At 70.0% G+C, this 57,671-nt stretch carries 48 protein-coding genes and 1 pseudogene (1 of these 49 running past the window's edge); 21 read left to right on the forward strand and 28 right to left on the reverse strand.

Annotated elements, in window-relative coordinates:
* Both orn and IEZ15_RS03545 read right to left on the reverse strand, forming a co-directional pair.
* Positions 1–434: the 5' portion of an oligoribonuclease gene (orn, locus tag IEZ15_RS03540; protein WP_114244651.1), read on the reverse strand. Its footprint begins 169 nt before the window's first position; the window shows 434 of its 603 coding nt (coding positions 1–434); the start codon lies at positions 432–434; the stop codon falls past the left edge of the window.
* A 9-nt stretch (positions 435–443) separates the two neighbouring features.
* Positions 444–1,679: a helix-turn-helix domain-containing protein gene (locus tag IEZ15_RS03545; RefSeq protein WP_189274156.1), complete on the reverse strand. Its 1,236-nt coding sequence runs from the start codon at positions 1,677–1,679 to the stop codon at positions 444–446.
* A 940-nt stretch (positions 1,680–2,619) separates the two neighbouring features.
* On the opposite strand from IEZ15_RS03545, the gene IEZ15_RS03550 reads away from it, so the two are divergent.
* Together IEZ15_RS03550 and IEZ15_RS03555 are read left to right on the forward strand one after the other, a co-directional pair.
* Entirely contained in the window at positions 2,620–3,141 is a 522-nt protein-coding gene (locus IEZ15_RS03550; RefSeq protein ID WP_072489220.1) for a universal stress protein, read from the forward strand.
* Positions 3,142–3,327: 186 nt separating this feature from the next.
* Positions 3,328–3,900 (forward strand): acetate uptake transporter, encoded by a 573-nt coding sequence (locus IEZ15_RS03555; RefSeq protein WP_189274158.1) that lies wholly within the window; start codon positions 3,328–3,330, stop codon positions 3,898–3,900.
* Positions 3,901–4,022: 122 nt separating this feature from the next.
* Here the strand turns inward: IEZ15_RS03555 and glmS are convergent, their stop codons facing one another.
* The 3 genes from glmS to IEZ15_RS03570 all read right to left on the reverse strand — a co-directional run bounded on the left by glmS (position 4,023) and on the right by IEZ15_RS03570 (position 7,219).
* Complete coding sequence (gene glmS / locus IEZ15_RS03560) at positions 4,023–5,852, reverse strand: glutamine--fructose-6-phosphate transaminase (isomerizing) (protein ID WP_114244648.1); 1,830 nt, start codon at positions 5,850–5,852, stop codon at positions 4,023–4,025.
* Positions 5,853–5,894: 42 nt separating this feature from the next.
* Positions 5,895–6,170 (reverse strand): hypothetical protein, encoded by a 276-nt coding sequence (locus tag IEZ15_RS03565; RefSeq protein ID WP_114244647.1) that lies wholly within the window; start codon positions 6,168–6,170, stop codon positions 5,895–5,897.
* Between the two features lie 122 nt (positions 6,171–6,292).
* Positions 6,293–7,219, reverse strand: a complete 927-nt coding sequence (locus tag IEZ15_RS03570) for a DUF4429 domain-containing protein (RefSeq protein WP_189274160.1) — start codon at positions 7,217–7,219, stop codon at positions 6,293–6,295.
* A 134-nt stretch (positions 7,220–7,353) separates the two neighbouring features.
* On the opposite strand from IEZ15_RS03570, the gene IEZ15_RS03575 reads away from it, so the two are divergent.
* Positions 7,354–8,988, forward strand: a complete 1,635-nt coding sequence (locus IEZ15_RS03575) for a beta-N-acetylhexosaminidase (RefSeq protein WP_189274162.1) — start codon at positions 7,354–7,356, stop codon at positions 8,986–8,988.
* A gap of 86 nt (positions 8,989–9,074) precedes the next feature.
* Here IEZ15_RS03575 and IEZ15_RS03580 read toward each other — a convergent pair whose 3' ends face one another.
* The 12 genes from IEZ15_RS03580 to IEZ15_RS03635 form a co-directional block, all read right to left on the reverse strand.
* Complete coding sequence (locus IEZ15_RS03580) at positions 9,075–10,853, reverse strand: IucA/IucC family protein (RefSeq protein WP_189274164.1); 1,779 nt, start codon at positions 10,851–10,853, stop codon at positions 9,075–9,077.
* Positions 10,853–11,437: a GNAT family N-acetyltransferase gene (locus IEZ15_RS03585; protein WP_189274166.1), complete on the reverse strand. Its 585-nt coding sequence runs from the start codon at positions 11,435–11,437 to the stop codon at positions 10,853–10,855. Before IEZ15_RS03585 ends, IEZ15_RS03580 begins: the two co-directional genes overlap by 1 nt.
* A complete protein-coding gene (locus IEZ15_RS03590; protein WP_189274168.1) occupies positions 11,434–12,711 on the reverse strand; it encodes a lysine N(6)-hydroxylase/L-ornithine N(5)-oxygenase family protein in 1,278 nt (425 codons plus the stop codon). The genes IEZ15_RS03585 and IEZ15_RS03590 overlap by 4 nt, the downstream gene beginning before the upstream one ends.
* A complete protein-coding gene (locus IEZ15_RS03595; protein WP_189274170.1) occupies positions 12,695–14,143 on the reverse strand; it encodes a pyridoxal phosphate-dependent decarboxylase family protein in 1,449 nt (482 codons plus the stop codon). Before IEZ15_RS03595 ends, IEZ15_RS03590 begins: the two co-directional genes overlap by 17 nt.
* A gap of 231 nt (positions 14,144–14,374) precedes the next feature.
* Positions 14,375–15,226, reverse strand: coding sequence for a siderophore-interacting protein (locus IEZ15_RS03600; RefSeq protein WP_189274172.1), 852 nt, complete (start codon positions 15,224–15,226; stop codon positions 14,375–14,377).
* Between the two features lie 109 nt (positions 15,227–15,335).
* The gene (locus IEZ15_RS03605; RefSeq protein WP_189274174.1) at positions 15,336–15,695 is read right to left on the reverse strand and encodes a hypothetical protein; all 360 of its coding nucleotides are present in this window, start codon (positions 15,693–15,695) and stop codon (positions 15,336–15,338) included.
* Positions 15,692–16,333 carry a GNAT family N-acetyltransferase gene (locus tag IEZ15_RS03610; RefSeq protein ID WP_189274175.1) on the reverse strand — a complete coding sequence of 214 codons (642 nt, stop codon included), beginning with the start codon at positions 16,331–16,333 and terminating at the stop codon, positions 15,692–15,694. Before IEZ15_RS03610 ends, IEZ15_RS03605 begins: the two co-directional genes overlap by 4 nt.
* Before the next feature lie 112 nt (positions 16,334–16,445).
* Positions 16,446–18,419, reverse strand: a complete 1,974-nt coding sequence (locus IEZ15_RS03615; protein ID WP_189274177.1) for a YncE family protein — start codon at positions 18,417–18,419, stop codon at positions 16,446–16,448.
* A 310-nt stretch (positions 18,420–18,729) separates the two neighbouring features.
* Positions 18,730–19,896 carry an acyl-CoA dehydrogenase family protein gene (locus tag IEZ15_RS03620; protein WP_189274179.1) on the reverse strand — a complete coding sequence of 389 codons (1,167 nt, stop codon included), beginning with the start codon at positions 19,894–19,896 and terminating at the stop codon, positions 18,730–18,732.
* Between the two features lie 29 nt (positions 19,897–19,925).
* Positions 19,926–20,864, reverse strand: a complete 939-nt coding sequence (locus IEZ15_RS03625; RefSeq protein WP_189274181.1) for a hydroxymethylglutaryl-CoA lyase — start codon at positions 20,862–20,864, stop codon at positions 19,926–19,928.
* Positions 20,861–22,948: an acetyl-CoA carboxylase biotin carboxylase subunit gene (locus tag IEZ15_RS03630; protein WP_189274674.1), complete on the reverse strand. Its 2,088-nt coding sequence runs from the start codon at positions 22,946–22,948 to the stop codon at positions 20,861–20,863. Before IEZ15_RS03630 ends, IEZ15_RS03625 begins: the two co-directional genes overlap by 4 nt.
* Before the next feature lie 13 nt (positions 22,949–22,961).
* Positions 22,962–24,569: a carboxyl transferase domain-containing protein gene (locus IEZ15_RS03635; RefSeq protein WP_189274183.1), complete on the reverse strand. Its 1,608-nt coding sequence runs from the start codon at positions 24,567–24,569 to the stop codon at positions 22,962–22,964.
* Positions 24,570–24,896: 327 nt separating this feature from the next.
* Between IEZ15_RS03635 and IEZ15_RS03640 the strand changes: the two genes are divergently transcribed.
* From IEZ15_RS03640 to IEZ15_RS03680, 9 genes are all read left to right on the forward strand, one after another.
* Positions 24,897–26,129 (forward strand): DUF418 domain-containing protein, encoded by a 1,233-nt coding sequence (locus IEZ15_RS03640; RefSeq protein WP_189274185.1) that lies wholly within the window; start codon positions 24,897–24,899, stop codon positions 26,127–26,129.
* A gap of 509 nt (positions 26,130–26,638) precedes the next feature.
* Positions 26,639–26,779 (forward strand): hypothetical protein, encoded by a 141-nt coding sequence (locus tag IEZ15_RS44440; RefSeq protein WP_229845746.1) that lies wholly within the window; start codon positions 26,639–26,641, stop codon positions 26,777–26,779.
* Between the two features lie 120 nt (positions 26,780–26,899).
* Positions 26,900–27,349, forward strand: a complete 450-nt coding sequence (locus tag IEZ15_RS03650; protein WP_189274187.1) for a hypothetical protein — start codon at positions 26,900–26,902, stop codon at positions 27,347–27,349.
* 74 nt (positions 27,350–27,423) lie between these two features.
* On the forward strand, positions 27,424–27,687 hold the full coding sequence (locus tag IEZ15_RS03655) for a hypothetical protein (protein ID WP_189274189.1): 264 nt from the start codon (positions 27,424–27,426) through the stop codon (positions 27,685–27,687).
* 191 nt (positions 27,688–27,878) lie between these two features.
* A complete protein-coding gene (locus IEZ15_RS03660) occupies positions 27,879–28,187 on the forward strand; it encodes a hypothetical protein (RefSeq protein ID WP_189274191.1) in 309 nt (102 codons plus the stop codon).
* 252 nt (positions 28,188–28,439) lie between these two features.
* On the forward strand, positions 28,440–29,045 hold the full coding sequence (locus IEZ15_RS03665) for an SACE_7040 family transcriptional regulator (protein ID WP_189274193.1): 606 nt from the start codon (positions 28,440–28,442) through the stop codon (positions 29,043–29,045).
* A 195-nt stretch (positions 29,046–29,240) separates the two neighbouring features.
* Positions 29,241–30,689, forward strand: coding sequence for a glycosyltransferase (locus tag IEZ15_RS03670; RefSeq protein WP_189274195.1), 1,449 nt, complete (start codon positions 29,241–29,243; stop codon positions 30,687–30,689).
* Between the two features lie 96 nt (positions 30,690–30,785).
* On the forward strand, positions 30,786–32,291 hold the full coding sequence (locus tag IEZ15_RS03675; RefSeq protein WP_189274197.1) for a DUF6056 family protein: 1,506 nt from the start codon (positions 30,786–30,788) through the stop codon (positions 32,289–32,291).
* Positions 32,292–32,390: 99 nt separating this feature from the next.
* Positions 32,391–33,170, forward strand: coding sequence for a phosphatase (locus tag IEZ15_RS03680; protein WP_189274199.1), 780 nt, complete (start codon positions 32,391–32,393; stop codon positions 33,168–33,170).
* A gap of 69 nt (positions 33,171–33,239) precedes the next feature.
* On the opposite strand, the gene tesB is transcribed toward IEZ15_RS03680, so the two are convergent.
* From tesB to IEZ15_RS03695, 3 genes are all read right to left on the reverse strand, one after another.
* Positions 33,240–34,115, reverse strand: coding sequence for an acyl-CoA thioesterase II (gene tesB, locus IEZ15_RS03685; RefSeq protein ID WP_189274201.1), 876 nt, complete (start codon positions 34,113–34,115; stop codon positions 33,240–33,242).
* A 19-nt stretch (positions 34,116–34,134) separates the two neighbouring features.
* Positions 34,135–35,292, reverse strand: a complete 1,158-nt coding sequence (locus IEZ15_RS03690; protein ID WP_093900406.1) for an acyl-CoA dehydrogenase family protein — start codon at positions 35,290–35,292, stop codon at positions 34,135–34,137.
* A 203-nt stretch (positions 35,293–35,495) separates the two neighbouring features.
* Positions 35,496–35,912, reverse strand: a complete 417-nt coding sequence (locus tag IEZ15_RS03695; protein WP_114244629.1) for a peptidase inhibitor family I36 protein — start codon at positions 35,910–35,912, stop codon at positions 35,496–35,498.
* A 233-nt stretch (positions 35,913–36,145) separates the two neighbouring features.
* Here IEZ15_RS03695 and IEZ15_RS03700 point away from each other — a divergent pair, with 233 nt between their 5' ends.
* Positions 36,146–36,505: a VOC family protein gene (locus IEZ15_RS03700; RefSeq protein WP_189274203.1), complete on the forward strand. Its 360-nt coding sequence runs from the start codon at positions 36,146–36,148 to the stop codon at positions 36,503–36,505.
* 37 nt (positions 36,506–36,542) lie between these two features.
* On the opposite strand, the pseudogene IEZ15_RS44445 reads toward IEZ15_RS03700, so the two are convergent.
* The 4 genes and pseudogenes from IEZ15_RS44445 to IEZ15_RS03720 form a co-directional block, all read right to left on the reverse strand.
* Positions 36,543–36,638, reverse strand: a pseudogene (locus IEZ15_RS44445) (DUF397 domain-containing protein); the annotation flags it as partial.
* Between the two features lie 11 nt (positions 36,639–36,649).
* Positions 36,650–38,347, reverse strand: a complete 1,698-nt coding sequence (locus tag IEZ15_RS03710; RefSeq protein ID WP_189274206.1) for a sensor histidine kinase — start codon at positions 38,345–38,347, stop codon at positions 36,650–36,652.
* Between the two features lie 119 nt (positions 38,348–38,466).
* On the reverse strand, positions 38,467–39,285 hold the full coding sequence (locus IEZ15_RS03715; protein ID WP_189274208.1) for an ABC transporter permease: 819 nt from the start codon (positions 39,283–39,285) through the stop codon (positions 38,467–38,469).
* On the reverse strand, positions 39,282–40,253 hold the full coding sequence (locus tag IEZ15_RS03720) for an ATP-binding cassette domain-containing protein (RefSeq protein WP_189274210.1): 972 nt from the start codon (positions 40,251–40,253) through the stop codon (positions 39,282–39,284). The genes IEZ15_RS03715 and IEZ15_RS03720 overlap by 4 nt, the downstream gene beginning before the upstream one ends.
* A gap of 254 nt (positions 40,254–40,507) precedes the next feature.
* Between IEZ15_RS03720 and IEZ15_RS03725 the strand changes: the two genes are divergently transcribed.
* Entirely contained in the window at positions 40,508–41,188 is a 681-nt protein-coding gene (locus tag IEZ15_RS03725; protein ID WP_189274212.1) for a response regulator, read from the forward strand.
* 378 nt (positions 41,189–41,566) lie between these two features.
* Here IEZ15_RS03725 and IEZ15_RS03730 read toward each other — a convergent pair whose 3' ends face one another.
* Positions 41,567–43,075, reverse strand: a complete 1,509-nt coding sequence (locus tag IEZ15_RS03730; RefSeq protein ID WP_189274215.1) for a PucR family transcriptional regulator ligand-binding domain-containing protein — start codon at positions 43,073–43,075, stop codon at positions 41,567–41,569.
* Positions 43,076–43,181: 106 nt separating this feature from the next.
* Here IEZ15_RS03730 and IEZ15_RS03735 point away from each other — a divergent pair, with 106 nt between their 5' ends.
* The 3 genes from IEZ15_RS03735 to IEZ15_RS03745 all read left to right on the forward strand — a co-directional run bounded on the left by IEZ15_RS03735 (position 43,182) and on the right by IEZ15_RS03745 (position 47,417).
* Entirely contained in the window at positions 43,182–44,648 is a 1,467-nt protein-coding gene (locus IEZ15_RS03735; RefSeq protein WP_114244620.1) for a sodium:solute symporter family protein, read from the forward strand.
* Positions 44,649–44,766: 118 nt separating this feature from the next.
* Positions 44,767–45,735 carry an agmatinase gene (speB, locus tag IEZ15_RS03740; protein ID WP_189274217.1) on the forward strand — a complete coding sequence of 323 codons (969 nt, stop codon included), beginning with the start codon at positions 44,767–44,769 and terminating at the stop codon, positions 45,733–45,735.
* Positions 45,732–47,417 (forward strand): thiamine pyrophosphate-binding protein, encoded by a 1,686-nt coding sequence (locus tag IEZ15_RS03745; protein ID WP_189274219.1) that lies wholly within the window; start codon positions 45,732–45,734, stop codon positions 47,415–47,417. Before speB ends, IEZ15_RS03745 begins: the two co-directional genes overlap by 4 nt.
* A gap of 66 nt (positions 47,418–47,483) precedes the next feature.
* Here the strand turns inward: IEZ15_RS03745 and IEZ15_RS03750 are convergent, their stop codons facing one another.
* Complete coding sequence (locus IEZ15_RS03750) at positions 47,484–47,858, reverse strand: hypothetical protein (protein WP_189274221.1); 375 nt, start codon at positions 47,856–47,858, stop codon at positions 47,484–47,486.
* Between the two features lie 165 nt (positions 47,859–48,023).
* On the opposite strand from IEZ15_RS03750, the gene IEZ15_RS03755 reads away from it, so the two are divergent.
* Entirely contained in the window at positions 48,024–48,989 is a 966-nt protein-coding gene (locus IEZ15_RS03755; protein WP_189274223.1) for a serine hydrolase, read from the forward strand.
* 145 nt (positions 48,990–49,134) lie between these two features.
* On the forward strand, positions 49,135–52,890 hold the full coding sequence (locus IEZ15_RS03760; protein ID WP_189274225.1) for an ABC transporter ATP-binding protein: 3,756 nt from the start codon (positions 49,135–49,137) through the stop codon (positions 52,888–52,890).
* Between the two features lie 21 nt (positions 52,891–52,911).
* Here IEZ15_RS03760 and IEZ15_RS03765 read toward each other — a convergent pair whose 3' ends face one another.
* Positions 52,912–53,409, reverse strand: a complete 498-nt coding sequence (locus IEZ15_RS03765; RefSeq protein WP_189274226.1) for a hypothetical protein — start codon at positions 53,407–53,409, stop codon at positions 52,912–52,914.
* A gap of 175 nt (positions 53,410–53,584) precedes the next feature.
* On the opposite strand from IEZ15_RS03765, the gene IEZ15_RS03770 reads away from it, so the two are divergent.
* Together IEZ15_RS03770 and IEZ15_RS03775 are read left to right on the forward strand one after the other, a co-directional pair.
* Entirely contained in the window at positions 53,585–54,019 is a 435-nt protein-coding gene (locus IEZ15_RS03770; RefSeq protein WP_373302487.1) for a hypothetical protein, read from the forward strand.
* Between the two features lie 99 nt (positions 54,020–54,118).
* Positions 54,119–55,588: a S28 family serine protease gene (locus tag IEZ15_RS03775; RefSeq protein ID WP_189274228.1), complete on the forward strand. Its 1,470-nt coding sequence runs from the start codon at positions 54,119–54,121 to the stop codon at positions 55,586–55,588.
* A 76-nt stretch (positions 55,589–55,664) separates the two neighbouring features.
* Here IEZ15_RS03775 and IEZ15_RS03780 read toward each other — a convergent pair whose 3' ends face one another.
* The gene (locus IEZ15_RS03780; protein WP_189274230.1) at positions 55,665–57,530 is read right to left on the reverse strand and encodes a glycoside hydrolase family 3 protein; all 1,866 of its coding nucleotides are present in this window, start codon (positions 57,528–57,530) and stop codon (positions 55,665–55,667) included.
* Positions 57,531–57,671: the final 141 nt, after the last annotated feature.

The following is a 57,671-nucleotide window of genomic DNA, read 5'->3' on the forward strand; positions in this document are numbered from 1 at the left end:
GCCCTCGGGTACCAGCGGCGCGCCAGCTCCTTGATCGAGGACACATCGACGATCCGGTAGTGGAGGTAGCCCTCCAGAGCCGACATGTCCCGCGCCAGGAAGCCGCGGTCGGTGGAGACCGAGTTCCCGCAGAGCGGGGCCTTGCCGGGCTCCTTCACATGCTCGCGGACATAGGCCAGCACCTGGGCCTCGGCGTCGGCCAGGGTGGTGCCCTGGGCCAGCTCGTCGAGGAGACCCGAGGCGGTGTGCATCTGGCGCACCACCTCGGGCATCGTCTCCAGGGCCGTGTCCGGCGGGCGGATCACGATGTCCACCCCTTCGCCGAGCACGTTCAGCTCCGAGTCGGTGACCAGTGCGGCCACCTCGATGAGTGCGTCTTCCGTCAACGAGAGCCCGGTCATCTCGCAGTCGATCCACACCATGCGATCGTTCATGACCCCACCCTACGGGGCACTCCGTTGACCCGGCAGGGTCGGGCGCCCGGCGGAGTACGCGTCGGGGCCCGGTTTCCCGTGCTCCGGCTGCCCCGCCCCGACCGTCGCCGACGTGACGGCATGCGGACCCGGTGGGGTGGCCGCAGCCGTGGCACGCCGGCCCGCCGAGATGCCCTGCGCGGGCACGACCGGGTCGATCGCCGGGGCGAGGGTCTCCGTGCCACCGCCCTGCGGACGGCGGGCCCGGTAGGCGGCCCGGTACGCGGCGGGGGAGGAGCCCAGCTGGCGCCGGAAGTGCCCGCGCAGCGCGACCGGCGAGCGGAAGCCGCAACGGCCCGCGACCTCGTCGACCGAGTGCTCGGACGTCTCCAGCAGCCGCTGTGCCTGCAGCACCCGCTGGGTGATCAGCCACTGGAGCGGTGCGCTGCCGGTGAGCGAGCGGAACCTCCGGTCAAAGGTCCGCCTGCTCATGTAGGCGCGCGCGGCCAGTGTCTCCACGTCGAACTGCTCGTGGAGATGCTCCAGCGCCCAGGCCACGACCTCGGCGAGCGGGTCGGAGCCGATCTCCTCAGGTAAAGACCTGTCGAGGTAGCGCTCCTGACCGCCACTGCGCCGCGACGGTACGACGAGCCGGCGGGCCAGTGCCCCGGCGGCCTCCGTGCCGTGGTCCGTGCGGACGATGTGCAGACAGAGATCGATCCCGGCCGCCGTCCCGGCGGAGGTGAGCACATCGCCGTCGTCGACGAAGAGCTCGCGCGGATCGACATGCACCGACGGATATCGCTTGGCCAGCGTCGGTGCGTACATCCAGTGTGTGGTCGCCGGGCGGCCGTCCAGCAGACCGGCGGCGGCGAGCACGAACGCGCCGGTGCACAGCCCGACGATGCGGGCCCCTTCCTCGTGGGCGCGGCGCAGCGCGTCCAGCGCCTCTGCGGGTGGCGGCGAGGTGATCGAGCGCCAGGCGGGCACCACGACGGTGCCTGCCCTGCTGATCGCCTCCAGCCCGTAGGGCGCGGTCAGTTCGAGTCCCCCGGTGGTCCGCAGCGGTCCCTCTTCCCCGCCGCAGACGAGGAGTCGGTAGCGCGGAACTCCCGCGTCCTGGCGGTCGATTCCGAACACGGAGAGCGGGATCGAGCTCTCGAAGATGGGGCCGCCGCTGAACAGCAGTACGGCGACGACTTCTCGTCGTCGTCGCCCACTGAGCTTCCGTACAGCCTCCGTTGCGGCGGCGGAGTCCTGGCTCATGACGCTAAGCCCCCCTCGGTGTTCGCGTCTCCCTGGTCCTTACGGGCCTGTCGCTCCTGCACTTTTCCCCTCGGTCCTGCATGAGTCCCCGTCTTCGATACTCAAGATCGAATCTACTGCGTCCCGTGGTGCCGGAGTGACAAGTTCACCAACCGGCGTTATGTCGACAAGGCAACTTGGCGGGAAGCATTCGATCACGAAGGGTTTCATCCTGCGGCCGTGCAGGGAAGTGCGCCTCGCCTTCATGGCCCGTCCCCGTCGGGTGGAAGCGTACCGCGCGGTCTCTTCCTGCCTGGTGGCAAGGGGGTTGATCGGCCAATTCGGCAAGGAAGCGATAGGGGTGTGAAGTTGGCTGAAAATAGACGGTTGTGCGTACGTGATTCGGTCAGTCGACCGGCGCACAACCCCGATGGGCGGCCGCTTCCTTGCGCCCCCTCGGCAGGTCGGACAGCCGATCGTACGGAATGACGTGGTGCGCCGGCGGGCAGCGGGATCCCGACCGGCGGGCCGATATCGGTCCGCCGGCCGGGCGGAGAGCTCCGGACGGGGCGGACGTGCCGGGGTCGGTGCGGCGTGACTCTTGGGGGTGGGCCGCCGGCCCGGCGCCCGGCGGCGGAGCGGTGATCCACACCGGGGGTGCGGCGGTCCCGGTGCGCCGTGGAGCGGGTGACGGATACGGCCCCGTCCGGTCACCGAGGGCAGTCGCTTCGGCCCGTCGACGTCGATGTACAGCGCAACCGGCATTGCCATACGGGTCCGCCTCGGGCATGCTCCGTGAAACGTCGCACGCGCTTTGCGTGGGTCTGGGCAGTGGAGGAGTGGCGCCGTACCCTTGGGGGTAAGGGGTTGGGAAGATGATTCCCGGACACCGCAACACCGCCCGCTGACGCACCTTCCCCAAGTCGCTCTCCTCACGAGGACTCTCTTCGCCGAGACACCGATGGCCGGTCACGAAATCCCCGAACCCGCCGACCGCAAGCAGGTGGCCGACCCCATGTCGGACCCGCAGGCGGTCGAAGAGACACGTCATTCCTGCGACCCCGCCTTCCGGCATGGGGTCGTGGTCGGCTTCGACGGCTCGACGTCCAGTGAGCGCGCCCTCGCATACGCCATCGGCATGGCCCGAAGATCAGGTTCCGGCCTGATCATCGTCCATGTCGCCAATCGGCTGCCGACCACTGTCTGGGCAGGCTGCGAGCCGCCCGTCTTCGTCGACGTGCCCGACCACCGCACCGAGGTGCTCGGCCTGGAGCTCGCCTGCGCGGACTACCTCTCCGAGGTTCCCTGGGTGCTCGTCGAGCGCGGCGGGGACATCTGTCACGAGCTGGAGGAGGTCGGCCGGGAGTACTCGGCCGACGCCATCGTCGTCGGCTCCACGCACGGCATCGTCGGCCGCATCTTCGGCTCGGTGGCGGGGCGCCTCGCGCGGCGCGCGCAGCGCCCGGTCGTCGTCATTCCCTGAGCGTTCCCCGTCCCGGACGCCCCTGCCGTCACCCCTGTCACCGGTTCCGGACCCGTCAGTCGACGTGGCGTCAACTCGCCTGTGGAAACCGGCAATCTACCGATGCGTAGAGGTGGATTGTGCGCTTGTGAAGGGTACATAAGGGTCACTGGGAAGCAGGACCACTGCATGTGAAGGGAGCCCGCCGTGGACAATGACGTCTCTGCGGGAAGCACCAGCACCTCTACCCTCGGCCATCTCGCCCTGGGAATCACCCTGTTGGCGTTCGGTATCGGTCACACCGGGGTCGTGGACGGCGTGACGGCGGCCGACGCCGTCTCGCTCGCGCTGTATGTCGGCGGTATCGCCCTGTTCGTCGCCGGTCTCCTGGAGCTTCGCGCGGGAAGCGGCTTCACCGGCACGGCCTTCGCCGGGCTCGGTGCCTTCTGGTTCACCTGGGGCACCGGTGCCGACGCGCATGTCTCCGGCCATGCGGCAGGGCTGTTCCTGCTGCTCTGGGCCCTGTTCGCGCTCAGCCTGACCCTCGGCGCGGCCGGTGGCGGTCTGCTCGCCCAGGGGATGTACGCACTGTTGTTCCTCGCGCTTCTGCTCCTGGGTGTCGGGCAGTTCGCGGGCAGCGGGAGCCTGGTCAAGGCGGGTGGCTGGCTCGCCGCGGTGTCGGGTCTCGCCGCCTGGTACGGGGCGACGGCGGCGCTGGCCAACTGGCCCACGGCGCTGCCGGGGCGTGCTGCCGGCCGAGGGGTGACGGCCACCGGCTGAGGCAGCGACCGGGCCGGTGCGGCAAGGGGAAGAGGCACCGGCCCCGACGGGAGCGGCCCCGTACCCGCGGTGGCGGTGGGTACGGGGCCGCTCTGCTCCGGGCGCAGCCCGTGCAGGGATGCCTACTCGACGGTGACGGACTTCGCCAGGTTGCGCGGCTTGTCGATGTCACGGCCCATGGCCAGCGCCGTGTGGTACGCGAAGAGCTGGAGCGGGATGCCCATCAGGATCGGGTCCAGCTCGTTCTCGTTCTTCGGTACGACAATGGTGTGGTCGGCCTTCTCCTGCACCTGGTGTGCGACGGCGAGGATGCGGCCGCTGCGGGCCTTGATCTCCTCCATCGCGGCGCGGTTCTTCTCCAGCAGATCGTCGTCCGGCACGATCGCGACCGTCGGCATCGAGGGCTCGATCAGCGCCAGCGGCCCGTGCTTCAGCTCGGAGGCGGGGTACGCCTCCGCGTGGATGTACGAGACCTCCTTGAGCTTCAGCGAGGCCTCACGGGCGACGGGGTAGCCGCGCACCCGGCCGATGAACATCATCGACTTGGCGTCCGCGTACTCCGCCGCCAGCTTCTTGATCTCGTCCTCGTTCGCCAGGATCTCGCTGATCTGGGCGGGCAGCCTGCGCAGCCCCTCGATGATCCGCTTGCCGTCGGCGACCGACAGATCCCGGATCCGGCCCAGGTGCAGGGCGAGCAGCGCGAACGCGACGACCGTGTTCGTGAAGCACTTGGTGGAGACGACACAGACCTCGGGGCCGGCGTGGACGTACGTACCGCCGTCGGCCTCCCGGGCGATTGCCGAACCCACCACGTTGACCACACCGAGCACCCGGGCGCCCTTGCGCTTGAGCTCCTGGACGGCGGCCAGCACGTCGTACGTCTCACCGGACTGGGAGACCGCGACGTACAGGGTGTCGGGGTCGACGACCGGGTTGCGGTAGCGGAACTCGGAGGCGGGCTCGGCGTCCGCGGGGATACGGGCCAGCTCCTCGATCAGCTGCGCACCGATCTGGCCCGCGTGGTACGAGGTGCCGCAGCCCAGGATCTTGATCCGGCGGACCCCGCGCGCCTCGCGGGCGTCCAGGTTGAGACCGCCGAGGTGCACGGTGGAGAAACGGTCGTCGATCCGGCCGCGGAGCACCCGGTCGACGGCGTCCGCCTGCTCGGAGATCTCCTTGTGCATGTACGTGTCGTGGCCGCCCATGTCGTACGACTCGGCCTCCCACTCCACGGTGGTCGGCGTGGCCGTCGTGGACGAGCCCTCCGTCGTGTACGTACGGAAGTCGTCGGCCTTGAGGGTGGCCATCTCGCCGTCGTCGAGGGTGACGACCTGGCGGGTGTGGGCTACCAGGGCGGCGACGTCGGAGGCGACGAACATCTCCTTCTCGCCGATGCCGAGCACGACCGGGGAGCCGTTGCGGGCGACCACGATGCGGTCGTTGAAGTCGGCGTGCATGACGGCGATGCCGTACGTGCCCTCGACCGACCGCAGCGCCTCGCGGACCTTCTCCTCCAGGGTCTCCGCCTGGGCGCGGGCGATCAGGTGGACCAGCACCTCGGTGTCGGTCTCGGAGAGGAAGACGACACCGTCGGCGACGAGCTTCGCACGGAGCTCGGAGGCGTTGTCGATGATGCCGTTGTGGACGACGGCGACCTTGTTGTCGGCGTCCAGGTGGGGGTGCGCGTTCTCGTCGCTCGGGGCGCCGTGGGTGGCCCAGCGGGTGTGGGCGATACCGGTGGTGCCGGTGAAACGCTTGGGAACGCGGGCCTCCAGCTCGCGGACCCGGCCCTTCGCCTTGACCATCTTCAGGGCGGCGGGCTTCCCGGCCGACGCCTTGCCGGTGATGACGATGCCTGCGGAGTCGTAACCCCGGTACTCCAGCCGCTGCAGCCCTTCCAGCAGCAGCGGAGCCACATCACGCTTCCCGATATATCCGACGATTCCGCACATAAAGTCTCTGCCCCTCCATCGACGTACCTGTGGTGCCCGTGCTCAGCCGTAGACGATGCGGCGCAGCTGGCGGAGCGAGAGCTCCGGCGGCGCGACCGCCCGGTGCGGCAGCTCGGCCGCGATCCGTTCGAAGATCTCCGTGTTCACCAGGCCGCCGGACTGCAGTTCGCGGTGGCGGCGGCGGACGAAGTCGTCGGTCGTCTCGTCGAAGTACGCCAGCACGTCGAGAACCACCCGGGCGGCTTCACCGCGCTGGAGCGCGGTGCTGCGCACCAAGTGATCAATGAGGTCGTCATGCGACGAGCGGCGTTCGAGCACTCGTTGATATTGCGGTGGACGGGGCACTTACGCAACAATTCTGCCCGATATCGGGCAGGAGCGGGTGTGATTGCGCTCTCGGGTGGGCCTGGAGGCGGTCAGCGGGGGGCATGGGGACGCGCTCAGAGTCGCTTCAGGACGGCCTGCTTGGCGGCGGTGAACTCGTCGTCGGTGAGAATCCCGGCCCGATGCAGCTCGCCGAGCTCGCGCAGCCGGCGCAGCAGCACATCGTGATCGTCGGCGGGCGGTGCGGGCACGGGTGCCGCTGGTGCGGCCGGGGCCGGGATCTGTGCGGGCCGAGCGCCTTCGGCGGCGGTCACTGTCTGCGCCCCCGTCGCAGCCGGCAGCCGGACCAGTACCGCCGCCGCGACCAGTACCGCCGTGTACTCCTTCTTGGACAGCCCCCACAGATCCAGCGAGTACGGATCGAACTCGGCCGCAGGAGCCGGGCCCGTGCCCATGTCCCCGCCCTGGCCCCGCACAAAGCGCAGATGCCCGTTCTCCAGACCGATGGCGGGCAGCCAGTGCACCCCGGTCACCTCCGACACCGGGAAGGCGACCGGGCCACCCGAACTCTTGACCTCCTTGGCCTTCCAGTTCCAGGTGAGGCGGATGACCTCTCCGTCGAACGAGGCCGTGCCGTCCCCGCCGCCCCCGGCGACCGGCACCGCGGGCCCCGGCAACAGAAAGCCGTCCACCGGCCCGGCGGGCACCTGCTCGATCAGCAGGGCGCTGCGCACCTCGCCGACGAAGTACTCCGCTGCTCCGCTCCGGTCCTTTTCCACCGTCAGCTGGTACGGATCCGCGGCGTCCTTGAGCCTGCCGTCCGCGGCGCGCAGGACCGGACAGACGCCGTCGCGCAGCCTCAGCCGAAGCCGGCCGCCCTTGCGGTCCGGTTCGAAGGCGATGCCCGCCAGTGCCCGGAGCGGGACCACGCACTCACCCAGCTCCTGCCGGAGCGGATGAATGCCCTTCCCCCGGCCGGGCACGATCCGCACCGTCTCGCCGTCGAAGGTCCACGTTCCGTCGCGCTGGATTATTTCCGCCATGGGGCAGATTCTCGCAGCCCGATAACGGGGAAGTGGTCTACACCTTGACCGTGCGTGGGACAGGCGATACGCATGGTGATGGTTCGTTGCTCAGGAGATCCACAGGTGTGAACCCGTCGAAAGGGACCCGGCTTGTGAGACTGCACAGGACACAGCGCACCGCCTTTCCCCGCCTTCTCGGCTCGCTGCTGCTTGTCACAGCGGCCGGCATCTCCAGCGTCGGCGCTGCGCCGGGAGGACAGGCGGCCGGCAGCGGCCCGGCCACTGCCGCCTCGCCCCGTCCGCTCGGGCAGACAGTGCCCGCCCCCGCCGAGGCGAAGCCCGGCGGTTCTCCGTACACCATCACCGCGGGCACCAGGATCCGCGTCGAGGACGGCTCGCGCGAGGCCCGGAAGATCGGCGACTATCTGGCGGGCGTGCTGCGCCCGTCCACCGGTTACGCCCTGCCGGTCACCGGTCGCGGCGGCGACGGCATCCGGCTCCGGATCGACTCCCACGACAGCGCGTCGGGTGCCGAGGGCTACACCCTGAAGTCGAACCGCGGCTCCGTCACGATCACGGCGCGCGGCCCGGCGGGGCTCTTCCACGGCGTCCAGACGCTGCGTCAGCTGCTCCCGGCCGACGTGGAGAAGAACAGCCGTCAGAAGGGCCCGTGGGAGGTCGCGGGCGGCACGGTCAAGGACGCGCCGCGCTATGCGTACCGGAGCGCGATGCTGGACGTCTCCCGGCACTTCTTCTCCGTCGCCGAGGTCAAGCGCTACATCGACCAGCTCGCCCTCTACAAGATGAACAAGCTCCATCTGCATCTCTCCGACGACCAGGGCTGGCGGATCGCCATCGACTCCTGGCCGCGGCTCGCCACGTACGGCGGGCAGACGGAGGTCGGCGGCGGAGCCGGCGGCTACTACACGAAGAACGACTACAAGGAGATCGTCCGCTACGCCTCCTCCCGCTATCTGGAGGTCGTGCCGGAGATCGACCTGCCCGGCCACACCAACGCGGCGCTCGCCTCGTACGCGGAGCTGAACTGCAACGGCGTCGCGCCGCCCCTCTACACCGGCACCAATGTCGGCTTCAGCTCGCTCTGCGTCCCGAAGGCGCTCACGTACGACTTCGTGGACGACGTGGTCCGTGAGCTGGCGGCGCTCACCCCCGGCAAGTACCTCCACATCGGCGGCGACGAGGCGCACTCCACCAGCCACGAGGACTATGTGGCCTTCATGGACAAGGCGCAGGCCATCGTCGGCAAGTACGGCAAGACCGTGATCGGCTGGCACCAGCTGACCGGGGGCACGCCGGTGAAGGGCGCGGTCGCCCAGTACTGGGGTTACGACCAAACGGGCGCGGCCGAGCGCAAGCAGGTGGCGGACGCGGCTGTGAACGGCACGAAGCTGGTGCTGTCCCCGGCGGACCGGAGCTACCTCGACATGAAGTACGACAAGGACACCAAGTTGGGCCTGGCCTGGGCGGGTTACGTCTCCGTCCAGCGCAGTTACGACTGGAACCCGGCGGCGTACCTGGACGGAGCCCCGGAGGGCTCCATCCTCGGCGTCGAGGCACCGCTCTGGTCGGAGACCCTGACCAACAGCGACGAGATCGAACAGATGGCGTTCCCCAGGCTGCCCGGGGTGGCGGAGCTGGGATGGTCGCCCGCGTCCACGCACGACTGGGACGCGTACAAGGTGCGGTTGGGCGCACAGGGGCCGAGGCTCTCGGCGCTCGGCGTCAACTACTACCGGGCGCCGCAGGTTCCCTGGGCCGCGCAGTGAGGTGACCGGGGCCGTCCGGCGACAGGTGTGTTCTCGATCGCCGGACGGGCTCGGCAGATGTCCTCAGTCGCCGGACGGGCCCGGTTTCATGCCTGTCCGGCGATCGGGTTCTTCAGCGTGCCGATCAGCTGCAGTGCCCCCGACGGATCGGTCAGATCGACCATCTGCTTGTTGTTCCGCAGCTGCAGCCGGTTGAGGCAGGACAGTGCGAACTCCTCGGCGAACATGTCGTACTGCTTGAACTTGTCGGCGAGATACGGCACCGACTCCTGGTACCCGGTGACGCACGCGGCGACCGTCCGCCAGAACGTCTCCTCGTCGAGCACACCCTCGTTCGCCAGCCCCGCACCGAGGAAGCGCAGGAAGCAGTCGAAGACATCAGTGAGGACCGAGAGCAGCTTCATGTCCTCGGGAACCTCGGCCCGGATCCGCTCGACCTGCGGCGGCAGCACCGCGTCCGGGTCCATGACCGCGATTTCCTCGGCGATGTCCTTGAAGACGGTGCGGCGTACGACCCCGTCCTCGACGACCAGGATGACGTTCTCGCCGTGCGGCATGAACACCAGGTCGTACGCGTAGAAGCTGTGCAGCACCGGCACCAGGTACGCGTCCAGGTAGTGGCGCAGCCACACCGCGGGAGCCAGCCCCGATTCGGCGATCAGCGCACCGGCGACGGAGCCGCCCTCGTGGTCGGTGTGGAGCAGCGAGGCCATGGTCGCGACCCGCTCGCCGGGGGCCAGGCCCGGCACGGGGCTCTCCCGCCACAGCGCCGCGAGCATTTTCAGGTACGGGGAGCCCTTGGCGGTGGCCGCCTCGTACGTCCGGTGGTGGTAGCCGATGGCCGCCCGCTCCCGGATGATCGAGAAACGGGCCTCGCGCAGCAGCTCGTCGCGCTCGATCAGCTCGGCCAGCCAGTCGTTGATCGCGGGGGTGGCCTCCATGTATGCGGCGGAGAGCCCGCGCATGAAGCCCATGTTGAGGACGGACAGCGCCGTTTTGACGTAATGCCGGTCCGGGGTGCTGGTGTTGAAGAAGGTACGGATGGACTGCTGTGCCAGGTAGGTGTCCTCGCCCTCGCCCAGACAGACCAGATGCCGCTGTGCGAGCTCCCCGGCGAAGGTGACGGCCAGTTTGTTCCACCACTGCCAGGGGTGGACGGGGATCAGCAGGTAGTCGTCGAGGTCGAGTCCGAGGCCGGTCATCGTGGCCGCGAACCGGGTCAGGGTCTCCTCGCCCAGCTCGCCCGCGATCAGCGTCCCGTAGTCGAGGCCGGTGCCCGCGGTGAAGGTGGCGCGGTCGCGGCGGGCGGCGAGCCAGACCAGACGGATCCCGGCTGCCGCCTCGGGGGCGTACGCCCGGTACTCGTCCACACCGAAGCCGAGCCGCCCGTTGTTGGCGACGAAGCAGGGGTGGCCCTCGGTCATGCCGGTCTCGATCGCCTGGAACCCGGCACGGACCAGCTCGGCGGAGGTGACGGGCGGCTTGGTCAGCTTGTACGCGGTGCCGGCGAGGGTGGAGGAGATCTCCTCCAGGTAGACCGGGAGGACCTCCGCCGAGAGGCCGAGTGCGGAGCGCAGCTCGACGAAGAACTCACCTGCTTCCAAAGGCAGTTCCGAACCGTGCCGGTGGCGGGTGATCGAGTCGGCCTCGACCTGCCAGTGGTCGAGGGCGTAGATCCGCGCCGTGAAGCGGTACTCGGTCGCCGCGTCGTCGCTGCGCACCGAGTAGTGGTCGTCGCCGAGCGGTGCGGGGGTCAGCAGCCGCTCGTGGCTGAACTCGGCGAGCGCCTTGCGGATCAGCAGCCGGTTGGCGGTGGCCCAGCGCTCAGGGGTGAGATGGGCGACGCTGTCGATGACGGGGGACATCAGACGCCACCCCCGGTCGCCGCGGCGAACTGTTCCCGTGTGCAGACGCTGAGCAGGGCGGTCTTCTCCGGCTTGGCCATCTCGCACAGCACTTCGAAGCCGACCGCCTTGTTGAGGGCGTGCACCGCGCTGTTGCGTACATCGGGCTCGACGACGACCCGGCGTACGGACGGGTCGGCGAACATCGCCTCCATCACGGCGGTGATCACACCGAGCGTGAAGCCGTGCAGTGGGGTGTCGGTCGGGGCGACCAGGAAGTGCATGCCGATGTCGCCGGGCTCGGCGTCGTACAGCCCCTTGAGCTCGACCTCGGTGGGGTCGTACCGCTCCATCAGGAAGGCGGGCTCCCCGTCGTACAGCCCGATGAAGGCGTCGTGGTGCGGGTGGGCGGCGATCGCCATGTACTCCCGCTCGACGTCCTGGAGTTTCGCATCGCCCATCAGCCAGAAGGAGGCCTTGGGGTGGGTGACCCAGCTGTGCACCAGTTCGACGTCGGAAATGGGGCCTTCCCTGCTCGAACGGCGTTGAGAGCTCGGGGAAGGGTCCAGGGGGCGGGTGGTGAAGGTGCCGAGGTCGTTGGTCATACGGCGAACTCCTGGAAGGCGATGGACTTCTCGACCGGGTAGTACTCACGGCCCAGCAGTTCGCCGATGATGTACGCGTTGCGGTAGGCACCCATGCCCAGGTCGGGTGAGGTGATCGAGTGGGTGTGCGTGCCCGCGTTCTGCAGGAAGACGCCGTGCCCGGTGGTGTCGATGGAGTAGTTGCGGGCCACGTCGAAGCGGCCGCCGCTGTCCCGGCGCAGCCGGTCGTGGATGTCCTCGAGGAACGCGGGTGGGCGGTAACGGTAGCCGGTGGCGAGGATCAGGCCCTCGGTGGTGAGGGTGTAGTTCTTGCCCTGCTCCTCCTGGTGCAGCCCCAGCGTGTACGTGCCGCTGCTCTCCTCGTAGCTCGCGCTGTCCAGCGAGGAGTTGGTGAGGAGCCGGGTCGGGACGGGACCGGGCAGGTTCTTCTGGTAGAGCAGATCGAAGATCGCGTCGATCAGCTCACCGTCGATGCCCTTGAAGAGGCCCTTCTGCCCGGACTCCAGCCGGTAGCGGGTCTCCTCGGGCAGCGCGTGGAAGTAGTCGATGTACTCCGGGGAGGTCATCTCCAGCGTCAGCTTGGTGTACTCCAGCGGGAAGAAACGCGGCGAGCGCGTCACCCAGTTCAGCCGGTAGCCGTGCACATCGATCTCGGAGAGCAGGTCGTAATAGATCTCGGCCGCGCTCTGCCCACTGCCGACGATGGTGATGGACTCCTTCGCCTGGAGAGCCGCCTTGCCTTCCATATAACGGGAGTTGTGCAGGTAGTCGCCGCCCAGGCCCTGGCAGGCATCCGGGATGTACGGGGGAGTGCCGGTGCCGAGCACGAGCCGTGGGGCCCTGAAGACGCTGCCGACGGCCGTGCGGACGGTGTAGAGCGCGGTGCCCTCGTCGTACGTGAGCGACTCGACGGTCTCGTCGAAGCGGATGCTGCTCAGTCCGGCGGCGGCCCAGCGGCAGTAGTCGTTGTACTCGGTCCGCAGCGGGTAGAAGTTCTCCCGGATGTAGAAGGAGTACAGCCGCCCGCGTTCCTTCAGATAGTTCAGGAAGGAGTACGGAGAGGTCGGGTCTGCCATCGTGACCAGGTCCGACAGGAACGGCGTCTGGAGATGGGCCCCTTCGAGGAACATCCCGGAGTGCCATTCGAAGTCCGGCTTGGACTCCAGGAACACCCCGTTCAGCTCGTCGATCGGCTCGGTCAGACAGGCGAGCCCGAGATTGAAGGGGCCGAGCCCGATACCGATGAAGTCGTGGGGTTCAGGAAGCGCGGTCAAGGGAGTCTCCCAGGTACTGCTCGGCGTGGCCGGAGATCAGGTCGAGTACCGCGGCGATGTCCTGCGCGGTCGTTTCGGGGTTGAGCAGGGTGAACTTCAGGTACTGGCGGCCACCGACCTTCGTACCGGCGACGACGGCTTCGCCGGAGGCGAAGAGCGCCTTGCGGGCATGGAGATTGGCCCGGTCGATCTCGGTGGGCGCGGTGACGCCGGACGGGATGCAGCGGAACACCAGCGTGGAGAGTTGGGGCTCGACGACGACGTCGAATCGCGGGTCGGCGGCGAGCAGCCGCCAGCCCTCGGCGGCCAGGTCGCAGACCTCGTCGAAGAGCTCGCCGATGCCGTCGGCGCCCATGACACGCAGCGTCATCCACAGTTTCAGGGCGTCGAATCTGCGGGTGGTCTGCAGCGACTTGTCCACCTGGTTGGGGATGCGTTCGGCGGCCGTCCGCTGCGGGTTGAGGTACTCGGCGTGGTACGTGGCGTGGCGCAGCGTCGCCCGGTCCCGGACCAGCACGGCCGAGGAACTCACCGGCTGGAAGAAGGACTTGTGGTAGTCCACGGTGACCGAGTCGGCGTGTTCGATGCCGTCGAGGAGGTGGCGGCGCTCACGGGAGGCCAGCAGACCGCAGCCGTACGCGGCGTCGACATGCAGCCAGGTGGAGAACTGCCGGCAGAGCGCGGCGATTTCGGGCAGCGGATCGATGGTGCCGAAGTCGGTGGTGCCCGCGGTGGCGACGACGGCCATCGGCACGGCGCCCTCGGCGACACACTGCTCCAGGGCGCGGGCCAGCGCCACGGTCTGCATGCGCTTGTTGTGGTCGACGGGGACGGCGATGACCGAGTCCGGTCCCAGACCGAGGAGTTTCGCCGACTTCTGGACACTGAAGTGGCTGCATTCGGAGGTGAGGATGCGCAGCCGGGTGAAGTGGTGCGGCGGCGTCTTGGCCTCTTCCCGGGCGAGCAGCAGGGCCTGCAGATTGGACTGCGTACCGCCGCTGGTGAAGATGCCGTCCGCGGCCGGTCCGAGGCCGATCCGGGTCGCGGTCCAGTCGATCAGACGGCGCTCGATCAGGGTGCCGCCGGCGCTCTGGTCCCAGGTGTCCAGGGAGGAGTTGACGGCCGAGAGCACGGCTTCGCCGAGGAGGGCGGGGATGACGACCGGGCAGTTGAGGTGGCCCAGGTAGCGGGGGTGGTGGAAGTAGACGGCGTCACGGAGATAGACGCTGTCGAGCTCGTCGAGGGCGGCGGACGCATCGCCCAGCGGCCGGTCCAGATCGATCGCGTCAACGACGGGAGCGAGCTCGTCGACGGAGATTCCGGTGAACGGCCGGTCTGTGGCGGCGAGTTTGGCTGCGACCCGTTCGACTCCTGCGGTCACGGAGCGCCGGTATTGCTCCGCGGTCGTGTCGTTGAGCAGGTGCGAACGCATGAAGGGGTCCTCCCGGATGCGGGGAAACTTCATCGGCCCTCAGGGCAGAAGGAGGGGGCGAGGACTCGATGCCGAAGTGAGGTTAGCCTAACCTAACTTCACATCGGGTTGTTCCTCGCCCCCGGGGGACGCAGAGGTTGTCCGATTTACGCGTACGGGGTGTCCGCTTCCGGTCTGCGGGTAGGGAGTTCAGGGTGTGCGGCGCACGGTCCGCGCCCTGCCGCCTTCCCGCTACGCTTCCGCGGTGGTCGCCGCCTCGCGCAGCTGTTCCTCGCTCATTCCGCGACGCCAGTACCCGACGAACGTCACGCGCCTGCGGTCGAATCGGCGCTCCTGCACGAGATGGCGGCGCAGTGCCCGCACCTGTGACGACTCGCCCGCGATCCAGACGTACGGCGTCCCCTCGGGCAACTCGGCCGCCCGGACGGCCTCCGGGCCGGCGGGTGCGCCTTCGTCCCGTACGAGCCAGGTGATCCGGGCCTTGGCCGCGGTGCTGAGGGCCTGGCGGTCCTCGGTGTGCTGGACCTCCAGCCAGACCCGGGCCTTCATGCCGGCCGGCAGCCACTCCAGGGCGGCGGATGCGGCGGGCAGTGCGGTCTCGTCGGCCCAGATCAGCACCCAGTCGGTGTCCTGCGGAGGGCGGAAGCGGACGGCGGTGTTGTCCTCGACGGCCGGGCCCAGCGCCTTGAGTGGATCGCCGGGGGAGGTGGTGGCGGCCCAGCGGCAGGCGGGCCCGCCGTCCTCGTGCAGCGCGAAGTCGATGTCGATCTCGGTCGCCCCGTCGGGTGTGCGGCGCTGGGCGCGCACGGTGTACGAGCGCATGACGGCCCGTACGTTGTCCGGAAGGGCGCGCCAGGCGGCGAACCAATTGCCGTCTTCATCGACCGGAACGACTGGTTCCGGCTGGCCGGGGTGCGGCAGGAACAGCGACAGGCTCTGGTCGCGTCCTCCGGCGGCGAAGCCGTCGAGTCCCGGGCCGCCGAAGGTGACCCGGAGCATGGAGGGTCCGAGTCGCCGGGTCCGCAGGACGGTCAGGCCGAAGAACCGGAAGGGGGCGATGGGGGGTGCGACGGACGTCGTCATGCGGGGGCTCCTCCCAGGAACCGGAAGCGAAGCCGGGAACCGGCCGCCGGTATGTTCGAAGGAAGGTTAGCCTAACCTCATTGAGTGTTCGAGGGTGCCCCCGGACCGTTCACCAGACGAGGACCCCGCCGCCCACGGCCCGGGCCCGCAGGGCGGCGGCGGTGATGTTGGCGAGCCGGGCCACCACGTAGTCCCGCCGGTCGCCGCCGTCTCCGGCCAGTGTTGCGGCGTTGCGGTGCAACAGCTCGCACTCTTCGAGGAAGTCGTCGATGTCCTCCGGCTCCACGTGCAGATTGCCGGTGGCCAGCTCGGGGAGGAAACGGGCGCCGAGCGCCCGCGCGGCCTCTGATCCCCACAACGTGGTCCGACAGACCTCGGTCCCGGCCATGTCGCTGCCGTCCTCGGCGTCGTCGAGGAGATGCGACTGGCAGTCCTCGTCGTAGATGAACGTATGCACCGTCAGCGTCATGCCCCGAATTCCTCCCGGCAGGCGTCGAGTCCCTCGAGCGTCACCTCGACGGTCCGGTACTCCTCCCAGCGGGCACGGTCCAGCCGCAGCCGCTGCAGAGTGACGGGCGCACCCCGTACCGCGGTGACCTCCAGTCCGTCCGGCAGATATCCGAGCCGGCGCGAGACGCCCAGCGAGCGCGGGTTGTCGGTCATGGCGGCCGAGACCGCGGTCCGGGCCCCGAGTCCGGCGAAGGCGAGATGCAGGGCGGCGGCCCGCATCTCGGTGCCGATGCCCCGACCCTGGTGGGCGAGGCCCAGCCACGAGCCGGTGCTGACCTCACCGGTCACGGCGAAGTCCTTCGCCGTCACGTCCTGACGCCCGACCACCTCGCCCTCGTGCAGCACGGCGAGGCTCAGTGCCCAGTCCCGTACGGACCAGTTGGCGACGGTGGCCAGCACATGCTGGAACACGGCCTTGCCGCACGCGGCGGGCGACGCGTCGGTCCAGGGGACCGTGAACGGCATATCGGCCGGCGGGTGCACCCCGTCCGCGGCGACCGACGCGAGGTCGTCCAGCAACTCCAGTTCCGGTAGGCGGAGTTCCAGACGGGGCGTGCGGAGGCGGAGCCCGTACAGGGGCCAGTGCTGCGGTTTCATGTACGGACTCTGCCGAAAGGCGCTGCACGCTGTCGAACGAATTGCACCCCGACCGTGCAGACGGGCCCCCGCCGGGGCCCGTCTGCGTCACGTGGCAGTGGTGGGCTGTTCCCTACTTCGTGAAGTACAGGTACTTCCACGCGCCGTGCGTCGTCGAGTTCACGTTGTCACCCGAGGAGCCCTTGACGTACGAGGAGCGCATCCGGGCGCGGATGCCGGACTCGCCAGGGGCTTCGAGGCGGACCACGGACTTGCCGTTGGTGCCCAGCGCGAAGTACTCGGGGTCCGCGTCGTACCACTTGCCCTGGTAGTAGACCTGGAGCCCGAAGCGCTGCTGGCGGCCCTTGTAGTACGTCATCGACGTGGTGAGGACCGGGTCGGTGTTCTTGTGGAACCAGTAGTACGTCGTGGAACCGATCTTGCCTGTCTTGTACTGCTTGGAGACGGAGGTGGAGACCTTCACCTTGGCATACGCGGTCGACTTCACGGTCTTGGAACCCGAGCGGGCATCGCCCGCGTAGACCGCGGTGACCGCGGTGTTACGGGTCATGCTCACGGTGACCGACAGGTTGCCCTTGGAGTTGACCTGGCCCTTCTTCAGCAGCTTCTTGGGCTTGTCGGCGCCGAAGGGATCGGCCCAGATCTCGACGGTGCGGTTCCTGTACGTCTTGCCGAGGTGGGCGGTGAACGAGACCTTGGCGCCGTAGGAGTAGGTGCCGCCGTTGCGGTTGAGCGTGAGGGCGGTGGCGGTGCGCGAGACGGCGACCGTGTCCTTGCCCGATGCGGGCGCGTGCGTGGCGTCGCCCGCGTACGTCGCCGTGTAGGTGACGTTGCCGCCGGCGGGCGGGGTGTCGCTGAAGGAGAACGCACCGGACGAACCGACCGTCTTCGTGCCGAGCGACTTGCCCTTGGGGGAGTCGATATCGGTCCGGGTGACGGTGACCTTGGAGCCCGAGGGGAAGGACTTGCCGGAGGTCAGTTTGCCGGTGACGTCGAGCTTCTTGGCGCGGGTCGCCTTGGCGGGCGCGGAGACGGTGGCCTTGACCGGGTAGCGGGTGGCGTCGTCGAGGACCCGCAGGGACAGCCCGCCGTAACTGTTGGCGAGGGCGAACAGCTTGGTCCCGTCGGGGGCCCACGCCAGTCCTCTTGAGGTGATGGTGTCGCCGCCCGGCGTGCCCTGGCCGTACGTGTACGTGCGGTACGGCGTCGTCGCGCCGGGCTTGTAGATGTAGATGTCCGTGTCGTACCAGCTGTAGGTGGACAGGGCGACCGTGCCGTCCGGGGCGATCGCGGCCGAGTTGGGATGGTCCGCCTTGGTCGGGTAGCCGCCGGTACGGGTGAGGTCGTCGGTGTTGATCGCGGTCGCCGCGTAGGGGGACTCGCCCGAGGCGGCGACGATCTTCTTGCCGTCGGCGCTGAGTGCGAAGTCGTCCATGTAGTTCGCGGCCTCGGACGGCATGCCCTGCTTGCGCAGGACGGGGGTGCTCGTCGACACGTCGTACACGGCCAGTCCGGACCAGGTGCCGTGGACGCCGAGCACCAGGGTGTTCCCGGCGGACTCCAGCTCGGGGGCGTCGTACCAGCCGATGCCGGGGAGCTGGTCGAGGGCGACCTCCGGGCTGCTCTGCGCGGGGTCGAACGAGCCCAGGTGGTGCGAAGGCTGCTTTCCGTACATGAACCAGACCCGCCCGCCCGCCACCGCCAGCGTCTGGGGCCGGGTGTTCTCGCCGGTGCCGTACTGCGCGGCGGCCGTCGAGGTGGCCGTCTCGATGGCCACGACGGCGTCGCTGCCCGGGACGGCCGCGTAGACGGAACGGGAGTCGGGCGCGATCGCCAGATCCTGCACGCCGGGGAGATTCGGGACGGTCGTCACGACCTTGCCCGCGTAGTCGGTGACGACGACCTTGTTGCCGCTCGGATCGCTGATGTAGACCCGCTTGTGTACACCGTCCACGGCGATGTCGCCGTACGAGGAGATCGGCAGGGCCTTGCTGGAGTCGGCCATGGCCGACCCCGTGGTGCCGACGGCCAGCGCCGTCGAGCTGAAGAGGACCGCGAGCGCGGTCGACACGGTGCGCGTGCGCACGTTGATGTACCCCCACAGTGAAACCCGGTGGATGGGCCGGGTGACGAGTCGGGCCGCGCGGCATCCGGACACCGTTACGTGAAGACGGTGTGCAGGGCGCGGCCGTTGTTGTGAAGGGTATGTCATGGCGGTGACAGGAGGGAGGGCGGATGTGCGGAGGGATCGGGTGCGCGGTGCCGGGCGAACTCCGGTGCGGCGCCCGGTTGTTGCCGGGGCCCGGAGTGCCGGGTTCGGCCTGGCCCGGTGACCGGCCCGGAAAGCGGATCGGGCGGGCCCGGAACCCGGACCCGCCCCGTACCACCGCGAAGCGTCAGGCCGGCAGCCCCAACTCCCGCGCGATCAGCATCCGCTGCACCTCGCTCGTGCCCTCGCCGATCTCCAGGATCTTGGAGTCGCGCCACATCCTGGCCACCGGGTACTCGTTCATGAAGCCGTAGCCGCCGTGGATCTGGGTCGCCTCGCGGGCGTTGTCCACCGCGACCGTCGACGAGTACAGCTTCGCGATCGCGGCCTCCTTCTTGAAGGGTTCGCCGGCCACCAGGCGCGACGCCGCGTCGCGCCAGCCGATGCGGGCCATGTGGGCCCGCATCTCCATGTCCGCGATCTTGAACTGGATGGCCTGGTTGGCGCCGATCGGCCTGCCGAAGGCCTGGCGCTCCTTGGCGTACTTCACCGACTCGTCCACGCAGCCCTGGGCCAGGCCCGTGGACAGGGCGGCGATGGCGATCCGGCCCTCGTCCAGGATGCGCAGGAACTGGGCGTAGCCGCGGCCCTCCTCGCCCAGCAGGTTCGCCAGGGGCACGCGGACGTCGGAGAAGGACAGTTCGCGGGTGTCCGAGGCGTTCCAGCCGACCTTGGAGTACGGGGCGGCGACCGTGAAGCCGGGGGTGCCGGACGGCACGATGATCGAGGAGATCAGCGGGGCGCCGTTCTCCTTGTGGCCGGTCACCGCCGTGACCGTGACCAGTTCCGTGATGTCCGTACCGGAGTTGGTGATGAAGCACTTGGAGCCGTTGATCACCCACTCGCCCGTGGCCTCGTCGCGCACCGCCGTCGTGCGGGTGCCGCCCGCGTCCGAGCCGGCGTCCGGCTCGGTCAGGCCGAACGCGCCGAGCGCCTCGCCCGAGCAGAGCTTCGGCAGCCAGTGCTGCTTCTGCTCCTCCGTACCGAAGTGGTATACCGGCATCGCGCCGAGCGAGACCCCGGCCTCCAGGGTGATCGCCACGGACGAGTCGACCCGGGCCAGCTCCTCCAGGGCGATCCCGAGCGCGAGATAGTCGCCGCCCATCCCGCCGTACTCCTCCGGGAACGGCAGCCCGAACAGCCCCATCCGCCCCATCTCGCGCACGATCTCGTACGGGAACTCATGGCGCTCGTAGAAGTCGCCGATCTTCGGGGCGATCACATCGTGCGCGAACTCCTCGACGGTGCGACGCAGTTCCTCGTGCTCGGCGGTCAGCCGGTGGTCCAGGGACATGGTGGGTGTCACTCCTTGTGGGACTGTGTTTATCGAACCGAGAGCGCGCGGACGGTACGGGACGGGCTGGGTCGGCCCAGTTGTTCGGCGAGCCACACGCTGGTGGCGGTGAGCGCGTCGAGGTCGACCCCGGTTTCGATGCCGAGGCCTTCGAGCATCCACACGAGGTCTTCGGTGGCGAGATTTCCGGTCGCGCTCTTCGCATACGGGCAGCCACCGAGGCCGCCCGCGGAGGCGTCCACGGTGGTCACACCGTGCTGGAGCGCCGCGAGGGTGTTGGAGAGGGCCTGGCCGTACGTGTCGTGGAAGTGCACGCCGATGGCGTCGGTGCGCACGCCCTCCTCGTTCAGCTCGGAGAGCAGGTCCTGCACATGGCCGGGCGTGGCGACGCCGATGGTGTCGCCGAGGGAGAGTTCGTCGCAGCCGAGGTCCATCAGTGCCTTGGCCACGCGGACGACCTGGTGGACGGGGACGGGCCCCTCCCACGGGTCACCGAAGCACATCGACAGATAGCCGCGGACATGCACCTTGTCGGCCTTGGCGCGGGCGACGACGGGCTCGAACATGGCGAGCGACTCGTCGACGGTGCGGTTGAGATTGCGGGCGGCGAACGTCTCGGTCGCCGAGCCGAACACGGCGATGCGGCGGGCGCCGAGCGCCAGGGCCCGGTCCAGGCCGCGTTCGTTCGGTACGAGTACGGGCAGGGCGACGCCCTCGATGTCGTCGAGACGGGGGAACAGGTCCTCCGCGTCAGCCAGTTGGGGCACCCACTTCGGGTGCACGAAGCTGGTCGCCTCGATGCTGGTCAGGCCCGACGCGGCCAGACGGTGGATGAACTCCGCCTTCACCTCGGTCGGTACGACGGCCTTCTCGTTCTGCAGCCCGTCGCGGGCGCCGACCTCGTGGATGCGTACCCGTGGGGGCAGATCCTGGGCGGGCACGGTCATGGGCAGGGTGCGGGGTGTCATGCGTCCTCCCCGGGAGCCTCGGCGGGCGTCACCACGGCCAGGATCTGGTCCATGGCGACCGTGGCGCCGGCGGTGACATCCAGCTCGGTCACGGTCCCGGCGTGCGGGGCGGAGATGACGTGTTCCATCTTCATCGCCTCGACGACGAGCAGACTCTGACCGGCCACGACCTCGTCCCCGACCGCCACCTTCACGACGGTGACGGTCCCGGGCATGGGCGCGGCGAGCGTGTCCGCCCCGGAACGGGAGGCGCCGGCCAACGACGCCTGAACGGGATCGTGGTCCTGTACGTGCCAGGTGTCGCCGTCGCGGCCCAGCCAGGTCCCCTCCGGGGACGCGGCATGGGTGAACGTGTGGGTGACACCGGCGAGTTCGAGCGTGAGGTGATGCGGGGACAGCTCGATCAGCCTGGCCGTCTCCTTGCCGCCGGGCATCGGGGCCAGCGGGCCGCAGGCGCCCGTCGCGGGCTCCGGCGGCTGTGCGCCCTCCCCGACATGGCCGAACGTCAGCTCGGTGCCCGCCGGGCAGGAGCGCAGTGACACCTGTACCGGGTCGTGGCCCGGCAGCCGGAAGTGGCGCACCGTCCGGGCCGGGGTGCCGCCCAGCCGCCAGCCGCTCGCCACGGAGAACGGGTCCACCCAGCCGGAGCCGTCCATGGGGGAGGTGTTCGCCGGGGAGGGCTGCCGCAGCAGCGCCGCCGCCGCGTACACCTCCTCCGGCACCCCCTCCGGCACCAGCCCGGCCACCTCGCGCTCCACCAGACCGGTGTCCAGATCGCCCGCCACCACCGCCGGGTGGGCGAGCAGCCGGCGCAGGAAGCCGGCGTTCGTCGGGACGCCGAGGATCACCGTGTCCGCGAGCGCAGCACGCAGCCGGCGCAGGGCCGCGGCGCGGTCGGGGCCGTACGCGATGACCTTCGACAGCATCGGGTCGTACAGGCTGCCGACCTCGCCACCCGTGCCGAGCCCGGAGTCCGTCCGTACGCCGTTGCCCTGCGGCTCGTGCAGCGCGAGTACCGTGCCGCCGGACGGCAGGAAGCCGCGGAACGGGTCCTCCGCACAGATCCGGGCCTCGATCGCATGACCGGTGAGCTTTATGTCCTGCTGCTCGTAAGGGAGTCGCTCGCCCGCCGCGACCCTCAGCTGCCACTCCACCAGGTCCAGGCCGGTGATCAGCTCGGTGACCGGGTGTTCGACCTGGAGGCGGGTGTTCATCTCCATGAAGTAGTACGAGGCGGGGTCGTTGCCCGGGACGATGAACTCCACCGTGCCCGCGCCCACATATCCGCAACTGCGGGCCGCCTGGACGGCCGCCTCGCCCATCGCCGCCCGGGTCTCCTCGTCGAGCAGGACGGACGGCGCCTCCTCGATGATCTTCTGGTGGCGGCGCTGGAGCGAGCACTCGCGCTCACCGAGATGGACCACGTTGCCGTGGGCGTCCGCCAGCACCTGGATCTCGATGTGCCGGGGCCGGTCGATCCACCGCTCCACGAGCAGCGTGTCGTCGCCGAACGAGGCCCGTGCCTCGCGCCGGGCGGCCGCGATCTCGTCCGCGAGCAGCGCCTCGTCGCGTACCAGCCGCATGCCCTTGCCGCCGCCGCCCGCCGAGGGCTTCAGCAGTACGGGCGTACCGATCTCGCGGGCCGCGGTGTCCAGCTGGGCATCGGTGAGCCCGCTCCCGGACGAGCCCGGCACCACCGGGACCCCGGCCGCCGCGACCGTCTCCTTGGCCCGGATCTTGTCGCCCATCAGCGAGATGGCCTGGGCGGGCGGACCGATGAAGGCCAGCCCCGCCTCCGCGCACGCCCGCGCGAATCCCGCGTTCTCGGCGAGGAATCCGTACCCGGGGTGGACGGCCTGTGCGCCGGTGCGGCGGGCCGCGTCCAGCAGCGCGGGCACGCTCAGATAGCTCATCGAGGCGGGCGCGGGCCCGATCCGTACCGCCGTGTCGGCCTCCCGTACATGCCGGGCCTCCGCGTCCGCGTCGCTGAAGACGGCGACCGAGCGGACGCCGAGCTCACGCAGCGTACGGATGACACGTACCGCGATCTCACCGCGGTTGGCGACAAGAACGGTGTCGAACATCGTCATCTGTTCCTCACATCCGGAAGACGCCGAAGCCGGGCTCACCCAGCGGGGCGTTCGCACACGCGGTCAGGGCGAGCCCCAGCACCTGCCGGGTCTCCATCGGGTCGATCACGCCGTCGTCCCACAGCCGGGCCGTGGCGTAGTACGCATTGCCCTGGGTCTCGTACTGCTCGCGGATCGGGGCCTTGAAGGCCTCCTCGTCCGCCGCGCTCCAGTCGTCGCCCAGCTGGTCGCGCTTGACCGTCGCGAGGACGGACGCGGCCTGCTCGCCGCCCATGACGGAGATCTTCGCGTTGGGCCACATCCACAGGAAGCGCGGTGAGTAGGCCCGCCCGCACATCGAGTAGTTGCCCGCCCCGTACGACCCGCCGACCACGACGGTCAGCTTCGGCACACGGGTGCAGGCGACGGCCGTGACCATCTTCGCGCCGTGCTTGGCGATGCCGCCGGCCTCGTAGTCCCGTCCCACCATGAAGCCCGAGATGTTCTGCAGGAAGACCAGCGGGATGCCGCGCTGGTCGCACAGCTCGATGAAGTGGGCGCCCTTCTGGGCGGACTCGGAGAACAGGATGCCGTTGTTGGCGACGATCCCGACCGGGTGGCCGTGGATACGGGCGAAGCCGGTGATCAGTGTCGTCCCGTACTCCGCCTTGAACTCGGCGAACCGGGAGGCGTCCACCACCCGGGCGATCACCTCCCGTACGTCGTACGGCGTCCGGGAATCGACCGGGACGGCCCCGTACAGCCCGGCGGGATCGACCTTCGGCTCCTCGACCGGCTGCACCGACCACGGAAGCGCCCCGCGCTCCGGCAGCGTGGCGACGATGTTCCGCACGATCCGCAGCGCGTGCGCGTCGTCCTCGGCGAGATGGTCGGTCACCCCCGACGTACGGGAGTGCACCTCGCCGCCGCCCAGCTCCTCGGCCGTCACGACCTCGCCGGTCGCGGCCTTCACCAACGGCGGACCGCCCAGGAAGATCGTGCCCTGATTACGGACGATCACGGCCTCGTCGCTCATCGCGGGGACGTACGCCCCGCCCGCCGTGCACGAGCCGAGCACCGCCGCGATCTGCGGAATCCCGGCCCCCGACATCCGGGCCTGGTTGAAGAAGATCCGCCCGAAGTGCTCCCGGTCCGGGAAGACCTCGTCCTGCATCGGCAGGAACGCCCCGCCCGAGTCGACGAGATACAGGCAAGGGAGCCGGTTCTCCAGCGCCACTTCCTGGGCGCGGAGGTGCTTCTTCACGGTCATCGGGTAGTACGTGCCGCCCTTGACGGTCGCGTCATTGGCGACGATCACGCACTCCCGGCCGCTGACCCGGCCGATCCCGGCGATCACCCCGGCGGCCGGGGCGGCGCCCCCGTACAGCCCTTCGGCCGCCAGCGGCGCCAGCTCCAGGAAGGGCGACCCGGGGTCCAGCAACGTGTCCACCCGGTCCCGGGGCAGCAGCTTGCCGCGCGCCACATGCCGGGCGCGGGCCTTCTCACCCCCGCCGAGCCTGGCCGTGGCGAGCCGCTTGCGCAGCTCGTCGGCGAGCGCGTGATGCGCCGCCTCGTTGGCCTGCCAGGCCTCGGAGGCGGGATCGGCCGCGCTCGCCAGCACCGGTGCCTGCTGCATCGTGTCGAGCCCCCTTGCCCGTACCGCAGTGGTTAATGAGCGTTAACGTCTGACTCAAGGTTAACGACCGCTAACAGCCTTGTCCAGGCCGTTCGTCCGGTGCACGCAGTGGTTCCGGCAGGTATCGGTCACGTACGTCCCACAGAGGGCAGGGCGCGCGGTGGGCCCGGAATAATGACCCGCGCCGCTCCCCGACCCGGAGCGGCACCGGTCGAGGCCCGACGAGGGCCGTGACCGAGCGAGTTGCCTGGCGTGTGTGGTGGCTCCGGTCGTCATGGCCGGGGACGTGTAACGGCCGACGGCCGATCGGGTGGGGGAAACCAGCAGATGACGCAGCAGTCGCAGTCGCAGTCGGTGCGAGGGGCGGGCGGGGGAACGGCCGGGGGAGTGACCGAGAGGCCGCGCATCCTCGAAGTGGACGCCCTGCGCGGGTTCGCGCTCGCCGGGATCCTGGTCGTGAACGTCCTGACGACGGCCGGGCCTCCGGGTGTCAGGGGTGGGCTCACGCAGGTGCATGCGGCGGACGGGGCCGTGGAATGGCTGGTCGTTCTCCTCGCGCAGTCGAAGTTCTACCTGCTCTTCTCCTTCCTCTTCGGCTACAGCTTCACCCTTCAGATGGACTCGGCCGCCCGCGCCGGGGCACGCTTCGTACCCCGGATGTCACGGCGGCTGGCCGGCCTGTTCGTGCTCGGGCTCGCGCACGCGGTGCTGCTCTTCACCGGCGACATCCTCATGATGTACGCCCTGTGCGGACTGGTCCTGCTGGCCGCCCGGAACGCCGGGCCTGCGAAGGCCTGGCGGGCGGCGCTTTGGGTATACGGCGTCGCCGGAGGGTTCCTGCTGCTCGTCGCTCTGGGCGCCGCGCTGTTCGATCCCGGTGACCTGGGCGAATCCGCCGCAGCGAAGGCCGAGCTGACCGCCGCCTACAGGGGTGGCTTCACCGAGGTCGTCGGCGCCAACATCAGGGCTCTGCCCGAGATCGTGGCAGCCCTTCCGCTGATGGGCGGTTATGTCGTCGCCGCCTTCCTCGTGGGGTTCGTGGCCGGCCGGCGGCAGTGGCTCGGCGCAGCCGCGCTCACCGACCGGGCGCGGCTGCGCCGCATCTTTCTGACAGGTCTCGCCATCGGAGTCCCCGGGGCGGTCTTCTCCGCGGCCGGGATGGCGGGGCCGCTGCCGGAGCGCTGGGAACTGTTCGGCCTGGCAGTCGGTCTGGCCGCGGCCCCGGCGCTCTCGGCCGCGTACGCCACGGGGCTGCTGCTGTGGTTCACCACGCCGAGCGGCGCCGCGACGGCCCGGGTCCTCGCGCCCGCCGGGCGGATGGCGCTGACCAACTACCTGACCCAGTCCCTCGTCATGGCCCTCGCCTTCTCCGGGTACGGCCTGGGGCTGTACGGCCGCACGGGCGCGGCGGCGGCGGTCAGCGGGGCGCTCGTGCTCTACGCCTGCCAGCTCGCGCTCAGCGGGTGGCTGATGCGGCGCCACCGGCTCGGGCCCGTGGAGTGGCTGTTGCGCGCGCTGACGCTGTGGGCGTGGCCCCCGAAGGTGGCGGGAGGCCGCTGAACGGGGGCATCGCACAGGGCGTTGTGACCGGACGCTGCGCGGCCGCATCCGCCGGCGCGGGGCCTTCGGTGCAACAACTGGAGTTTGCTCATCCATTTGTTTGCAAAGCATTGAAGATGCATGGGGGCTTGGGTGATTTTCGGCCAAAGCTTTTAGTCATCACCTTTTGGCGGCTGGCTGGCTGGCCGACTGGTCGGCTGGCTGGGCAGGGTGCCCGCTCAATTATTTTGCTTTTCCCTTTCCTAGTGCGAACGGATGTCTTAGGGTGTGCGGGGAGCGCCGCTCGTGGTGCTCCATGGGGGAGGTGTATCTGATTTGACCACGCAGGATGCCTTGTAAACGGGTGCAGGGTCGCGCATGGTTGTCGTTGGAACGGGGGCCGGTTCCGCTCCCGGGGATCCGGCAGGGGCGCCGCTTCTGACCGGTCGTGAGCGCCAGGTTCTCGTGCTGATCGGGGCGCCGCCGGAAATCGGGTGATTGCCCGGCGGCTCGGCATTGCCGAACGTACCGTGAAGGCTCATTTGACCAGCATCATGGGGAAAGTTGGTGTGTCTTCCCGGCTGGAAGCCGCATTGTTCGCATACGCCCATCACGAGCTGATCTGCCCTGTGGGGCAATGCCCTTTGGGTCACCTCCCCAAGGTCCAATAGTGCGAAACATCGGAAGCGTTGAAGACTCCTTCTCGCCGGCCGGAAATACCGGCCAGGGCATGGTGTTTCAGGAACCGCTCCTTGAATCGTCGTGCCTCCTGGTGAGCAGGAGGAGTATTGATGCACAACAAGATGCGTATGACCGCTGCCGCGCTCACGGCGGTACTCGCGCTCGGTGTCGCGGCCCCGGCGGCGTCGGCGGCGGACACCGGCCGCTCCCGGGTTGCGTCCACCGCTTCGGCCTTACAGACGGCTCCAACCGGTGTCGCACTGACCGCCGGTGTGTCGAACGGCAGCGCGGCGACCGGCGTGAACGGCGGAGCAGCATCTCTCGGTACGCAGACCGATGTCGGCACGAAGGGCATCAGCGGCGCGGCCAAGAAACTGGTCGACAAGATAGTCAAGAGCAAGTACGGGAAGTCCGCGATCAAGGCGGCGAAGAAGGGGCGCAAGGCCTTCAAGAAGTGGGTCGACAGCCTGTCCAACTTCAACCCGCTGAAGTGGGTCATCAAGGCAGCGCCCGCCTATGTGATCGACGAGGTCATCTCGTACCTGATCAGCCATTTCTAGAACATCCGTAGGAAGATCGTGACCCCCTCCAACAAGGGAGGGGGTCACGTCCGCATTGATCCAGGAGGGTTTCGTTGTCGGAACGTCAGGAAGTGGTCGAGCGCAATTTATGGGCTGCTCCGGCACTTTTTGTTTTTGTGGCATGGGTGCTGTTCAAGATGGACGACAGCCCGTCGATGGGGAGAACCGCCTGGATCGTCTATGCGGCGGGCTGGATCCCGGTTGTCGGAATGCTCGGTCGAACCGCCGTGCAACGCAGGAATCCTGGAATCGGTGCCGTCTTCGGGGTCGGAATCCTCTTGATCATGGGCGCCGTATTCTGGGCGAACCATGGCTGATTCCCCCGCCCCGGCATGGATTCCCACGACGAGGGCGAACAGCGAACCGCTGATGCAGGCGACGGACTACGACGCAGCTACGCCGGCAAAGCGGTTGTGGACGGTGTGTCGCTGTCATTGTCCACCGGTACGGTGACCGGATTGCTCGGCGCCAACGGGGCCGGTAAGGCGAGTGGCGTTCGCCCGCGGCCGTGGTGATCTTCGTCTTCGGCGCGGGCTCGGTCACCGTGGAGTTCTCCCGGGGAGCGGCCCGCACCACGTGGCTGGCTGCCGGTTCGCGCGGCGTCGCGTTCGCCGAGAAGCTCGCGGTCGGGGCGGCGGTCGGGGCCGGGCTGGTACTTGGCTGCACCCTGTTGAGCGTGACGGTGGATGCGGTGACGCTCGGCATCCGGGGGGTGGGCCGGCCGGACTGGGCGACCGGGCTGCTGGTGTTCTGTGTGTTCGCCGCAGTTCTGGCGTGCGCCGGGGCGTACGTGTACGGGCCTCGGGACGCCCCTTGAGCGTGGAGTGCGGCGGACGCCTGCTGAACACTCCGCGTCCCTGGCGGCTGCACGTCCGCCGCAGGGGACGATGCCGGCGGTGATGCCGATCGGATGTCCACGGCGGGGTGTACACGATGTTCCGCACGGTCCGCTGCGCGTGTGCGGCATCCGCGCGGCGAGACGGTCGGTCACCCCTCGACCCGGTCAATGCGCGTTGACACGTTGCGCCGAAGTTAACGTTCGCTAACCCGACTGTCTAGAATCGAATCCATGACCACCAGGACGGACGCCCCCACTCGCCGCGAGCAGATCCTCAAGGAGGCTGCCCGCCTCTTTGCCGAGCGCGGCTTCCACGGCGTCGGCGTCGACGAGATAGGTGCCGCCGTCGGAATCAGCGGCCCCGGCCTCTACCGGCACTTTCCCGGCAAGGACGCGATGCTCGCCGAGCTGCTGGTCGGCATCAGTGAGCGACTGCTGGCGGGCGGGCAGCTGCGCGTGTCGGAGGACGCGGCCTGCCAGGACGGCTCCCCGCACGCCCTGCTCGACGCGCTCATCGAGGGCCATATCGACTTCGCCCTCGACGACCGCCCCCTGATCACCCTCCACGACCGCGAGCTGGACCGCCTCCGGGACGCCGACCGCAAGCGGGTCCGACAGCTCCAGCGGCAGTACGTCGAGGTGTGGGTGGAGGTGGTCCGCGAGCTGTATCCGGACCTGCCCGAGCACGAGGCCCGCGCCGCTGTCCATGCCGTCTTCGGCCTCCTGAACTCGACCCCGCATCTGGGCCGCCCCGACGCGCAGCCGGACCGCGCGGACACGGCGGCGCTGCTGCACCGGCTGGCGCGCGGGGCGTTCGAGGCGGCGGCCCGTCCGTAGGGCCTGTCGGCGGGTGCCCGGTGGGTGCGTCCGCGATGTCCGCCCGAATTTAAACATATGAATTGATGTGAAAGGGGTGAGGTGCTTCCTCATATTCCCTTTCATTTTCCTCGACGGCTCCGTCGGTCGGAGTGTCGCGGTGACCCGCGGGCATATGGTTTGAGTTGTCTCGCCCACGCCTGATGGGGAAATTAAATGAAAAGATGTCAGGTCTCGATCGTTGTCCCCTGTTTCAATGAGGACGAGGTGATCGAGGCATTTCACCGTGCACTGATCTCCGTCCTCGAACCGACTCGGCGGACCTTCGAGATCTGTTATGTCGACGACGGCAGCAGCGACCGGACCAGGGCCCGGATCGGCTCGCTCGCCACCGCGGACCGACGGGTCCGCTACACCTCCTTCAGCCGCAATTTCGGCAAGGAGGCCGCCATGCTCGCGGGGCTGCGCATGTCCCGCGGCGAAGCCGTCGTGCTCATGGACGCCGACCTCCAGCATCCGCCCGAACTTCTCCCCCGCATGCTGGAGTTGCGCCGACGCGGGTACGACCAGGTCGTCGCGAGGCGGGACCGGACGGGTGAAGGCGCCCTGCGCAGCTTTCTCAGCGCCGCCTACTACCGGGCCATGGGCCGGTGCATGGACGTCGAGGTCGTCGACGGCGAGGGCGACTTCAGGCTGCTGTCACGCACCGCGGTGGACGCCGTACTCGCGCTGCCCGAGACCAACCGGTTCTCCAAGGGGATCTTCTCCTGGGTCGGCTTCGACACCGTCAGCTTCACCTACCGGAACATCCAGCGTGCGGCCGGGAGTTCGAAGTGGGGCAGCAGGAATCTGCTCAACTACGGGATCGACGGACTGATCTCCTTCAACAGCCGTCCCCTGCGCCTGGCGATCCACGCCGGCCTCGCCCTCGCGCTGGCGGCACTGGGATACGCCCTGTGGATCATCGCCGACGTTGTTCTGCACGGTGTCGCCGTACCCGGCTACACCACCCTGCTGACCGCCGTCGTGGCGCTCGGCGGCATCCAGCTCGCCACGCTCGGCGTCATCGGCGAATACGTGGGACGCATCTACAGCGAGTCGAAACGCCGTCCGCATTACGTGGTGCGCGAAACGAACGAATCCCCGAATGTTCCCCCGGTCGATATTCCAGCCGATACGCCGGACGAGGTCCATGCAGCTTCGCCCGCACAAGTGGTCGAGAGGCCGATGGCGGGGCACGCCGGGGCGACCGCGCTCGGGGCCGCCAGGTCCCGCACCGTACGCCAATTCGTCATTTTCGCGATGCTCGGAACCATCAATACGGCGGTGTATCTGGCGGTGTACGCCTCGCTGAACACCTGGATTCCCTATCTGGCCGCGCATGTCGTCGGATATGCGGCCAGCATCGTGGGATCGTTCCTACTCAACTCGTACATCACCTGCCGCACGAAGCCGACCTGGCACGCCTTCGCCCGGTACCCCCTGTCGAGCATCGTCAATCTCGTTCTCACCGGCGCCCTGCTCTACCTCGGCGTCAGCAGGCTGGGCATGGACAAGAACATCGCTGCCGTGGCCGCGGGAATCCTCGCCACTCCCTTCTCGTTCCTGCTCGCCCGCTGGGCCATCGACTCCGGTGCTGCCCTGGCCCGCCAACGTGCCGTCTGACCGGGAGCCGTGCCGGACACACCACAGCTTGATCCCACACCGCCTGAACCTCTCGGCGCGCAAGACGCGAGCAACGTACGAAGGGCAGCAGCGCACATGACCGCTGACACCGCGAAAACCACTGACACACAGCAGGAGAACGAGAAGTCCCACCGACCGGAGAACCACCCCGGCTCCTCACGGCGATGGGCGACGATCTGGACGACGGCCCTCACCCTGCTGCCGCTCGCCCTGCTCGGCGCGGCCTTCTGGATCGGCCGCCTGGTCCGCCCGGGCGGGGACGACTGGTGCTTCCTCCCGGTCGTACGCGACGAGGGCGCCTCCGGAATGATCGCGAAATTCTTCCTCCACGACAACGGACGTGTCGCCAACGCACTGCTGGTCGTCGCGTACGGGGCGTACGGCGTCGCGGGGCAACGATGGTTCGCCCTGGTCAGCGGGGTGCTCATGCTGGGCATCCTCTGGCTGCTGACCGCCTCGGCGCTCAAGAGGGCCGGGCTGACCGGGCCGCGCGGACTCGCGCTGCTGGTGGCGGCGATGATGGCGGCGGTCTTCCTTCTCGCGACGTCCAACACGTACAAGACGTTCTACTGGCCCGCCTCCTCCGTTTCGCACACCCTCGCACCGGTCCTGGCCTGCGCCGCCGTGATCCCTCTGCTGCGCGCACGGACCGGGTGGGGACGAGCCTTCGCGCTGGGCACCGCATACGTGGGCGGGGTCTTCATCGGCACACTGTCGGAGGAGACGTCGGTCGTCGTGCTCGTCGTGCTCGCCGCTCTCCTGGTGATCAGCTGCTGGGCCCTTCCCGGTTCCGGCCGGACCCTTGCGCGTATCTGGTGCGTGGTCGCCTTCGCCGGGGTCGCGGTCGGGGCGATCATCCTGTACGTGTCGCCCGGCGCACGCGCCCGGCGTGAGCGGTTCGGCGCCGACACCACCTCCGTGTTCGGCCCGGAGACGCTGACGGTGGCGCTGCGGGCGTTCGGGGAGATCCTGGGGACGATCTTCACGACCTGGCAGTATCTGGGAGCGGTCGCCGTCGGCGTACTGCTGGGACTGATGGTGCGCGGTGGTGAGCAGGGACCGGGCGGGCCCCTGCGGCGCAGGCCCCTCCGCGTGGTCCTCGTCGGATTGCTCGCCTTCCTGGTCTCCGGGTACCTCTGCACCGTCGTCGCCTACCCGGCCTTCGGGCAGAGCGTGGTGAGGGCGCCGCGCATCTGGGGCGATTTCCTCCTGCTGTACGTGATGCTCCTGGTCGCCGTCGGCGCCCTGCTGGGACGGGTGCTGCGCAATCGCCGGTGGGGGATCAGTGCGCTGACGTCGGTGGCCGCCGGAGCCGCGTGTGCTGCGGCCTGCGTCGGTCTTGCCGTCCCGTTGTCCCAGCTGGAACCGAAGATGGACGTGCGCGCCCAGCGCTGGGACCGCCAGGACCGGTGGCTGAAGGCCCAGGCGGCGCGCGGCACCCAGGTGCTTCCGTACACACCGGTGTCGGTCAGCGGGATGGTGGAGCCGTTCGGCGATCAGGGCCGGAAGGTGTGGCCGGGGCAGTGCGTCGCCAAGTACTACCACCTCAAGAAGGTCACGTACTCGACCCGGCTTCCCTGAGCGGCCGGCGGGCCGGTCCGTGCGTTTCGCCGAGCAGCCGGCCCGTCCGTCGTGCAAGACACCCGGCACACTGTGCACACCTGACGGCACAATGGGTTCATGCCGATACCCAGCCGTGCCGCCCTCGTCGAACACCTCGTCCGTACGCGCATCGCCGGAGACGTCGCCACACCCCGCGACAACAACCTCTCCCACTACCGCAAGCTCGCCAACGGCGACCGCCACTACTGGCTGGGCCTGGAGCTCGGGGACCGGTGGCGCGACGAGCAGGACGTGCTGGCCGTGATGGCCGAGCGCTGCGGGGTCAGCGACGACCCGGAGCACCGGTTCGGGCAGGACACCATCGACCCGGAGCTGACGGTCGACGCCCTGGAGCGGATGGCGGCACGGCTGCGGAAGGCGGCGGCGGGGGCGCAGCGGGTGCTGTTCGCGACCGGGCACCCGGGCGGGCTCCTCGATGTGCACCGGCAGACCGCACAGGCGCTGCGGGCGGCCGGCTGCGAGATCGTACGGATTCCCTCGGGGCTGGTGGCCGACGAGGGCATGGTGTTCCAGTTCGCGGACGTCGCGGTGCAGGAGCGCGGCGCGACGCTCTGGCACACGCACTCGCCCGCCCCGATGGCCGCGATCCTGGACGGTCTGGAGCGGGAGGGCCGGCCGCTGCCGGACCTGGTGGTCGCCGACCACGGGTGGGCGGGGTGCGCGGCACAGCGCGGACTGGACGCGGTGGGGTACGCGGACTGCAACGACCCGGCGTTGTTCCTCGGCGAGGCGGAGGGGACGCTCCAGGTGGCCGTACCACTGGACGACCATGTGCTGGACCCGCGTTTCTACGACCCGCTGACGGACTATCTGCTGGACGCGGCGGGGCTGATCTGAGGCCGACTCGTCCAACGCCGGTTGATCGGGCGCCGGCTGATCCGGCGCCCGATGCTCAGGGGGGAAGCGTCAGTCCCGGGGGACGCGGACCACGCCCTCCTGGATGACCGTGATCGCCAGCCGGCCGTCCTGCGTGTAGATACGGGCCTGACCGAGCCCGCGCCCACCGGACGCGGACGGCGACTCCTGGTCGTACAGCAGCCATTCGTCGGCCCGGAAGGGACGGTGGAACCACATCGCGTGGTCCAGGCTCGCCCCGACCACGTCGCCGACCGTCCAGCCGCCGCGCCCATGGGCGAGGAGCACCGAGTCGAGCAACGTCATGTCGGAGACGTACGTCGCCATGCAGAGATGCAGCAGCGGGTCGTCCGCGAGCTTGCCGTTGGTGCGGAACCACACCTGGGAGCGGGGCTCGCGCGGTTCGCCGACCGTGCCGAAGGGCGGCGCGTCCACATACCGCAGGTCGACCGCGTCCCGCGCCTCGATCAGCCGGTCCACGACACCCGGATCGCTGAAGCGGTCCGCGTACCGGGGCAGCATCTGCGCGGCCGTGGGCAGCGTCTCTGGGTCCGGGGCGGGCGGCATGTCCGCCTGGTGCTCCAGGCCCTCCTCGTACGTCTGGAAGGACGCCGAGAGATGGAAGATCGGCTGGCCGTGCTGGACGGCGACGACCCGGCGGGTGGTGAAGGAACGGCCGTCACGGATGCGGTCGACGCTGTAGACGATCGGCGCGCCCGGGTCGCCCATCCGCAGGAAGTACGAGTGCAGGGAGTGGGCGGTGCGGTCGGCCGGGACGGTACGGCCTGCGGCGACCAGGGCCTGGGCCGCGACCTGGCCGCCGAAGACGCGGGGCACGACCGCCGAACGGCTCGTACCCCGGAAGATGTCCCGCTCGATCTGCTCCAGGTCGAGCAGATCGAGCAGGGAGTCAAGTGCTGAGCTCATGGAGGGAACGTAACCGCTCTTACAGGCCCATGGACTTGGCGATGATCGACTTCATGACCTCGCTGGTACCGCCGTAGATGCGGTTGACCCGGTTGTCCGCGTACAGGCGGGCGATCGGGTACTCGTTCATGTAGCCGTAGCCGCCGTGCAGCTGGAGGCAGCGGTCGATGACGCGGTGCGCGACCTCGGTGCAGAAGAGCTTCGCGGAGGCGGCCTCGGCGGCGGTCAGCTCACCGGCGTCGTGGGCCTCGATGGCGCGGTCGCAGACGGCCTCGGCGGCGTCCACCTCGGCCTGGCAGGCGGCCAGCTCGAACTTGGTGTTCTGGAAGGACGCGACGGTCTTGCCGAAGACGGTGCGCTCCGAGACGTAACTCTGGGCGAACCGGACGGCGGCCTTGGCCTGGGCGTACGCGCCGACGGCGATGCCGAGGCGCTCCTGCGGCAGGTTCTGGCCGAGGTAGGAGAAGCCCTTGTTCTCCTCGCCGAGGAGGTCCTCGACCGGCACCTTGACGTCGACGAAGGCCAGCTCGGCGGTGTCGGAGGTGCGCAGGCCCAGCTTGTCGAGCTTGCGGCCGACCGAGTAGCCCTCGGCCTTGGTGTCGACGACGAGGAGGGAGATACCGAAACGGCGGTCGTCCTCCTTCGGGGCGGCGGTACGGGCGCAGACGATGACCCGGTCGGCGTGGACGCCACCGGTGATGAACGTCTTGGCGCCGTTGAGGATGTAGTGCGTGCCGTCCTCGGAGAGCTTGGCGGTGGTCTTCATGCCGGCCAGGTCGGAACCCGTGCCCGGCTCGGTCATGGCGATGGCGTACATCGTCTTGCCGGTGACGAAGTCCGGCAGCCAGCGCTTCTTCTGCTCCTCGGTGGCGTACGCCTTGATGTACGGCAGGCAGAGCAGGACGTGCACACCGGAGCCACCGAAGTTGACGGCCGCGCGGGCGCACTCCTCGGAGATGATCGCCTCGAACTTGAAGGACTCGACCCCGGCGCCGCCGAACTCCTCCGGCACCTCGATGCCGAATATGCCCAGCTCCGCGAGCTTGTAGTAGAAGTCGCGGGGCACCTGGCCGGCCGCGAACCACTCGTCGTAGACGGGGGCGACCTCGGCCTCGATGAAGGCGCGGATGGTCTCCCGGAACGCCTCGTGGTCCTCGTTGAATACCGTACGGCGCACGGGGGTGCCTCCTTGGTCAGCTTCGGGCGGGATTCGGCCGGGACTGGCTAAGCGCTTGCTCAGTCCTGGTCAAAAGTTACCCGGCAGTCACCGAAGCTGTCCAGGGTGATGCTGAGCACGCCCGCGCGGAGCGTCCGGCAGCGGACGCGCGAGAGCCCTTCCCGGCCGCCGGCCGGGAAGGGCTCTCGCGCTGTCTGCGTTCCCTACTGCGGCTTGAAGGAGCGGATCTGGTAGCTCCCCTGGAGGTTGCCGCCGCTTCCGGCGGGGGTGGATCCGACGCGGGCGTTGTAGTTGGTCTGCGTGTAGTACTGAACGCGGTGCCCGGTCGCGTTCCACACGGAGCGCACGTTCTGGCCCCGCTGGATGAAGGAGCAGTCGTCGGCGGTATTCGCCCGCTTCTTGTCCGACCACTGGCAGCGGGTGCCGCCTCCGTTCCAGTCGCTGTAGATACAGAAGTAGCCGGGACTGCAGCTGTAGGAAGCCCTGGCGCTCTCGACGGCGGCGTTCGTGCTGGTGCTCTTCACGGCGGCGTTCTCGGCGGCCCCGGCGGCGGCGGGCCCGGCGCCGAGCCCCAGGGTCATGGCGATCGAGGTGACGGCGAGCGCGGTGACGCGGTTCATGACGGAAACCTCTTCTCCTGACGGTGATCAAGGCTCTGCCCCTGATCACCGGCAGCCTGGCACGGCTGTGACCTGCGCAGACAGGCGCGGATGCGGGGCGCTCGAAGCCCACATCGGGGGCCGCGGTGCTCCGCTGTACACCGGCGCGCATGCGTGCCCGGCGAGATCAACCGCGGACGCCCCACGCCCTCCCGGCGCACGCACCGTAGGGTGACCCCTTTTGGGGGTGGATCATGTTCAAAGGCGTACGCACCGTGATGGTTTTCGCGGACAGTCCTGAGGCTTCGGCGCGGTGGTACGGCGAACTGCTCGATGTCCCGGTGCAGGTCGATGTCAGTGATACGGGCGCGGTCTATGCCTGGGTGGAGATCGGCGGGGTCGAGCTCGGCTTCCACCCGGCCGATGACGCGCGCAACCCGAGAGGCGGCAGTCCGGTCGTGTACTGGAGCGTGGACGACGTCGACGCAGTCCGGGAGCTACTGCTGGCCGCGGGCTGCGAGCACCACCGCGGGCCCCTGACGATCGAACCGGGTCGGCGCATCGCGCAACTCCGCGACCCGTTAGGCACGATCATCGGCATCGACGGCAAGTAGGCGATGTGCAGGGTGGATGTGCTGAGTGGTGGCGCGGTCAGGCTGCGAACTCGCCGCTCTTGACCGCTGCGATGAACGAGGACCAGCCGGCTGCCGGGAAGACGAGGGCGGGGCCGTGCGGAGCCTTGGAGTCGCTGCCGCGGGTCAGGGTCGGCTCGCGGGCACGGTGTCCTTCGTCACCAATATGTTGCCGGACCAGCAGAGCCGGTAGAGGTCGACCTCGTGCAACAGGTCGCGGCCGGAACGGTAGAACTCGCAACGGGCGCCGGGCGGCTGGGGTGCGGAACGGGCGTGGTCGGGCGGGTAGGGGTAGGCGTGGGCCGGCAGCAGAGGGGTGAGTTCGGCGCGCGGCCGGCCGGTGGTCAGCTCGTCGAACCGGGAGGGCGGCAGCACGCTCGTCGTCAGTTGCCAGGCCAGGTAGACGGCGGCGGGCACGAAGAAGGCGGCTGCGACGACAGGCGCCACGAAGGCGGCGACGGAGCGGCGGCGGGCGGCGCTCCGTACGGAGGCGAGCCGCTTGGCGGACTCCGGTGCGATGGTATCCGTGTCCGGGGCCGGGTGGAGAGCAGTTCCGGATGGCAACGCGGACTCGGTGTGCCGCCCGCGGGTTCTGGCCTGTGTTCCGGGCGCCGTCCCGGGTTCCGGCTCCGGTCTCCCCGGACGGGCCGTGGTCGTGTGCGGGAGGACGGCGGTGACGCGGAATCCGCCCTGATACGGGCCGGTCCACAAGGAGCCGCCGAGAACCGTCACCCGCTCCCGAAGCCCCGTCAGGCCCCGGCGGCCGACGCCGACCGTCGGGCCTTCGGTCGCGTGCGCCGACCCGTCAGTCGGCGGAGCGGCGTTCACGACGCTCACGCGGGTACGGGCGGCCTCGTGTGTGATCTGCACCCGGATCGCACTGCCCGGCGCGTGCTTCACCGCGTTGGTGAGAGCCTCCTGCACCGCCCGGTACATTCCCCGTTCGATCAAGGAGGGCAGTGCGGGCATCGCCCCGCGCCGCTCCCAGCGCACCGGAACCCCGGAGGCGACCGCCCGTCCGAGAAGGTCCTCGAGGGTGTCGGTGACGGACAGACCCGCGCCCGGTTCCGTTCCGGTCGGGTCGTGCAGGACTGCGACGGTCTCCCGCAGTTGCTCCACGGCGTCCGCGATCGTCCCGCGCAACTCGGCGAGGTCGGTGCGGTCGCGGTTGGTGAGGTCGGGGGAGAGTTCCAGGGCCCCGGCACGCAGGGCGACCAGGCTCAGAGCGTGCCCGAGAGAGTCGTGCATGTCGGCCGCGATGTCCGCGCGTTCGGTCAGCCGCGCCCGCTCCGCGACCAGGTGCTGCCGCTCTTCCAGGCTCCGGGCCAGCCGCCAGCCCTCCCGTACGAGTTCGCGTCGGCCACGCCAGTGCCGTCCGGCCAACCAGGGCAGCAGGAGGGCGGCGGGCAGCACGGTCAGCGCGTAGAACCACCACACGGCCTGCGTCCGCAGCACCGCGCACGTCACGAGGTCGGCCGCGAGGCACCCGGCGAGCACCAGGAGCGGGCGCCGTGCCGCGACGACCCGGGCGCCCAGCAGACAGCTCAGGACGGCAAGCGACAGGACGTGGGCGTTGCCGGGGGTCGCGGAGTCGGCCAGGCCCAGCGCGCACAGCCCGTTGGCCAGGACGACCGCGGGCCCCGGCTGACGGCGGGACAGCGGTACGGCCAACGCCAGGACGGCCAACGGCAGGTACAGGTCCAGGGCCGGCGAGGCGGCTGCGCCCGCATCCCGGAATCCGTAGCCGGTGGCGGCAGCGAGCACGCCCCACAGCACCACATCGCCGCACACGGATCTGACCGGGGGTATGCGTGTGTGCGGCATGGCGTGTCGACCGTCCTTCCGGTGAATGTCCTCACCTGCCCGGGTCGATTCTGCGGGACGGGGCCGGACGCCCTGCGAGGGGGCACGGCAAGAACGTCCGGGCCGGTTCCGACGCGGGGTCAGGCGTCCCGGCGGCGCAGCACGTACAGGCCGATCAGGTGCGCGGTCGCGGCCCACGCCGCCACGATCAGGACCGCCGTCGCCGGCCCGTACGGGGCCTCGGCGCCGAGGCGCATGAAGTGGTCTCCGGCTCCGTGCGGCAGATGGTCGTTGACGTCCGCGAGCGTCGGGCCGCCGAGCCCCAGGAGCACGCTCGGCAATGCCCACAAGAGGGTGACGAGGATGGAGAGCGTGCCGGCCGGGTGGCGCGCGGCGAACGCCACCCCGACAGTCAGCACGGCGACCAGCGCCTGGTAGAGACCGACCGCGAGGACCTGCAAGAGGGTCGGGCCGGCCCCGAAGGAGGCCCGTCCGTCGAACGCCACCCAGGCCACCGCCGTCCCCACGACGGCGAACGTGGTGCCGGCGACGAACGCGACCACGGCCGCCACCAATGCCTTCGCCGCCTGGACCCGATGCCGCTGGGGCACCGACAGCAGGGAAGCCCGCACGCTGCCCGTCGAGTATTCGGAGGTGACCGCGACCGTGGCCAGGACGACGACGGCGAACTGGACGAGGACGGCGGAGGAGGCCGCCGCGTTCCCGACGGGCTGGACCGGATGCTCGTTGATACGGGCGATCGAGGCGTAGTAGTAGGTGAAGACACCGGTGATCGCAAGGCCCGCCAGAAGGCAGAGCCAGGGGGCTCGGACGGACCACAGTTTGGTCCATTCCGAGGCGGTCGCCCCGGCGAAGCCACCGGGTGCGCCCCGGTCGGGAGCGTCGGGGACGGCCCGCGACCGGTCCGTCCGCCTGACGGGTGTCGTCGGGGTGGTCACTGTCGGCCTCCTTCGTTCGGCGCTGCGCCCGCGGCGGTCGTGTCCGTGCTGCTGCCGCCCGTCGTGTACTCGACGCTGCGTGCGGTCAGGTCCATGTACGCCTGCTCCAGCGAGACCCGGACGTCGCTCAGTTGGTGCAACCGGACTCGGCAGTGGTGGGCCAGGTCGCCGATCTCGGCGGCGGTGCGACCCTCGACGGTGAGTTCGCCGGACGCGGACGTCTCGACACTCACCCCGTCGGCCGTCATCAGGCGACGGACCAGCGTTGCTCTTTCCTCGGGGTCGGGCACCACGGCGCGCGCCGACGCGGAAGAGGCGGCGGCGAGGAACTCCGTCATGGATGTGTCGCTCAGCAGCCGACCACGGCCGATGACGACGAGATGGTCGGCCGTCAGCTGCATCTCGCTCATCAGGTGGCTGGAGAGGAATACGGTGCGTCCTTCCGCCGCCTGGTCACGGACGAGCCGGCGGATCCACCGCACGCCGTCCGGGTCGAGGCCGTTGACCGGCTCGTCCAGGACGAGCACCGGCGGATCGCCGAGCAGGGCGCCCGCCACCCCGAGTCGCCCGCTCATGCCGAGCGAGTACGTGCCCGCCGGCCGGCGGGCCGCCTTGGTCAGGCCCACCTTCTCCAGCACCTCGTCCACGCGGCGTACCGGGATGCCGTTGGCCCGGGCCTGGGCGACGAGGTGCGTGCGGCCGGAACGGGCGGGGTGGACGGCCCGGGCGTCCAGCATCGCGCCGACCGAGCACAGCGGCCTGCGCAGGTCCGCGTAGGGCCGGCCGGCGATCAGGGCCCGCCCGCGCGAAGGATGGTCCAGGCCCAGAATCATGCGCATCGTGGTGGACTTCCCGGCCCCGTTGGGGCCGAGGAAGCCGGTCACGCGGCCGGCCCGGACATCGAATGTCAGCTCGTCCACGGCGAGGGTGTCGCCGTAGCGTTTGGTGAGTCCTCGGACGGTGATCACGGAGTTCCTTCGTGTCGGTCGCGGACCGCGGAATGCAGCTCGCGGAAGTCGACGGCGGCGCACACCGACGCGTGGTGGGCCCAGGGCGGCCGCCTCGTTTCCCGTACGGAAGCGACGCTAGGAGTCCGCGGCGCCGGCGCCCATTGGTCGAACGGCATCGGCGTCCTGCCCTTCGTCGGGGGTGCGCCCCGACCCGGGGCGGATCTGTGGGGCTTGCCATCCGCTCGGTGGTGCGCCGGCCGTAGGCTCGCCGCGTGAAAGAGACGACACCCGGCAGCCGGCCGGTCCGGGTCCTGGTGGCCGACGATGAGGCGATGGTCCGGGCGGGGGTGCGGGCCATCCTGGCCAGGGACACGCACGTCGAGGTGGTCGCCGAGGCGAGTGACGGGCACGAGGCCATCGCGCTCACCCGCCGGTATCGGCCGGACGTGGTCCTGTTGGACATCCAGATGCCCGGCCTGGACGGGCTGACGGCAGTGGCGCGGCTCCACCGGGAGCTGACGGCCGTCGGTGTGATCATGCTGACGACCTTCGGCCAGGACGAGTACGTCACCCGCGCCCTGGAGGAGGGTGCCGACGGCTTCCTGCTGAAGGCGGACGACCCGAGGGAACTGCTCAACGGGGTACGGGCAGTGGGAGCCGGCGGAGCCTACCTGTCCCCGCGTGTCGCCGGCCGGGTCATCGCCGGGCTGCGCGCGCACCGGGCGGCACATCCTCACCGCTCGTTGGAGCGGCTCACGGAGCGGGAACGCGAGGTGCTGGCCGGACTCGGGGCGGGGTTGTCCAACGCGGAGATCGCGAGCCGGCTGCACCTGGTCGAGGGCACGGTGAAGGCGCACGTCAGCGCGGTGCTGGCGAAGCTGGGCGCGCGCAACCGGGTGGAAGCGGCCATTGCCGCGTACGAGGCCGGCCTGGTCCCGCCACGCTGTGGCTGACCTGGTGTCAGCGTTCCGCCACGTGCCGATTCAGTCCTCGGCCACAGAAACGCCGAGCACCTGGGGTGGCGCGGCAGCGCCCGCCGGCCTGTCGTCACACCTCAACGACATTCCGCCCCGCCGAGGTACCCGGTTCAGCCTCGGCGGCGTGCAGCGGGATCACGCTGGGCGACGTTCCGGGCGACCGCGTCGGCTCCGGGGCGGGCGTATCGCTCCAGGGAGCGGACGGAGGCGTGGCGGGAGCGGGCCAGCAGCATCGGGAGTCGTCGCGCATCTCCTGAAGTCCCCTCAGGGGCACCAGTTCTGCGCACTCGCGAACCGGCGCGGGCGCCTCCCCGGAGGCCGCATCAGGCGTTTGCAGTCACCGATGGACGCTGTTCACCGCTGCCGCAGCGCGAACCACAGTTCCGTCCGTACGTCCATGTCGTCCAGGTCCGCGTCCAGCAGCGTCGCGCAGCGGGCGATGCGTTGGCGGACCGTGTTGCGGTGGACCTGGAGAGCTGTTGCCGTGCGGTCCCAGCTGCCGTGCAGGCTCAGCCAGCACCGCAGGGTCTCGGCCAGCGGCTCGGTGAGCGGGGCGAGGAGGGCGCGGGCGTGGGCCTCCGCCTGGTCGGGAGGGATCAGGGCGGCCAGGCCGGTTCCGGTGTCGGTGTGGTGGTGGGCCAGCGGGGTGCGGGTGGCCACGGCTCGGCCCAGGGCGCGGGACGCCTGGCCGTCGGCGAGGTCGAGGGCCGTGATGGGTGCGGGGGCGGAGGCGCCGAGCGTCCAGCCGGGCTGCGGGGTGATCCGGTCGCCGCCGGGGATCAGCACCCTGACGGCGTCGCCGCCCCGGCCCGCGTCGACCAGGGCCGAGCCCAGAGCGGCGCCCAGTGCGCCGGCGGTCAGCGGGTCGACCGGGCCGTCGCCGCTGCGGCGCGCGTACACCACCGTCCACTGCTCGGTGCCACCGAGCAGCGGGGCGACCTCCTCCGGGTCCGCGCCCAGCAGCATCCGTACGAGCGCGGCCGACCGGCCCGCCGCGTCGGCGCCCTGGTGCGGGGCGGCCAGCAGGGAGAGCAGGACGACCGCGACCCCGGCGATCGTGTGGTCGCCCGCCTCGCGCCGGTCGCTCGCCAGCGCCAGGACGAGGCCCTGGCCGCCGCCCAGTGCGTACGCGGACAGGTGCGCGTCCCGCAGCGTGTCGGTCGCGGACGTCGGGGCGGGGCGCGTCACGGCGGAGACCACCCGGGTGAGCCGGGTCAGCGCCGCCCCGATGTCGGGGGCCGGACGGCGGCCCGCCGCGTGCAGCTCCTCGCCGTCCGCGGAGAGCAGCACCGCCCGGCCCTCCAGCTGGGCCGCCAGCTGGTGCAGCACCGCGGGGATCGGATCGGGCCGGGCCGCCGCCGTGGCCAGGGCCTGCTGAGCGCGGGTCACCCGGCGCAGCTCGCGGTGCCGGGCCTCGGCCATCAGCCGCCACACCGCCCGGGCGATCGCCGTGAACGGGGTCTCGGGCGGCACTTCCACGAGCGGCAGGCCATGCCGGTCGCACGCCTCGATCAGTGCCTGCGGCACCGTGTCGAACACCGGCGTCACCCCGAAACCGAGCGCCGCCGCCCCCGCCTCCACCAGCCGGGCCACATAGGCGTCCGGGTCCTTGAGCAGCACCCCGGCGCTCAGCAGCAGCTCACCGCCGAGCAGATACGGGTACGGGTCGGCCATCTCCGAGGTGTGCACCCACAGCAGATCCGCCTCGGCCGGACCCGCGATCCGGTGCAGCCCGAGCTCCTCGCGGGCGAGCAGCTCGGTGAGCGGGATCGGGGGAGTGGGTGGAGTGGAGGGAGAGGGAGGAGAGGGCGGGGTGGGCGGGGTGAGCCCGGCCGAGGCTTCAGGCATGGACGGTCCATCCATCGATGACTTCAATTATGGATGAAACGTACACTTCAGCGTTGCTTGCGGGCCACCTACCGTCTTCACCACATACGACGTGCGCACATGACTGAAACGGAGGAAGCCCATGGCTGTCGACTACGCGGTGATCATCGTCTATCTGGCCGGCATGCTCGCCATGGGCTGGTGGGGCATGCGCCGCGCCAAGTCCAAGAGCGAATTCCTGGTGGCGGGTCGCCGCCTCGGCCCCTGGATGTACTCCGGCACGATGGCGGCCATCGTCCTCGGCGGCGCCTCCACCATCGGCGGCGTCGGCCTCGGGTACCAGTACGGACTCTCCGGCGCCTGGATGGTCTTCACCATCGGCCTCGGACTGCTCGCCCTGTCCGTCTTCTTCTCGGCGCGCATCGCCCGGCTCAAGGTCTACACCGTCTCCGAGATGCTCGACCTGCGCTACGGCGGCCGGGCCGGGCTCATCTCCGGTGTCGTCATGTGGGCGTACACGCTGATGCTCGCGGTCACCTCGACCATCGCGTACGCCACCATCTTCGACGTCCTGTTCGACATGAACCGGACCGTCGCGATCATCCTCGGCGGCGCCATCGTCGTCGCGTACTCGACGCTCGGCGGCATGTGGTCGATCACGCTCACCGACATGGTGCAGTTCGTCGTCAAGACCATCGGTGTGCTGCTGCTCCTGCTCCCCATCGCGGTGATCAAGGCGGGTGGCTTCAGCGAGATGAAGGCCAAGCTGCCCACCGAGTACTTCGACCCGCTGGGCATCGGCGGCGAGACGATCTTCACGTACGTGCTGATCTACACCTTCGGCATGCTGATCGGCCAGGACATCTGGCAGCGGGTGTTCACCGCGAAGAGCGACCGGACGGCGCGCTGGGGCGGCACGGTCGCCGGTACGTACTGTCTCGTGTACGCGATCGCCGGCGCCGTCATCGGCACCGCCGCCAAGGTCATGTACCCGAAGCTGCCCAGCGCGGACGCCGCGTTCGCCACCATCGTCAAGGACGAACTGCCCGTCGGTGTACGAGGGCTGGTCCTGGCCGCCGCACTGGCCGCGGTGATGTCCACGTCCTCCGGTGCGCTGATCGCCTGCGCCACCGTCGCCAACAACGACATCTGGTCCCGACTGCGGGGTGTGGTGTCGCGGGGCGGCGGTGAGGAGCACGACGAGGTGAAGGGCAACCGGGCCTTCATCCTCATCATGGGTGTCGCCGTCATCGCCATCGCCATCGCGCTCAACAACGTGGTCGAGGCCCTGACCGTCGCGTACAACCTGCTCGTCGGCGGACTGCTGGTACCGATCCTGGGCGGTCTGCTGTGGCGTCGGGGCACGGCGGCCGGTGCGCTGGCCTCGGTGGCCGTCGGCGGCCTCGCGGTGATCGGCCTGATGGCGTCGTACGGAATCCTCGCCAACGAACCGGTCTACTACGGCCTGCTGTCCTCGCTCGTGGTGTACGTGGTCGTCTCGCTGGCCACGAAGCCGACCGACGCGGCCGTGCTGGCCGCCTGGCGCGAGCGGCTGGCGGGGCGGGGCGGCGAGACCATGGAGACCGCCCCGGAGCCGGTCACCGCGTAAAGCGTTGTCCGCAGGCGCCAAACGGGCTTGATTTCGAATATCGTACGAACGCCCACAAAGCGTGCAGCACCCCGCGTCACCACGCGTCACCACGCATCGCAACAAGAAAGGCACCCCCATGAGCAGCAACGAATCGCCGCGCGGTCCGATCGACTCCTCCCGCGTCCCGCGGTACGCCGGACCCGCGACGTTCGCCCGGCTGCCCCGCCTCGACGAGGTCCCCGCCGTCGATGTCGCCGTCGTCGGCGTGCCCTTCGACACGGGGGTCTCCTACCGCCCCGGCGCCCGCTTCGGCGGCAACGCGATCCGTGAGGCGTCGCGCCTGCTGCGCCCGTACAACCCGGCGCAGGACGCCTCGCCGTTCGCCCTCGCACAGGTCGCCGACGCCGGTGACATCGCCGCGAACCCGTTCAACATCAACGAGGCCGTCGAGACGATCGAGGCCGCCGCCGACGACCTCCTGGCCACCGGCGCCCGCCTGATGACGCTCGGCGGCGACCACACCATCGCGCTGCCGCTGCTGCGTTCCGTCGCGAAGAAGCACGGCCCGGTCGCCCTGCTCCACTTCGACGCACACCTCGACACCTGGGACACCTACTTCGGCGCCGAGTACACCCACGGAACCCCGTTCCGCCGGGCCGTCGAGGAGGGCATCCTCGACACCTCCGCGCTCTCCCACGTCGGTACCCGCGGCCCGCTCTACGGCAAGCAGGACCTGGACGACGACGCGAAGATGGGCTTCGGCATCGTCACCTCCGCCGACGTCATGCGCCGCGGTGTCGACGAGGTCGCCGACCAGCTGCGCCAGCGCATCGGCGACCGGCCGCTCTACATCTCCATCGACATCGACGTCCTGGACCCGGCGCACGCCCCCGGCACCGGCACCCCCGAGGCCGGCGGTCTGACCTCCCGCGAACTCCTGGAGATCGTCCGCGGGCTGTCCTCCTGCAACCTGGTCTCCGCCGACCTGGTGGAGGTCGCCCCCGCGTACGACCACGCCGAGATCACCTCCGTCGCCGCCTCCCACACGGCGTACGAACTGACGACGATCATGTCCCGCCAGATCGCAGAGGCTCGTACGAAGTGAGCCACGATCACCACGACGAGCGCCCGCAGCTCACCCCCGAGCAGATCGCGGCCGCCCTGAACCCCCCGGCCGGACGCAACGGCGGCGACCTCGTCGTCGAGACCCTCCAGGGCCTCGGCGCGACCACCGTCTTCGGCCTGCCCGGCCAGCACGCGCTGGGCATGTTCGACGCGCTGCGCCGCTCCTGCCTCTCGTACGTCGGGCTGCGCGTCGAGAACAACGCCGGCTTCGCCGCCGACGCGTACGGCCGGATCACCGGGGAAGTGGCGCCTCTGCTGCTCTCCACCGGGCCGGGTGCCCTCACCTCCCTCGCCGCGCTCCAGGAGGCGGCGGCGGCCTCCGCTCCCGTGCTGGCCATCTCCAGCCAGATCCCGGCCGCGGGTCTGGGTGGCGGACGCCATGGCTACCTGCACGAACTGCGGGACCAGAAGGCGTCGTTCCGCGACATCGTGAAGTCGGTCCACACCGTCCGTACGGCCTCCCAGATCCCGTCGGCGATCGCCGACGCCTGGGAGTCCGCGCTCACGGCCCCGCACGGCCCGGTCTGGATCGAGATCCCGCAGGACGTACTCCTCGCCGAGACCACGCTCCCCGTCGTCACGGCGATGGACGCCACCCCGCCCGTCCTGCACCCCCGCCCCGAACTCACCGCTGTGGCAGCGCACCTGCTGTCGAAGGCCGAGCGTCCGGCGATCATCGCGGGCGGCGGAGTCGTACGGTCCGACGCGTCCGGCAAGCTGCTCGCGCTCGCGGAGAAGCTCGACGCCCCGGTCGTCACCACCTTCGGCGGCAAGGGCGCCTTCCCGTGGGAGCACCCGCTCTCGCTCCAGTCCTGGCTGGAGGACCGCCACACGACGGACTTCCTGGAGTCCGCCGATGTGCTGCTGGTCATCGGCTCCGGACTCGGTGAACTCTCCTCGAACTACCACACGTTCGCCCCGCGCGGTCGCGTCATCCAGATCGAGGCCGACGCCGGCAAGCTGGAGTCCAACCATCCCGCACTCGGCATCCACGCCGACGCCCGCGAGGCCCTGGCCGACCTCCTCGACGCGGTCGACCGCCGCGAGGACCCGTCGGCGTCGGACCGGGTCCGTACGGTGCTCGAAGCGGTACGGGACAGGATCGCCGGCCAGGAACTCACCCTGGAGCAGCAGCTCATCGCCTCGGTCCGCCAGGCGCTGCCCGACACGTCCCCGAGCTTCTGGGACATGACGATCCTCGCCTACTGGGCGTGGTCCGCCTTCGACGCCCGCCACCCGAACACGATGCACTCGGCCCAGGGCGCGGGCGGGCTCGGCTACGGCTTCCCGGCCGCGCTCGGCGCGGCGGCGGCCGACCGTACGAAGCCGGTCCTGGCGGTCTCCGGCGACGGCGGCGCGATGTACTCGATCGCGGAACTGGCCACGGCCCGCCAGTACGACCTCCCGGTCACCTGGCTGATCGTCGACGACGGCGGCTACGGCATCCTGCGCGAATACATGACGGGCGCCTTCGGCGAGGCCACGGCGACGGAACTCTCCCGCCCCGACTTCGTCGCCCTCGCCGAGTCCTTCGGCGTCCCGGCGGTCCGCACGACCCCCGAGACGCTCGCCGACGACCTGGCGAAGTCCTTCGCGGAGCCGGGCCCTTCGGTGGTCGTGCTCCCGGCCCTGCTGAGGATGTTCGAGCCGACGCATCTGTGACGCATCCGTAGGGCGCCAGCCCGCTGCCCACCCGCGCATCCGGTCGCCCCGGACACGCGGGTGGGCTCATTTCTTCGGCGGGTGTTCCTTCGCGATGAGCGCCGCTTGATCCTCCAGACCCCGGCGAAACTCCAGCCGCTCGTCGCCCTCGAGGCTGCTGGGCACGTCCTTGGCCGGCGGCAGGAAGTCGGGGATCGACCGGAAGACCGGGTCGGCCGCCGCCCCCTGGCCGCGTATCCGCGCCTGTACCAAGTAGTGGCCGACCTCCCGCAGAGGGTCTCTGAGAACGGGCTCCGGCCGCGCGGCGGCCTTCGCCACGCTCTCCGGTCGTCCCAATGGGTGGTGCTCGTTCTGCGCGAGCCTCTGCAGGGCCGCGATCGCCGCGTAGAGCCGGCCACAGCGGTACGCCTCGGCGTGCCGGGCCGGCTGACCGCTCGTCATGGTTCCCCCTCGTCACCGTGCCGGACTGCACAGGGGCATCGATACCCGCGCAACCGGTGAGGAACCGCACAGTTCGGGGCGCGCAACTTTTTGGCCGGTCGCGAGTCATTACTGACGGGTGTGCCGGGGGCGCGCCGTACGGATCCACTCAGGGGGAAACACCGCATGAAAGAACAGCCTCGTATATTCCGCCGTGCGCAGGGCGCGCTGTCCGTCGCGCTCGCCGCAGGCGTGCTCGCACCCGTGGCGCTCGGCGCCTCGCCCGCCGCCGCCGCGACGCCGACCGTGAGCTGCACGTCCGGCAAGGCGGGGCTGGCCGCCAAGCTGTCCAAGGACATCACCGCCGCACTCAAGGGCCGGAAGTCCACGACGGCCATCGCGCTCTACGACCGGACCACCAAGACGACGTGCTCCTTGCGGGCGACGACGAAGTACGACTCCGCCAGCGTCGTGAAGGCGACCGTGCTGGCGACGCTGCTCTGGGACAACAAGAAGCACAACCGCTATCTCACCCAGCGCGAGATCAACCTCACCACCGCCATGATCACCAAGTCCGACAACAACGCGACCACCAGCCTGTGGAAGCAGCTCGGGGTGACCAAGGTCAAGGCGTTCCTGAAGGCCGCCGGGATGACGCACACCGTGCCCGGCTCCGGTGGCTACTGGGGGCTGACCCAGATCACCGCCCAGGACGAGCAGCGGCTGCTGACCCTGCTGACCGCCAAGAACTCCGTGCTGAGCGACAACGCGCGGACGTACGAACTGGGCCTGATGCGCAAGGTCGTTTCTTCCCAGCGCTGGGGCACGCCCGCCGGTGCGCCGTCCGGCGTGACCGTCCAGGTGAAGAACGGCTGGCTGCCGCGCGCCACCCACGGCTGGCGGGTGCACAGCATCGGCGCCTTCACGGGCAAGGGGCACGACTACGCGATCACCGTGCTCACCCAGGACAACAAGACGATGAACGACGGCATCAACACCATTCAGGCCGTCGCCCGCGCCGTGCACAAGGACCTCAACCCGGCCGCCGGCGCGTTGACGACGATCGCCCCGCCCGCCGCCCCGCAGGAAGCGGTGCCCGCGGTACCGGAGGCACCGGCGGTACGGATGCTCACCGCGACGCCGCGGTCGTAGCCGGGCAGCGGACGGCGTACGCAGGTCGTAGGCAGGACGTCGCACCGGCCTACGACCACGGACCCGTCTTTTGTAACAGCGGGATGAAATCCGCTGCCCACCGCGTTGGTGCCTTCCGGTAGACCAGGTCGAACGGGAGGCACCGGTGACGGACGCAGGGGACGCAGAGGACGCGGCGCAGGCCCCGGGCTGGGTTCGGCGGCTGTGCGGCTACGCATGGCGCTACCGGCGCAATGTGCTGCTGGCGCTCGGCTCGTCGCTGGCCGGCATGGCGGTGATGGCCCTCGTCCCGCTGATCACCAAGGTGATCATCGACGACGTCGTCGGCGACCACACGCGTTCCCTGGCCGTGTGGACCGGACTCCTCGTGGTCGCCGCCGTGCTGGTGTACATATTCACGTACATCCGCCGCTACTACGGCGGCCGGCTCGCCCTCGACGTACAGCACGATCTGCGTACCGAGATCTACGGGACGATCACCCGCCTGGACGGGAAGCGTCAGGACGAGCTGTCCACCGGACAGGTCGTCGGGCGTGCCACCAGCGACCTGCAGCTGATCCAGGGGCTCCTGTTCATGCTCCCGATGACCATCGGGAACGTGCTGCTCTTCATCATCTCCCTGGTGATCATGGCGTGGCTCTCACCGCTGCTCACCCTGGTCGCGATCGCCGTCGCCCCCGCCCTCTGGTTCATCGCCCGCCGCTCCCGCTCCCGTCTCTTCCCCGCCACCTGGTACGCCCAGGGCCAGGCCGCCGCCGTCGCCGGAGTCGTCGACGGGGCCGTCTCCGGGGTCCGGGTCGTCAAGGGGTTCGGGCAGGAGGAGCAGGAGACCGGAAAGCTGCGCGAGGTCGGGCGCAGGCTCTTCGCCGGACGGCTGCGGACGATCCGGCTGAACTCCCGCTACACCCCCGCCCTCCAGGCCGTCCCCGCGCTCGGCCAGGTCGCGATGCTGGCCCTCGGCGGCTGGCTCGCCACCCGGGGCGAGATCACCCTCGGCACGTTCGTCGCGTTCTCCAGCTACCTCGCCCAGCTCGTCGGCCCGGTCCGGATGCTCGCCATGGTCCTCACCGTCGGACAGCAGGCCCGGGCAGGCGTCGAGCGCGTACTGGAACTGATCGACACCGAGCCGACCATGAAGGACGGCACCAAGGAGCTCCCGGCCGACGCCCCCGCGAGCGTCGAATTCGACGACGTACGGTTCGGCTACGACGAGGAGCGCCCCGTCCTCGACGGCTTCTCGCTGACCATCGAGCCCGGTGAGACCGTCGCCGTCGTCGGCGCCTCCGGCAGCGGGAAGTCCACCGTCTCGCTGCTGCTGCCCCGCTTCTACGACGTGACGCACGGCGCCGTCCTGGTCGGCGGCCACGACGTCCGCGAACTGACCCAGCAGTCCCTGCGCGCCGCCATCGGCCTCGTACCGGAGGACAGCTTCCTGTTCTCCGACACCGTCCGCGCCAACATCGCCTACGGATTCCCGGACGCCACCCAGGAACAGATCGAGGAAGCGGCCCGCGCCGCCCAGGCCGACCGGTTCATCGCGGACCTGCCCGAGGGCTATGACACCAAGGTCGGCGAGCACGGACTCACCCTCTCCGGCGGCCAGCGCCAGCGCGTCGCGCTCGCCCGCGCCATCCTCACCGACCCCCGGCTGCTCCTCCTCGACGACGCCACCTCCGCCGTCGACGCCCGCGTCGAGCACGAGATCCACGAGGCGCTGCGGCAGGTGATGGCAGGGCGGACGACCCTCCTGATCGCCCACCGCCGCTCCACCCTCGGCCTCGCCGACCGGATCGCCGTCCTGGAACACGGCAGGCTCGCCGACATCGGTACGCACGAGGAGCTGGAGCGTCGCTCCGCGCTCTACCGGCGACTGCTCACCGACCCGGACGAGCTGGGCGGCACCTCGCCCGGACACCAGCGACCGACCACCGCCGCCGACACGACCCCCGAGGACGACCGGGCGCTCCAGGAAGAACTGGACGCCGAGTTCGACGCCGAGCGCGGCATCAGCCCCCACCTGTGGATCCGCAAGGAGGAGCCGCGCGACACCGGTGCGGCCGGCATGCCCGCGACGCCCGAGCTGCTCGCCCAGGTCGAGGCCCTGCCGCCCGCCACCGACACACCCGACATCGACGAGGCGCGGGCCGTCCGCGCCGAGGAGTCGTACGGGCTGCGCAGGCTGCTGCGCGGCTTCGGGCTGCCGCTCCTGGTGAGCCTGGCGCTGGTGGCGGTGGACGCGGGCGCCGGACTCCTGCTGCCCGTACTGATCCGGCACGGCATCGACCAGGGTGTCTCGCAGCTCGCACTCGGCGCCGTCTGGGCGGCGTCCGCGCTGGCCCTGGTGGTCGTGCTCGTGCAGTGGGCGGCCCAGATCGGCGAGACCCGGATGACGGGCCGCACCGGCGAGCGGGTGCTGTACTCGCTGCGGCTGAAGATCTTCGCGCAGCTCCAGCGGCTCGGCCTGGACTACTACGAACGCGAGCTGACCGGCCGCATCATGACCCGGATGACGACGGACGTGGACGCGCTGTCGACGTTCCTGCAGACCGGTCTGGTCACGGCCTTCGTCTCCGTCGTCACCTTCTTCGGCATCATGGTCGCGCTGCTGGTACTCGACGTACAGCTGGCCCTCGTCGTCTTCGCGACGCTGCCGGCGCTGATCATCGGTACGTTCTTCTTCCGCCGCAAGAGCGTCAAGGCGTACGAGCTGGCCCGGGAACGCATCAGCGTCGTCAACGCCGACCTCCAGGAGTCCGTCTCCGGGCTGCGGATCGTGCAGGCGTTCCGCCGCGAGCGCGACGGCGCGGACCGGTTCGCGGGGCGCAGCGACCACTACCGCGAGGCCAGGGTCCGCGGTCAGTGGCTGATCTCGGTCTACTTCCCGTTCGTGCAGCTCTTGTCGTCGGTGGCCGCGGCGGCCGTACTGATCGTGGGCGCGGGCCGGGTCGACAACGGCACGCTCACCACCGGTGCGCTGGTCGCGTACCTCCTCTACATCGACTTGTTCTTCGCCCCGGTGCAGCAGCTCTCCCAGGTCTTCGACGGTTACCAGCAGGCCACCGTCTCCCTCGGCCGTATCCAGGAACTCCTGCGGGAGCCGACCTCCACCGACGCCCCGGACGAACCGCTGGACGTGCTGTCGCTGCGCGGCGAGATCGCCTTCGAGGACGTGTCCTTCGCATACGGCTCCGGCGACGACGCCGAGGAAGCCCTCATCGGTGTCGACCTGCGGATCCCGGCCGGTCAGACGGTCGCGTTCGTCGGCGAGACCGGCGCCGGGAAGTCCACCCTCGTCAAGCTCGTCGCCCGGTTCTACGACCCGACGGGCGGCCGGGTCACGGCGGACGGCACCGATCTGCGCCGCCTCGACCTCACCGCGTACCGGCACCGGCTCGGAGTCGTACCGCAGGAGGCTTACCTCTTCGCCGGTACGGTCCGCGACGCCATCGCGTACGGGCGGCCCGAGGCCACCGACGCCGAGGTGGAGGCGGCGGCGCGGTCGGTCGGCGCCCACGACATGATCGCCACCCTGGACGGCGGCTATCTGCACGAGGTCGCCGAGCGGGGCCGTAACCTCTCGGCCGGCCAGCGCCAGCTGATCGCGCTCGCCCGCGCCGAACTCGTCGACCCGGACGTCCTGCTGCTCGACGAGGCGACCGCCTCCCTCGACCTGGCCAGCGAAGCCCTGGTCAACCAGGCGACGGACCGGCTCACCGGCCGCCGCACCACCCTCGTCGTCGCCCACCGGCTGACGACCGCCGCCCGCGCCGACCGGGTCGTGGTGATGGACCACGGCCGGGTCGTCGAGGACGGTACGCACGACGAACTCCTCGCCCGGGAAGGGCACTACGCCGTGCTGTGGCGCACCTTCATAGGGGAGGACGAGCCCGCAGGGGTGTGAGAGCCGGGCCCGTCCACCGGTTCACTTGCCGATGCCGGAGATCTTGCCGGTCTGCAGGTCCGACCGCACGGTCAGATACGAGTACGTGGGGTGCTTGCCGTTGCTCCAGGTGAGCCGCACCTTCGACCAGGTGTGGCCCGCACCGCTGTCGCCGGAGGTGATCCGGAAGGCGAGCGGGGTGTTCTGGGCGCGGAGCACACCGTCCGCGTGGTTGCGCTGCTCCCATGTCTTCAGCTGGGTGCGCAGGTGGGGCGTCAGATAGAACGTCCTCAGAGCGGTGGCGAGCTTGCCGCCGCCCTCCGCCGTGACGGCATCGATATAGGCGGCGTAGAAGTGGGCGACCTGCTGGAACGCCGGAGTGCCGGCGTCGCTGCGTACCGGCGCCGCGGCCACCGGGGCCTGCGGGGCAGCCGCGGCGGCCGGGACCGCGGCGACGACGGTGAGGAGAGCGGTGGCGAGAAGTGTCCGGCCGGTGGCGCGCCGGCCGCGGGGGCCCTGTGAGTTACGGAGTTGGAGCATGGCAGTTCCTGCCTTTCGTGTGGCTCTGCCCTGTTGGAGCCATGCTGTGGCGATTCGGTTGCTCCGGAGGCGGAGCGCGCCGGGTGCAACCTCCGGATGGCCTCCTGCGTCGTACGCAAGTACGTGTAAGTGCCGAGCAAGGGCGTAAGTGTTCGATCGAATGATGAGGCTGCTGATGATCAGAGGGACCGGAAAAGCCGGAGCGGCCGGCTGGGGCGGAAGCGGCCGGGGGTGCCGGATGCTCGTGCGTCTGTTCGCCCTGCCGCTGGTGGCCGCCGTCGGTCTGGTGCTCAGCGGCGGTGCGGCGAACAGCGCCGACGCCGCAACGGCCTGCGCCGGGCGCCCCGCGAAGACGGTCGAGTTCAAGACCGGTGAGCTGCGCGTCTACAAGAGCCGCTCCTACGCCTGCGCGGTCGCGGTCGCGAAGAAGCAGGGTCCGCGCCGCACGATGTCCGTGCGTATCCAGGCGCGTGGCGGCAGCCCCGTCAGCGACAGCGGCAGATACACCCAGCAGGCGGGCCCGGTGACGGTCCACGCGCTGAACCGGTGCGTCCGGGCCTCGGCCACGATCTCGGGGAAGTCCGGCTCCACGGACTGGATTCTCTGCTGACGGCGGCGGCTCGTCGTCACTCCGTGCCGCCAGGGTCTGGCGGCACAGGTGTTGCCCCGCTAGGTTCACGACGTCTGTTGTGAATCAAGGGGAGGGTGCATGCGCAAGGCGCTCAGAGGGTTCCTGTCGCTCGCGATACTTATCGGCACAGTGAGTGCGACAGGTGCCTCGGCCGGGGCGGCCACCGCCGCGGAACCGACCGCGTTCCGGAGCACGGCCGGCAGTGACAGCGGCACGAGCACGGACATCAAGGACCGCATCCTGGCCATCCCGGGAATGAGTCTCATCGAGGAGAAGCCGTACGCGGGCTACCGCTACTTCGTCCTCGAATACACCCAGCCGATCGATCACCGGCACCCGTCCAAGGGCACGTTCCAGCAGCGGATCACTCTGCTGCACAAGGACACGTCCCGCCCGACGGTGTTCTACACCAGCGGCTACAACGTCTCCACAAACCCCAGCCGCTCCGAGCCGACCCGGATCATCGACGGCAACCAGGTCTCCCTGGAGTACCGGTTCTTCACCCCGTCCCGCCCGGCGCCCGCCGACTGGTCCAAGCTCGACATCTGGCAGGCCGCCAGCGACCAGCACCGCGTCTTCACCGCGCTGAAGCAGATCTACACCAAGAACTGGCTGACCACCGGCGGCTCCAAGGGCGGCATGACCGCCACGTACTTCGAGCGCTTCTACCCCGAGGACATGGACGGCGTCGTCGCCTACGTCGCGCCCAACGACGTGGTCAACAAGGAGGACTCGGCCTACGACCGGTTCTTCGGACACGTCGGCACCAAGGAGTGCCGCGACAAGCTGAACGGGGTGCAGCGCGAGGCGCTGATCCGCCGCGAGCCGCTGGAGAAGAAGTACGAGGAGTACGCCGCCGAGAACGGCTACACCTTCAACACCGTCGGCTCGCTCGACCGGGCGTACGAGGCCGTCGTCATGGACTATGTCTGGGCGTTCTGGCAGTACAGCCTGCTGTCCGACTGCGACACCATCCCGGCCGACGCCAAGACCGCCCCCGACCAGGCGATCTGGGACTCGATCGACTCGATCTCCGGCTTCTCCGCCTACGCCGACCAGGGCCTGGAGCGGTACACCCCGTACTACTACCAGGCGGGCACCCAGCTCGGTTCGCCGGACATCGAGCAGCCGTGGCTCGGCAAGCTGAGCCGGTACGGATACCAGCCGCCGCGCACCTTCGTGCCGCGCTCCATCCCGATGAAGTTCCAGCCGTCGGTGATGCGTGACGTCGACAACTGGGTGAAGCACCACGCCAACCACATGCTGTACGTGTACGGAGAGAACGATCCCTGGGGTGCGGAGCGCTTCCGGCTCGGGGCGGGCGCCCGTGACAGCTATGTCATGACCGTGGCCGGCGGCAACCACGGCTCCAACGTGGCCGGGCTCGCCGACGACGACAAGGCGAAGGCCACCGCGGCCATCCTGCGCTGGGCGGGCGTCGCCCCGGCCGCCGTGCAGGAGGACCCGGCGAAGGCGAAGCCGCTCGCGAAGTTCGACGAACGGCTCGACAAGCGGGACGTGACGAACGAGCGCGGGCTGCGGCCGTAAAAGGTCCTTGTGAAGCGGTCCTCGCGTCAGGGAAGGGGCTGTGCACACGCACAGCCCCTTCCCGGTTCCCGGGGGTCTAGTACGTCAGCCCGTAACCGACCGGGTGCAGTACCTGCGCCGGATCGTCCGCGCGCTGCACCGGCACCGGCAGGGTGCCCTCCGGTTCGGCGCGGCCCGCGATCACCCGGGCGGCGGCCCGCAGTTCGACATCGGTCCAGGAATACGTGGCCAGGTTCGCCGCGAACCCGGTCCCGGCCAGCTGGGCGATGTCGTACGGATTGCGGATCGCGACCGTGATGACCGGGATGCCGGTTGCCGCCAGCGCGCTCACCAGGGTGCGCTGCGAGCTGGTCGCCGAGACGTTGTACGTCCCCACGATCACCGCGTCCTTGCCCCGTGCGGCCGCCACCGCCGCGTCGATCTTCGCCTTGGTGGGGGCGGTGCCGGTGGACAACGCGGTTGCCGCGTAACCCAGTTCCACGAAGGCGGTGGCCAGGGTGGTGGTCGGCGGGCCGGTGGTGCCGGACGGGGAGGCCGGGTCGGCGCCGACCACGAGGAGGTTCTTGTGGGAGCGACGGGAGAGCGGCAGCACCGCGCCGTCGTTGGCGAGCAGGGTGGTGGTGCGCTCGGCGATCCGGTCGGCGGCGGCGAGATGGGCCCGCGTCCCGACGGTGCGGTCCACTCCCTTGTGGCTGACGAACGGGTCGTCGAACAGCCCGAGCTTCGTCTTCAGCCGCAGGATGCGCAGGATCGATTCCTCGATCCTGGCCTCGCTGATCTCACCGCTCTTCACGGCCTCCAGGACGGCGTTCCAGGAGACGGCAAGGTTCGGCGGGTTGAGCAGCTGGTCGACGCCCGCCTGAAGCGCGAGGACCGGCACGCGCTCGTCGCCGTACTTCGTCCGTACGCCCTCCATGCCGAGCGAGTCGGTGACCACGACGCCGTCGTAGCCGAGCTCCTCGCGCAGGATGCCGGTGAGGATCGGGCGGGACAGCGTCGCCGGGTCCTCGGCCGGGTCCAGCGCCGGGACCACGATGTGCGCGGTCATGATCGAGTCGATGCCCGCGGCGATCGCGGCCCGGAACGGCGGCGCGTCCAGCTGCGCCCACTGCTCCCGGGTGTGGCGGATGACGGGCAGACCGGTGTGGCTGTCCGTGTTGGTGTCGCCGTGGCCCGGGAAGTGCTTGGCGGTCGACGCGATGCCGCTGCTCTGATACCCCTTCACCTGGGCGGCGACCATCCCGGCCACGGACTGCGGGTCGGAGCCGAAGGAACGTACGCCGATCACCGGGTTGGCCGGGTTGACGTTGACGTCGGCGTCCGGGGCGTAGTTCTGGTTGATGCCGATCGCGGCCAGTTCGGCGCCCGCGATCTGCCCGGCCCGGCGGGCGTCGGAGCGCGAACCGCCGGCGCCCAGCGCCATCGCGCCCGGCATCAGGGTGGCGGGCTCGCCGACGCGGCAGACGATGCCGTGCTCCTGGTCGGTGGAGACGAGGAGCGGCAGAGGGGTGGGGCCGGCGAGACCGGCGCGCTGGATGCCGTTGGAGAGGTCTGCGATCTGGTGCGGGTCGCGGGTGTTGTGCGCCCAGGCGAAGTAGATGATCCCGCCGACGTGGTACTTGGCGATCATCTCGGCGGCGGTACGTACCCCGATCTCCGCCATGTTGGCGTCGATGTCGGCCTGGTCGGGCTCGGTGGCGGAGTGCCCGTACACCCGCATCACGAAGAGCTGCCCGACCTTCTCCTCCAGGGTCATCCGGGAGATGAGCCGCTTGAGGCGCTCGGTGGTGGCGGCTGAGGTGTGGTGCCCGCCGCTCGGCCCGCTGCTCGCGGACCTCTGGGCGGCGACGGCGCCGGGGGCGACGACCCCGCCCGTGACGGCGGCTGCGGCGGTCGCGGCGGTTGCGGTGAGGAGGGTGCGTCTGGAGGGGCGGTGGTGCACGTGAGCTCCTTCGGCCGTACTCGGGGACGAGGGGGTGGTGAAAGAAACTTCCAAGGAGCACGGATATCCAGAAAATAACTTCCGGTCAAGGGCTCGGACCGTTTTGAGCCCGTCCGGTGATCGGGGAGGTGCGGGCGAACC

The sequence above is a fragment of the Streptomyces atratus genome (assembly GCF_014648655.1).
Classification (GTDB): domain Bacteria; phylum Actinomycetota; class Actinomycetes; order Streptomycetales; family Streptomycetaceae; genus Streptomyces; species Streptomyces atratus.

Coding starts and splice junctions, on each gene's coding strand:
- IEZ15_RS03730 (WP_189274215.1), bottom strand. CDS start 43,075: ATGGATGGACCGTCCATGCCTGAAGCCTCGGCCGGGCTCACCCCGCCC.
- IEZ15_RS03605 (WP_189274174.1), bottom strand. CDS start 15,695: ATGACGCTGACGGTGCATACGTTCATCTACGACGAGGACTGCCAGTCG.
- IEZ15_RS03610 (WP_189274175.1), bottom strand. CDS start 16,333: ATGAAACCGCAGCACTGGCCCCTGTACGGGCTCCGCCTCCGCACGCCC.
- IEZ15_RS03585 (WP_189274166.1), bottom strand. CDS start 11,437: ATGACCAACGACCTCGGCACCTTCACCACCCGCCCCCTGGACCCTTCC.
- IEZ15_RS03765 (WP_189274226.1), bottom strand. CDS start 53,409: ATGCTCCAACTCCGTAACTCACAGGGCCCCCGCGGCCGGCGCGCCACC.
- IEZ15_RS03650 (WP_189274187.1), top strand. CDS start 26,900: ATGCACAACAAGATGCGTATGACCGCTGCCGCGCTCACGGCGGTACTC.
- IEZ15_RS03630 (WP_189274674.1), bottom strand. CDS start 22,948: ATGTTCGACACCGTTCTTGTCGCCAACCGCGGTGAGATCGCGGTACGT.
- IEZ15_RS03640 (WP_189274185.1), top strand. CDS start 24,897: ATGACGCAGCAGTCGCAGTCGCAGTCGGTGCGAGGGGCGGGCGGGGGA.
- IEZ15_RS03675 (WP_189274197.1), top strand. CDS start 30,786: ATGACCGCTGACACCGCGAAAACCACTGACACACAGCAGGAGAACGAG.
- IEZ15_RS03600 (WP_189274172.1), bottom strand. CDS start 15,226: ATGACGACGTCCGTCGCACCCCCCATCGCCCCCTTCCGGTTCTTCGGC.
- IEZ15_RS03620 (WP_189274179.1), bottom strand. CDS start 19,896: ATGTCCCTGGACCACCGGCTGACCGCCGAGCACGAGGAACTGCGTCGC.
- IEZ15_RS03680 (WP_189274199.1), top strand. CDS start 32,391: ATGCCGATACCCAGCCGTGCCGCCCTCGTCGAACACCTCGTCCGTACG.
- IEZ15_RS03735 (WP_114244620.1), top strand. CDS start 43,182: ATGGCTGTCGACTACGCGGTGATCATCGTCTATCTGGCCGGCATGCTC.
- tesB (WP_189274201.1), bottom strand. CDS start 34,115: ATGAGCTCAGCACTTGACTCCCTGCTCGATCTGCTCGACCTGGAGCAG.
- IEZ15_RS03775 (WP_189274228.1), top strand. CDS start 54,119: ATGCGCAAGGCGCTCAGAGGGTTCCTGTCGCTCGCGATACTTATCGGC.
- IEZ15_RS03670 (WP_189274195.1), top strand. CDS start 29,241: ATGAAAAGATGTCAGGTCTCGATCGTTGTCCCCTGTTTCAATGAGGAC.
- IEZ15_RS03750 (WP_189274221.1), bottom strand. CDS start 47,858: ATGACGAGCGGTCAGCCGGCCCGGCACGCCGAGGCGTACCGCTGTGGC.
- glmS (WP_114244648.1), bottom strand. CDS start 5,852: ATGTGCGGAATCGTCGGATATATCGGGAAGCGTGATGTGGCTCCGCTG.
- IEZ15_RS03595 (WP_189274170.1), bottom strand. CDS start 14,143: ATGCGTTCGCACCTGCTCAACGACACGACCGCGGAGCAATACCGGCGC.
- IEZ15_RS03635 (WP_189274183.1), bottom strand. CDS start 24,569: ATGCAGCAGGCACCGGTGCTGGCGAGCGCGGCCGATCCCGCCTCCGAG.
- speB (WP_189274217.1), top strand. CDS start 44,767: ATGAGCAGCAACGAATCGCCGCGCGGTCCGATCGACTCCTCCCGCGTC.
- IEZ15_RS03755 (WP_189274223.1), top strand. CDS start 48,024: ATGAAAGAACAGCCTCGTATATTCCGCCGTGCGCAGGGCGCGCTGTCC.
- IEZ15_RS03570 (WP_189274160.1), bottom strand. CDS start 7,219: ATGGCGGAAATAATCCAGCGCGACGGAACGTGGACCTTCGACGGCGAG.
- IEZ15_RS03545 (WP_189274156.1), bottom strand. CDS start 1,679: ATGAGCCAGGACTCCGCCGCCGCAACGGAGGCTGTACGGAAGCTCAGT.
- IEZ15_RS03580 (WP_189274164.1), bottom strand. CDS start 10,853: ATGTCCCCCGTCATCGACAGCGTCGCCCATCTCACCCCTGAGCGCTGG.
- IEZ15_RS03550 (WP_072489220.1), top strand. CDS start 2,620: ATGGCCGGTCACGAAATCCCCGAACCCGCCGACCGCAAGCAGGTGGCC.
- IEZ15_RS03710 (WP_189274206.1), bottom strand. CDS start 38,347: ATGCCGCACACACGCATACCCCCGGTCAGATCCGTGTGCGGCGATGTG.
- IEZ15_RS03770 (WP_373302487.1), top strand. CDS start 53,585: ATGATCAGAGGGACCGGAAAAGCCGGAGCGGCCGGCTGGGGCGGAAGC.
- IEZ15_RS03695 (WP_114244629.1), bottom strand. CDS start 35,912: ATGAACCGCGTCACCGCGCTCGCCGTCACCTCGATCGCCATGACCCTG.
- IEZ15_RS03625 (WP_189274181.1), bottom strand. CDS start 20,864: ATGACACCCCGCACCCTGCCCATGACCGTGCCCGCCCAGGATCTGCCC.
- IEZ15_RS03700 (WP_189274203.1), top strand. CDS start 36,146: ATGTTCAAAGGCGTACGCACCGTGATGGTTTTCGCGGACAGTCCTGAG.
- IEZ15_RS03665 (WP_189274193.1), top strand. CDS start 28,440: ATGACCACCAGGACGGACGCCCCCACTCGCCGCGAGCAGATCCTCAAG.